The organism is Bacillus infantis, from assembly GCF_008180445.1.
Lineage (GTDB): Bacteria > Bacillota > Bacilli > Bacillales > Cytobacillaceae > Bacillus_AB > Bacillus_AB infantis_B.
In genome coordinates this window covers 1-57,671 of record NZ_VTER01000005.1, presented here as the reverse complement: position 1 = coordinate 57,671, position 57,671 = coordinate 1, and the positions used below count along the sequence as shown (strand labels likewise).

The 57,671-nt window shown below is 47.2% G+C and carries 57 protein-coding genes and 1 rRNA gene (1 of these 58 running past the window's edge); 39 read left to right on the top strand and 19 right to left on the bottom strand.

The window, feature by feature from the left end; translation table 11 throughout:
• A protein-coding gene (locus FZD51_RS09935; RefSeq protein ID WP_148974627.1) for an MFS transporter crosses the window boundary here: on the top strand, window positions 1-9 show its final stretch. The gene continues 1,221 nt to the left of window position 1, outside the view; 9 of the gene's 1,230 nt are visible here — the last part of the coding sequence; its start codon lies beyond the left edge, outside the window; it ends in the stop codon at window positions 7-9.
• 111 nt (window positions 10-120) lie between these two features.
• Here the strand turns inward: FZD51_RS09935 and FZD51_RS09930 are convergent, their stop codons facing one another.
• Together FZD51_RS09930 and FZD51_RS09925 are read right to left on the bottom strand one after the other, a co-directional pair.
• Window positions 121-3,150 carry an efflux RND transporter permease subunit gene (locus tag FZD51_RS09930; RefSeq protein ID WP_148974626.1) on the bottom strand — a complete coding sequence of 1,010 codons (3,030 nt, stop codon included), beginning with the start codon at window positions 3,148-3,150 and terminating at the stop codon, window positions 121-123.
• A 506-nt stretch (window positions 3,151-3,656) separates the two neighbouring features.
• Complete coding sequence (locus tag FZD51_RS09925) at window positions 3,657-4,499, bottom strand: metallophosphoesterase family protein (RefSeq protein ID WP_148974625.1); 843 nt, start codon at window positions 4,497-4,499, stop codon at window positions 3,657-3,659.
• A gap of 152 nt (window positions 4,500-4,651) precedes the next feature.
• On the opposite strand from FZD51_RS09925, the gene FZD51_RS09920 reads away from it, so the two are divergent.
• The 10 genes from FZD51_RS09920 to FZD51_RS09875 all read left to right on the top strand — a co-directional run bounded on the left by FZD51_RS09920 (window position 4,652) and on the right by FZD51_RS09875 (window position 15,420).
• Window positions 4,652-5,326 (top strand): glycerol-3-phosphate responsive antiterminator, encoded by a 675-nt coding sequence (locus FZD51_RS09920; RefSeq protein WP_262380846.1) that lies wholly within the window; start codon window positions 4,652-4,654, stop codon window positions 5,324-5,326.
• A gap of 274 nt (window positions 5,327-5,600) precedes the next feature.
• Window positions 5,601-6,908, top strand: coding sequence for an ABC transporter substrate-binding protein (locus tag FZD51_RS09915; protein ID WP_262380844.1), 1,308 nt, complete (start codon window positions 5,601-5,603; stop codon window positions 6,906-6,908).
• Window positions 6,909-6,984: 76 nt separating this feature from the next.
• Complete coding sequence (locus tag FZD51_RS09910; RefSeq protein WP_187445696.1) at window positions 6,985-7,812, top strand: HAD family hydrolase; 828 nt, start codon at window positions 6,985-6,987, stop codon at window positions 7,810-7,812.
• Window positions 7,813-7,861: 49 nt separating this feature from the next.
• Window positions 7,862-8,941 (top strand): ABC transporter ATP-binding protein, encoded by a 1,080-nt coding sequence (locus tag FZD51_RS09905; RefSeq protein ID WP_148974623.1) that lies wholly within the window; start codon window positions 7,862-7,864, stop codon window positions 8,939-8,941.
• A 4-nt stretch (window positions 8,942-8,945) separates the two neighbouring features.
• A complete protein-coding gene (locus FZD51_RS09900; RefSeq protein ID WP_148974622.1) occupies window positions 8,946-9,812 on the top strand; it encodes a carbohydrate ABC transporter permease in 867 nt (288 codons plus the stop codon).
• A 15-nt stretch (window positions 9,813-9,827) separates the two neighbouring features.
• On the top strand, window positions 9,828-10,652 hold the full coding sequence (locus FZD51_RS09895) for a carbohydrate ABC transporter permease (protein WP_148974621.1): 825 nt from the start codon (window positions 9,828-9,830) through the stop codon (window positions 10,650-10,652).
• A gap of 20 nt (window positions 10,653-10,672) precedes the next feature.
• Complete coding sequence (locus FZD51_RS09890; RefSeq protein WP_148974620.1) at window positions 10,673-11,422, top strand: glycerophosphodiester phosphodiesterase; 750 nt, start codon at window positions 10,673-10,675, stop codon at window positions 11,420-11,422.
• A complete protein-coding gene (locus FZD51_RS09885; RefSeq protein ID WP_148974619.1) occupies window positions 11,419-12,390 on the top strand; it encodes a glycosyltransferase family 2 protein in 972 nt (323 codons plus the stop codon). The genes FZD51_RS09890 and FZD51_RS09885 overlap by 4 nt, the downstream gene beginning before the upstream one ends.
• Window positions 12,371-12,781: a GtrA family protein gene (locus FZD51_RS09880; protein ID WP_148974618.1), complete on the top strand. Its 411-nt coding sequence runs from the start codon at window positions 12,371-12,373 to the stop codon at window positions 12,779-12,781. The genes FZD51_RS09885 and FZD51_RS09880 overlap by 20 nt, the downstream gene beginning before the upstream one ends.
• A complete protein-coding gene (locus tag FZD51_RS09875) occupies window positions 12,745-15,420 on the top strand; it encodes a YfhO family protein (RefSeq protein WP_148974617.1) in 2,676 nt (891 codons plus the stop codon). The genes FZD51_RS09880 and FZD51_RS09875 overlap by 37 nt, the downstream gene beginning before the upstream one ends.
• 27 nt (window positions 15,421-15,447) lie before the next feature.
• Here FZD51_RS09875 and FZD51_RS09870 read toward each other — a convergent pair whose 3' ends face one another.
• Window positions 15,448-15,639, bottom strand: coding sequence for an alpha/beta-type small acid-soluble spore protein (locus FZD51_RS09870; RefSeq protein WP_009795181.1), 192 nt, complete (start codon window positions 15,637-15,639; stop codon window positions 15,448-15,450).
• Between the two features lie 171 nt (window positions 15,640-15,810).
• On the opposite strand from FZD51_RS09870, the gene FZD51_RS09865 reads away from it, so the two are divergent.
• Window positions 15,811-16,539, top strand: a complete 729-nt coding sequence (locus tag FZD51_RS09865; protein WP_148974616.1) for a DsbA family oxidoreductase — start codon at window positions 15,811-15,813, stop codon at window positions 16,537-16,539.
• Between the two features lie 52 nt (window positions 16,540-16,591).
• Here the strand turns inward: FZD51_RS09865 and FZD51_RS09860 are convergent, their stop codons facing one another.
• The 4 genes from FZD51_RS09860 to FZD51_RS09845 all read right to left on the bottom strand — a co-directional run bounded on the left by FZD51_RS09860 (window position 16,592) and on the right by FZD51_RS09845 (window position 19,980).
• The gene (locus FZD51_RS09860; RefSeq protein WP_148974615.1) at window positions 16,592-17,647 is read right to left on the bottom strand and encodes a M20 family metallopeptidase; all 1,056 of its coding nucleotides are present in this window, start codon (window positions 17,645-17,647) and stop codon (window positions 16,592-16,594) included.
• An 80-nt stretch (window positions 17,648-17,727) separates the two neighbouring features.
• A complete protein-coding gene (locus FZD51_RS09855; protein WP_148974614.1) occupies window positions 17,728-18,777 on the bottom strand; it encodes a TolB-like translocation protein in 1,050 nt (349 codons plus the stop codon).
• Between the two features lie 13 nt (window positions 18,778-18,790).
• The gene (locus FZD51_RS09850) at window positions 18,791-19,660 is read right to left on the bottom strand and encodes a permease prefix domain 1-containing protein (RefSeq protein ID WP_148974613.1); all 870 of its coding nucleotides are present in this window, start codon (window positions 19,658-19,660) and stop codon (window positions 18,791-18,793) included.
• Complete coding sequence (locus tag FZD51_RS09845) at window positions 19,657-19,980, bottom strand: PadR family transcriptional regulator (RefSeq protein WP_187445714.1); 324 nt, start codon at window positions 19,978-19,980, stop codon at window positions 19,657-19,659. The genes FZD51_RS09850 and FZD51_RS09845 overlap by 4 nt, the downstream gene beginning before the upstream one ends.
• A gap of 504 nt (window positions 19,981-20,484) precedes the next feature.
• Between FZD51_RS09845 and FZD51_RS09840 the strand changes: the two genes are divergently transcribed.
• Complete coding sequence (locus tag FZD51_RS09840; protein WP_148974611.1) at window positions 20,485-20,994, top strand: DoxX family protein; 510 nt, start codon at window positions 20,485-20,487, stop codon at window positions 20,992-20,994.
• 76 nt (window positions 20,995-21,070) lie between these two features.
• Here the strand turns inward: FZD51_RS09840 and FZD51_RS09835 are convergent, their stop codons facing one another.
• The 3 genes from FZD51_RS09835 to FZD51_RS09825 form a co-directional block, all read right to left on the bottom strand.
• Entirely contained in the window at window positions 21,071-21,253 is a 183-nt protein-coding gene (locus FZD51_RS09835; protein WP_022543504.1) for a YfhD family protein, read from the bottom strand.
• Between the two features lie 90 nt (window positions 21,254-21,343).
• Window positions 21,344-21,469 carry a YfhE family protein gene (locus FZD51_RS09830; protein ID WP_009795189.1) on the bottom strand — a complete coding sequence of 42 codons (126 nt, stop codon included), beginning with the start codon at window positions 21,467-21,469 and terminating at the stop codon, window positions 21,344-21,346.
• Window positions 21,470-21,542: 73 nt separating this feature from the next.
• Window positions 21,543-22,445 (bottom strand): TIGR01777 family oxidoreductase, encoded by a 903-nt coding sequence (locus FZD51_RS09825; protein WP_148974610.1) that lies wholly within the window; start codon window positions 22,443-22,445, stop codon window positions 21,543-21,545.
• A gap of 122 nt (window positions 22,446-22,567) precedes the next feature.
• Between FZD51_RS09825 and recX the strand changes: the two genes are divergently transcribed.
• A complete protein-coding gene (gene recX, locus FZD51_RS09820) occupies window positions 22,568-23,380 on the top strand; it encodes a recombination regulator RecX (RefSeq protein ID WP_148974609.1) in 813 nt (270 codons plus the stop codon).
• A 50-nt stretch (window positions 23,381-23,430) separates the two neighbouring features.
• On the opposite strand, the gene FZD51_RS09815 is transcribed toward recX, so the two are convergent.
• Window positions 23,431-24,105, bottom strand: a complete 675-nt coding sequence (locus FZD51_RS09815; protein WP_148974608.1) for an SDR family NAD(P)-dependent oxidoreductase — start codon at window positions 24,103-24,105, stop codon at window positions 23,431-23,433.
• A 118-nt stretch (window positions 24,106-24,223) separates the two neighbouring features.
• Between FZD51_RS09815 and FZD51_RS09810 the strand changes: the two genes are divergently transcribed.
• Window positions 24,224-24,568 carry a YfhH family protein gene (locus FZD51_RS09810; protein WP_035403156.1) on the top strand — a complete coding sequence of 115 codons (345 nt, stop codon included), beginning with the start codon at window positions 24,224-24,226 and terminating at the stop codon, window positions 24,566-24,568.
• 12 nt (window positions 24,569-24,580) lie between these two features.
• Here the strand turns inward: FZD51_RS09810 and FZD51_RS09805 are convergent, their stop codons facing one another.
• Window positions 24,581-24,739: a YpzG family protein gene (locus FZD51_RS09805; protein ID WP_009795194.1), complete on the bottom strand. Its 159-nt coding sequence runs from the start codon at window positions 24,737-24,739 to the stop codon at window positions 24,581-24,583.
• A 22-nt stretch (window positions 24,740-24,761) separates the two neighbouring features.
• Window positions 24,762-24,935 (bottom strand): small, acid-soluble spore protein K, encoded by a 174-nt coding sequence (locus FZD51_RS09800; RefSeq protein WP_009795195.1) that lies wholly within the window; start codon window positions 24,933-24,935, stop codon window positions 24,762-24,764.
• A 129-nt stretch (window positions 24,936-25,064) separates the two neighbouring features.
• Here FZD51_RS09800 and FZD51_RS09795 point away from each other — a divergent pair, with 129 nt between their 5' ends.
• Window positions 25,065-25,340, top strand: coding sequence for a YfhJ family protein (locus FZD51_RS09795; protein WP_148974607.1), 276 nt, complete (start codon window positions 25,065-25,067; stop codon window positions 25,338-25,340).
• Window positions 25,341-25,366: 26 nt separating this feature from the next.
• Here the strand turns inward: FZD51_RS09795 and FZD51_RS09790 are convergent, their stop codons facing one another.
• Window positions 25,367-26,347, bottom strand: coding sequence for a metal-dependent hydrolase (locus FZD51_RS09790; protein ID WP_148974606.1), 981 nt, complete (start codon window positions 26,345-26,347; stop codon window positions 25,367-25,369).
• A gap of 116 nt (window positions 26,348-26,463) precedes the next feature.
• Here FZD51_RS09790 and FZD51_RS09785 point away from each other — a divergent pair, with 116 nt between their 5' ends.
• Together FZD51_RS09785 and mutY are read left to right on the top strand one after the other, a co-directional pair.
• On the top strand, window positions 26,464-26,781 hold the full coding sequence (locus FZD51_RS09785; RefSeq protein ID WP_022543508.1) for a hypothetical protein: 318 nt from the start codon (window positions 26,464-26,466) through the stop codon (window positions 26,779-26,781).
• A gap of 48 nt (window positions 26,782-26,829) precedes the next feature.
• Complete coding sequence (mutY, locus tag FZD51_RS09780) at window positions 26,830-27,927, top strand: A/G-specific adenine glycosylase (protein ID WP_148974605.1); 1,098 nt, start codon at window positions 26,830-26,832, stop codon at window positions 27,925-27,927.
• Window positions 27,928-28,097: 170 nt separating this feature from the next.
• On the opposite strand, the gene FZD51_RS09775 is transcribed toward mutY, so the two are convergent.
• Complete coding sequence (locus FZD51_RS09775; RefSeq protein ID WP_009795200.1) at window positions 28,098-28,322, bottom strand: hypothetical protein; 225 nt, start codon at window positions 28,320-28,322, stop codon at window positions 28,098-28,100.
• A 118-nt stretch (window positions 28,323-28,440) separates the two neighbouring features.
• Between FZD51_RS09775 and fabL the strand changes: the two genes are divergently transcribed.
• The 10 genes from fabL to FZD51_RS09725 all read left to right on the top strand — a co-directional run bounded on the left by fabL (window position 28,441) and on the right by FZD51_RS09725 (window position 39,207).
• Window positions 28,441-29,190, top strand: coding sequence for an enoyl-[acyl-carrier-protein] reductase FabL (fabL, locus tag FZD51_RS09770; RefSeq protein WP_148974604.1), 750 nt, complete (start codon window positions 28,441-28,443; stop codon window positions 29,188-29,190).
• Between the two features lie 87 nt (window positions 29,191-29,277).
• Window positions 29,278-29,475, top strand: a complete 198-nt coding sequence (locus FZD51_RS09765) for a gamma-type small acid-soluble spore protein (protein ID WP_148974603.1) — start codon at window positions 29,278-29,280, stop codon at window positions 29,473-29,475.
• 851 nt (window positions 29,476-30,326) lie between these two features.
• Entirely contained in the window at window positions 30,327-30,581 is a 255-nt protein-coding gene (locus FZD51_RS09760) for a YgaB family protein (RefSeq protein ID WP_009795203.1), read from the top strand.
• A gap of 237 nt (window positions 30,582-30,818) precedes the next feature.
• Window positions 30,819-31,349, top strand: a complete 531-nt coding sequence (ntdP, locus tag FZD51_RS09755; protein ID WP_148974602.1) for a nucleoside tri-diphosphate phosphatase — start codon at window positions 30,819-30,821, stop codon at window positions 31,347-31,349.
• 107 nt (window positions 31,350-31,456) lie between these two features.
• Complete coding sequence (locus FZD51_RS09750; RefSeq protein WP_148974601.1) at window positions 31,457-33,205, top strand: ABC transporter ATP-binding protein; 1,749 nt, start codon at window positions 31,457-31,459, stop codon at window positions 33,203-33,205.
• Between the two features lie 366 nt (window positions 33,206-33,571).
• On the top strand, window positions 33,572-34,582 hold the full coding sequence (locus FZD51_RS09745; protein ID WP_148974600.1) for an ABC transporter ATP-binding protein: 1,011 nt from the start codon (window positions 33,572-33,574) through the stop codon (window positions 34,580-34,582).
• Complete coding sequence (locus tag FZD51_RS09740) at window positions 34,563-35,549, top strand: ABC transporter ATP-binding protein (protein WP_148974599.1); 987 nt, start codon at window positions 34,563-34,565, stop codon at window positions 35,547-35,549. Before FZD51_RS09745 ends, FZD51_RS09740 begins: the two co-directional genes overlap by 20 nt.
• 30 nt (window positions 35,550-35,579) lie before the next feature.
• The gene (locus FZD51_RS09735) at window positions 35,580-37,193 is read left to right on the top strand and encodes an ABC transporter substrate-binding protein (RefSeq protein WP_148974598.1); all 1,614 of its coding nucleotides are present in this window, start codon (window positions 35,580-35,582) and stop codon (window positions 37,191-37,193) included.
• 93 nt (window positions 37,194-37,286) lie between these two features.
• Window positions 37,287-38,291, top strand: a complete 1,005-nt coding sequence (locus FZD51_RS09730; RefSeq protein ID WP_148974597.1) for an ABC transporter permease — start codon at window positions 37,287-37,289, stop codon at window positions 38,289-38,291.
• 16 nt (window positions 38,292-38,307) lie between these two features.
• The gene (locus FZD51_RS09725; RefSeq protein WP_148974596.1) at window positions 38,308-39,207 is read left to right on the top strand and encodes an ABC transporter permease; all 900 of its coding nucleotides are present in this window, start codon (window positions 38,308-38,310) and stop codon (window positions 39,205-39,207) included.
• 499 nt (window positions 39,208-39,706) lie between these two features.
• Here the strand turns inward: FZD51_RS09725 and FZD51_RS09720 are convergent, their stop codons facing one another.
• The 3 genes from FZD51_RS09720 to FZD51_RS09710 form a co-directional block, all read right to left on the bottom strand.
• Window positions 39,707-40,786 carry an FUSC family protein gene (locus FZD51_RS09720; RefSeq protein WP_148974595.1) on the bottom strand — a complete coding sequence of 360 codons (1,080 nt, stop codon included), beginning with the start codon at window positions 40,784-40,786 and terminating at the stop codon, window positions 39,707-39,709.
• Between the two features lie 327 nt (window positions 40,787-41,113).
• Window positions 41,114-45,586, bottom strand: coding sequence for a glutamate synthase-related protein (locus tag FZD51_RS09715; protein WP_148974594.1), 4,473 nt, complete (start codon window positions 45,584-45,586; stop codon window positions 41,114-41,116).
• Window positions 45,587-45,945: 359 nt separating this feature from the next.
• Window positions 45,946-47,241: a glutamate-1-semialdehyde 2,1-aminomutase gene (locus tag FZD51_RS09710; protein WP_148974593.1), complete on the bottom strand. Its 1,296-nt coding sequence runs from the start codon at window positions 47,239-47,241 to the stop codon at window positions 45,946-45,948.
• 743 nt (window positions 47,242-47,984) lie between these two features.
• On the opposite strand from FZD51_RS09710, the gene FZD51_RS09705 reads away from it, so the two are divergent.
• The 9 genes from FZD51_RS09705 to perR all read left to right on the top strand — a co-directional run bounded on the left by FZD51_RS09705 (window position 47,985) and on the right by perR (window position 54,915).
• Entirely contained in the window at window positions 47,985-48,992 is a 1,008-nt protein-coding gene (locus FZD51_RS09705) for an ABC transporter ATP-binding protein (protein ID WP_148974592.1), read from the top strand.
• Between the two features lie 10 nt (window positions 48,993-49,002).
• Entirely contained in the window at window positions 49,003-49,794 is a 792-nt protein-coding gene (locus FZD51_RS09700) for an ABC transporter permease (protein WP_148974591.1), read from the top strand.
• 4 nt (window positions 49,795-49,798) lie between these two features.
• Window positions 49,799-50,584, top strand: a complete 786-nt coding sequence (locus tag FZD51_RS09695; protein ID WP_094769927.1) for an ABC transporter permease — start codon at window positions 49,799-49,801, stop codon at window positions 50,582-50,584.
• A gap of 401 nt (window positions 50,585-50,985) precedes the next feature.
• On the top strand, window positions 50,986-51,390 hold the full coding sequence (locus FZD51_RS09690; protein ID WP_148974590.1) for a potassium channel family protein: 405 nt from the start codon (window positions 50,986-50,988) through the stop codon (window positions 51,388-51,390).
• 71 nt (window positions 51,391-51,461) lie between these two features.
• Window positions 51,462-51,932, top strand: a complete 471-nt coding sequence (gene bcp, locus FZD51_RS09685; protein WP_148974589.1) for a thioredoxin-dependent thiol peroxidase — start codon at window positions 51,462-51,464, stop codon at window positions 51,930-51,932.
• A gap of 120 nt (window positions 51,933-52,052) precedes the next feature.
• Complete coding sequence (locus FZD51_RS09680) at window positions 52,053-52,640, top strand: hypothetical protein (protein ID WP_148974588.1); 588 nt, start codon at window positions 52,053-52,055, stop codon at window positions 52,638-52,640.
• A gap of 225 nt (window positions 52,641-52,865) precedes the next feature.
• On the top strand, window positions 52,866-53,816 hold the full coding sequence (locus tag FZD51_RS09675) for a D-2-hydroxyacid dehydrogenase (protein ID WP_148974587.1): 951 nt from the start codon (window positions 52,866-52,868) through the stop codon (window positions 53,814-53,816).
• 1 nt (window position 53,817) lies between these two features.
• Window positions 53,818-54,369, top strand: a complete 552-nt coding sequence (locus tag FZD51_RS09670; RefSeq protein ID WP_148974586.1) for a cob(I)yrinic acid a,c-diamide adenosyltransferase — start codon at window positions 53,818-53,820, stop codon at window positions 54,367-54,369.
• 108 nt (window positions 54,370-54,477) lie between these two features.
• Window positions 54,478-54,915, top strand: coding sequence for a peroxide-responsive transcriptional repressor PerR (gene perR / locus FZD51_RS09665; protein ID WP_022543515.1), 438 nt, complete (start codon window positions 54,478-54,480; stop codon window positions 54,913-54,915).
• A gap of 129 nt (window positions 54,916-55,044) precedes the next feature.
• Here perR and FZD51_RS09660 read toward each other — a convergent pair whose 3' ends face one another.
• Window positions 55,045-55,413 (bottom strand): YgzB family protein, encoded by a 369-nt coding sequence (locus tag FZD51_RS09660; RefSeq protein WP_148974585.1) that lies wholly within the window; start codon window positions 55,411-55,413, stop codon window positions 55,045-55,047.
• Window positions 55,414-55,719: 306 nt separating this feature from the next.
• Between FZD51_RS09660 and FZD51_RS09655 the strand changes: the two genes are divergently transcribed.
• Both FZD51_RS09655 and FZD51_RS09650 read left to right on the top strand, forming a co-directional pair.
• Complete coding sequence (locus FZD51_RS09655; RefSeq protein ID WP_148974858.1) at window positions 55,720-56,592, top strand: nucleotidyltransferase-like protein; 873 nt, start codon at window positions 55,720-55,722, stop codon at window positions 56,590-56,592.
• Between the two features lie 267 nt (window positions 56,593-56,859).
• Window positions 56,860-57,671: ribosomal RNA gene (locus FZD51_RS09650) — 16S ribosomal RNA — on the top strand; the annotation flags it as partial.

Sequence of the window (57,671 nt, the reverse complement as noted above, 5' to 3'; positions counted from 1 at the left end):
GCATTGTGAAAAAACAGACAGGGGAATCTTTCTCTGTCTGTTTTTTTAAAGAACTAAACGTTCAAGAAAAGCACTATTCAACAAAAAAAGAAAGCCCCGCCAAAAGCGGGGCCTCTCTCATCAGCTTGCATTCTCCATCACAGGCTCCGGCTGCTCCTCCGTCTTCTTAGGAGAGCGGCTGAATAAGCGGTACACAGCCGGAATCAGCAGAAGTGTTATAAAGGTAGCGAACATCAGCCCGGAGATGAGGACTGTTGCCATTGGCGCCTGATAGTTTCCGGATGTGCCGGAAGCAAGGGCCAGCGGCAGCATTCCGCCGGCTGTTGTCAGGGTCGTCATAAAGATCGGGCGGATCCGGTCCTTTCCGGCCTGGATGAGTGCATCAGTGATTGCAGCTCCTTCTTTGCGCAGCTGGTTGGTCCGGTCCAGCAGCAGGATGGCATTGTTCAGCACGATGCCGATCAGCATGACGATTCCCATTGCCGACATGACGCTCAGCTCGCGCTGGGTCAGGAAGAGCCCGAGGATTACGCCGACGATTGTCATCGGGATGACTGACATGACGATGACCGGCTGAACCAGGTGATTGAATTGGACTGCCATGACAAGGTACACAAGAAAAATGCTGATGGCAAGGATGAAGACCATATCCTTGATCAGTTCCTGCTGCTGCTCCAGGTCTCCGGCTGCAGATAAAGTGTAGCCTGCCGGGGCGTCAAATTCCTCGATCAGTTTCTGTACATCACGGTTGATGCTGCCAAGATCCCTGTCTTCAATATCAGCCGAAATCGATATGAATCTTTCACCATCTTTATGGGAGATTTCATTCGGCGCATCGATTTTCCTTAGGCTGATCAGCTCTGACAGCTTCTTTTCTCCGCCGGCAGCCGGGATGGAGAGCTTCATGAGCGCCTCTTTAGTTGCCGTCTTTTCGCTCCATCCTAAAGAGAGGGGAACAGATTCTTCATTGAGTGAAACCTCGCCAAGCGGCATTTCCATAAAGGACTGTTCAATGAATTGCTTGACCTGCAGTCCGGACAGTCCGGCTTTTTCAATTTCGTCTTCCTTTAATTCTACGATCTCTTCAGGTGATGTGCGTTTCATAGAAGAAGTAATAGCGACGATTCCATCTATTTTCCCAAGTTCCTTTACAAAAGAATCGGAAACAGTCTCCAGTTCTTCAAAGCTTTCGCCCTTCAAATTAATTTGCACAGGATAGCCGCCGCCGCCTGACATCGCACTCTGGACGCTTTCAATTGGCTGGGTATCCTCAAGCTCGCGCAGCGCCTTCATGATTTCCTCGTTGACCTCTTTCTGGGATTTTGTAATATCATCCCCTTTGGTCATATTGATGATGGTGTACATCATACCGCCGCTGTCCATGACATAATTGGATTCTACATCTTTGATTTTGCTCAAGCTTTCATTCATTTTTGCGGCAACCGCTTCTTTTTCCTTGATGGATACTCCGGTCTCCAAATCAACCATCAGCTCGGAATAGCGGTTGAACACATCCGGCATGATTGTCATCGGTATTTTTGGAATAAGCAGCAGCGAGCCTGCAAACATGAGGAAAAAGGCTGCAATCACTGCAAAACTGTGGCGCTTTTTCTTTACAGTCCAGGAAATCACCCTGCTGTAAAAACGGAGCAGCGGCCCTTCCCTGCGGGCTTTCTTTTTGCTTGAAATCTTTAAGAATTTCTCAGACAGGGAAGGGATGACTGTGAATGAAACCAGTACTGAACTGATCAGTGTGATTGCAACAACGGCGGACAGAATGATCATAAATTGGCCCATTTCTCCGCCAAGCAGCCCGATCGGCAAAAATACGACGATGGTTGTGAGCATACTTGCGATAACGGCTGCCGATACCTCTTTCGTTCCTTCCAAGACGGCCTCAAGACGGGCCAGCCCCTGTTCTTTTTTGCGATAGATGGATTCAAGGATGACGATAGAGGAGTCAACCATCATGCCGATTCCCAACCCCAGCCCAATGAGTGTCAGCATATTGAGGCTGTATCCGAACACCCACATAGAGGCGAAAGTCAGAAGTACGGATGTCGGGATAGAGATTCCGACAATGAGAGTGGCCCTCAAGTTCCTCAGGAATAACAGGAGAATCACTACAGCAATGATGCCTCCAATGAGGATGTTGGACGCGACACCGTCAATGGATTCTTGTACATAGTCAGCCTGCGCAACCATCTCATTCAATTCGAACCCCTTAATCAGCCCTTCTTCGCGGATTTTTTCAATTTCCCCACGGACAGCATCAGCCATTTCGATCTGTGTTGCATCAGAAACCCGGCCAATCTGTACAAACACAAGATTCTTCGTGCCATTTTTCCAGACAAAAGAGGAACTTTCCTGCGGAGCCACTGTAATATCAGCAATGTCACTAAGCTTGATAAAGCCTGCAGGGGAAGCAATTTCGATATTTCTTATGTCATCTTCCGAACCCGGCTTTGTATTCCAGCGGACAGAAGGGGAATCCTTTTCAAGCTTGAGCTGGCCGAGTGTCGCTTCGCTGTTCACCTGCTGGATGGCGGCCATCACCCCAGCAGCATCCAGTCCTTTTTTTAGCATTTCTTCCCGGTTTAAGAGAATATTTACTTCATCCTCTTCCATGCCGGAAAGCGATACATCCCTTACTTCAGGCAGAGCTTCAAGCCGCGGCTCCAATGTTTCCTTTGCAAATCTGGTTATATCCTCAAGGTTGCCGTTCGACAGATCCAGGAAAAATTCATAGCTTTGGCTTGCGCCGTATTGCCCCATCTCTACTTCCTTTACAGCAGATATCCCGGCAGTGGAGGAATTGATGACAGATTCCGCTTCTTTGAAAACCTCGTCACCCCGGCCCTGCTCAAAGGCCATTTGGATGGAGCTTCTTCCGGCAATTGTAGTGGACATTACATCTTCAACCCCGTCGAGCCCTTTTAATTGCTGCTCGAGCGGAGTGGTAATCGATCGCTCGATTTCTATAGCAGGCATTTCTCCTGCGTTGATCTCCGCATAGCCGCCATCCATTTTCATGACAGGCATAAGCTCTTTATCAAGCTCAAGAACTGCATAGCTCCCGGTCAGCAGGACCAGGACCGCCACAAGTCCAACCAGGATCTTTCTTTCAACGATAAATTTGATCAGTTTCATAAATACTCTCCTTTTAGTGAAATGAAAATATGGATTTTTGCTCCCAAGGATCAATCATACAGAGCAGATGCAGAAAATAATACATAAATTAGTAAAATTTTCTTGTTAAAGGAGTAAATCCCATATGTTTCTGGTTTCAATCATAAACTCAATCAGCACAAAACGGATTGAGCCTCAGACATATTTTGACTAAGACTTGGGACCTAGAAAAGAGCAGGGCGTTGGCAGGCTCGAGGGGCTGGCGCTCAGCAGGGTGTGAAGGCTAAGGCTTTATTTGCGGCTTTGAAGATATATTAGCGACTTTCCAGATTTATTTGCGATTCCCAGAATATATTAGCGACTTTCCAGATTTATTTGCGAGTCCCAGGATATATTTGCGACCTTCCGGAATGCTGGCCAAAAACCCGGCAGCACATGCATAACCAGTATCCCGCCGGCAAAAACCGCCTCTCCGCCGGCAAAAAAAAATAGACACAGCACACAGCCATGTCTATCTTCCATTGATTTTACAGCTGATAGGCAGCTGCATTGAGGGGAATGCGGCACTCACGCTGTTCCTGTGTGCCTCTTGCAGCAGGGGTTGGCCCGAAGTGGGGGATGTTTCCGGCGATGAATCCTGCTTTTTCGACCAGGATATCATCATCCAGATCAATGGCGGAAACGGAGATCTCTTCCTGGCCGATTTCGATGACACGGACTGCCTGCTGGTCAAGGCAGGCGGATTTTTGTACAAAGGTCCAGTTGTTTTGCTGCACGATGGAATCAACATGGGTATGTCCGTTGAAATAAACGCCAAGCCCTTTCTTCTGGCTCAGCACTTTCCACATGTCAATATCCCGGTGGATGGAGCCTTTGTCTCCATCTGAGCGGGTTGTTGTGTTATAGACAGGATGATGGGCAAACACAAGAAGCGGCTTGGAGCCGGAAGCTGCCACTACTCTCTCGAACCAGTGCAGCTGCTCATCGTCCATCCAGCCGCCCCAGTCTTCATAGTTCATTTCCCTTGCCGTATCAAGGAAGGCGAAAACGGCTTTTTCATTTTCGAAAGAGTGATATTGTTTTTGACCGGTGATGGCGAGCACTTCTTTCTTTGTCATCGCATATACATCGTGATTGCCAAGTGCATGGTAGAAGGTCCGGTCTTTTTGCCTGATGATGCTGTAGATTTCCTCAAGCTCGTTTGGAAGGCCGAAATTAGTCAGGTCACCGATAGAAACATGAAAATCAGCCTCGATATCCAGAAAGTGATTCATGAACGTTTCATAGAAAGCTGTACGCGCTTCCTTGAGTCCTAAAACCTCTTCGTTGATTGCCGGGTAATGCAGATCTCCAATCATTGCAATTTTCATTTTTTTATTCTCCCTTCATATGTACTGCCTTTCACTTAGAACAGTAAGGGCCGAATATTAAGAAAAATGACGGGAATTGTAAAAATCAGGTTAAAGAGACTCCCGGTTCCTTTTTATCATAGAGGATTATGATACTGTAATAGGGGAAAGGATTGGAGCACGGACAGCGAATCTTTTTAAGAAATGGAGTGTTATGGGTGGCAGCATTGGCAGAGAAAGCGAAATTTCTGGAACGGCTTGAAGCATGCAGGAAGATTGCGGCAGTCAAAGAGCCTTGCGGAATTGAAAAAGCGATCAAGCATAAAGACAGAATCAGCGCTGTCTTCCTGATGACCGGGAATATCATGTCTGTTAAGAATTATGCAGATCTTTTCAGGAAGGAGGGGCTGCCTGTTTTTATCCATATAGAAAAGATCGGGGGCCTGAGCCTTAACAGTGAAGGGCTGGATTTCATCGCTGATTATGTCAAGCCGCTCGGCATTGTGACCACAAAGCCGGGACTCGCGGCAAAAGCTAAGAAGCGGCGCCTGATGGTCATCCAGCGTGTATTCATGATAGATTCGGAAGTATATGATCATGTGCTGGAGCTGGGCGGACCTGATGGCCCTGATATGATTGAAATCATGCCTTCAAGGCTTCCTCATATCATTCAATCACTCTCGGAAAAGCTGCCGGTGCCGGTTATCACGGGAGGGCTGCTGACGGAAAGGGAGCATGCAGAAGAATCGCTCTCATGCGGGGCTGCGGCCGTCACGACCTCCAATACGGGGATCTGGAAGGAAGATTTAAGCAGGGCCGGGCGCAAAAATGCGAGAATGCCTGTTTAATAAAAATTTACAATTCCATAATACTATCTTAGCAAAAGGGATGTAACATCATAATCGACAAGTACATAGAAAACAGGTTCAATGCAGAGAGACCTCAAACACGGAGAATATGATTCCGTTTGTTTGAGGTCTCTTTAGTTTTTTGGGAAGTGAGGAGGCAGGCCAGTACCTTTGACCATTTTCTTGAAAGCTTTAGAGCTCCAATCTTGCTTAAGCTGAACTACCTTATGCAAGTGCCAGATCACAATCCAATCGAAAAACGGGGGAATATGAAGTGAAGAAAATATCCGGTCTTATCGTAATGATTTTTATGCTGCTGATGGCAACCGCATGCTCAGGCAATAATTCTGCCGGTACAGAAACGAAATCTTCGGGAGACAATACAGCATCTGCCAGTGATGACAGAATCCATATCAAATACTGGTATGCGTGGGGAGATAAAATTGGAGAGAATAATGAAAATCTCGTCAAGATGTTCAATGAATCCCAGGACAAGATTTATGTAGAAGCAGAATACCAGGGGACTTATGATGAGCTTCATTCCAAGACACAGGCTGCTTTTGCCGCCAAGAATGCTCCTGAGGTCACTCAGAATGAGATTGCTTCCATTGGCGTTTTCGCTAAATCCGGCATGACACAGGACCTCACGCCATTCGTTGAAAAAGATGATATCAATATGGATGACTTCAACCCTGGGCTGATGGGGAATTCCTATGTGGATGACAAGCTTTACGGCCTTCCATATCTGCGAAGCACACCGATTCTGTATATGAATACGACCATGCTGAAGGAAGCCGGCCTTGATCCGGCAGGACCTAAGGATTGGAAGGAATTCGAAGAATATCTGACTGCCCTCACAAAAGAAGGGAAAACGGTCGGGATGACGATGCCGGTCAATATCTGGATGTATGAAGCATTTGTCGCACAAGGTGAAGGGCAAATGATTTCTGATGATGAAAAAAGTGCTGAGTTCAATGGAGAAGCAGGTGTTGAAGCGCTTGAATTCTGGAAGAAGATGGCCGACAAAGGCGTTATCAAGGTTCCTAGCGGCGAAGCAGCTGCAGAAGTAGCCAAGCAGGATTTTGCCAACAGCCGTTCGGCCATGGCTTTCTCTTCTACAGCCGATCTTTCTTATAACCTGAGCGTTGCCGAAGAACAGGGCTTTGAGCTGAACACTGCTTTCATGCCTGCCAATAAGGTGAATGGAGTGCCGACAGGCGGCGCCAACCTGGTCATGACAGCCGGTCTTGATGAGGAAAGGCAAAATGCCGCATGGCAATTCATTAAATGGATGACAGCAAAAGAACAAACCATTTATGCCAGCGAATATACTGGCTATCTGCCAAGCCGCCTTTCAGCTGTAGATTCTGAAGAAATGAAGTCACTATATGAGAAAATGCCGCAATTCAAAGTGGCTGTCGACCAATTGCAGTATGGTCATGCCCGCCCGATGGCAGAAGCCTATCCGGAAGTGGCTAAAATCCTGACAGATCAAATTTCAAGGGTCATGCTTGAAGATGGCCTTGCTCCAAAAGACGCCCTTGATGAGGCTGCAGAAAAAGCCAATCAATTGCTTAAGTAATCAATAATCGCATCAGGCTGCCGGGGGAGGGATGCAGTCCTTTTCCCCGGCATTCATAAAGAAAGGGGAATGCAGAATGACTTGGCACAAAGACATTAAAGTGGCCATTTTCGACTTGGACGGCACCTTATATCAGGATTATGCCTTTTTAGGGAGATATGTCAGCCATATGCTTGGCAGCCGGCTGCAGGGACAGGAGCTGCAGGCAGCCATTGATGAAGCTTATATGATTCTTGAGGGAAGGCATCCGGTGAAGTTCGGCTATTTGTCCTGTCATGATGGAAAAAGGGCATACAGCCATGAAGGGCTTGTACCAACAGGCTGCTTCGGATGGGATGGAAAGGAAGGGGTACTGAACCAGGAAGAGATGGACGGACTTTTCTACATAGGCGATCCATGGGGGATTGCAGCCATTCTTGCAAAAAGGCATGGCGTCCATGCGGAAGAACAGCTGAATGCGTTCGAAACAGTCAGGAAGGAAATGCTTGCCGGACCTCATCAGATCGAGGTGTTTCCAGGTTTGATTGAAGCGGTAGGCAAAATGGGTGCCCGTCGCAAGATTTTTATGACCAACACCCCATCTCCTTCTGCTGAAGAATTTGTCAGCTTCCTTGGGCTGGAAAATCTGTTTGATACATACATAGTGGATGCACAGAAGCCTGAGGGCATCAGGGGCGTCATGAAAAAGCTGGGGGAAGAAGGCTATCAGCCCCATGAAATCTTATCCGTCGGGGACAATCCCTTCAATGACCTTTACCCGGTGAAACAGCTTGGGGGCAGGACCTGCCTGATATCCCGGTATGAGCATGCCGGCTCAGATGAGTGGGACCATTCAGTAAAAACAATCGATGAGCTGGCCGGATTCTTAAGGCTTTTGGAGGCCGTTCCTTCAGGGGCTATCTAGGATCCTTGTCTGGAGAAATTCCAATACTCAAAACAGGAGATGAAAAGGCATGGCTGAAATCAGATTGGTGAATATATCAAAAACCTATAAAGACGAAGAAATCATCAATGATTTAAATCTGACCATCCGCGATGGATCCTTCACAGTACTGGTTGGCCCATCCGGCTGCGGAAAATCAACGACATTGCGGATGATAGCGGGACTGGAAAAGGAATCAGGAGGAGAGATCTGGATCGACGACCAGAAGGTGAATGATCTTGCGCCGGGGAAGCGCGGCATTGCCATGGTATTCCAGAACTATGCGCTGTATCCGACCATGACGGTCAGGGGGAATATTGAATTCGGGCTTGTGAATAAAAAGGTTCCTAAGCAGGAACGGGAACAGCTTATTGCTGAAATCTCAAGGATTGTCGGCCTGGAGGAATATCTTGATAAAAAGCCGCAGCATCTTTCTGGCGGACAAAGGCAGAGGGTGGCGCTCGCCAGGGCCATGGTAAAAAAGCCGAAGGTATTCATTCTGGATGAGCCCCTCTCCAACCTGGATGCAAAGCTGAGGGTCCAGATGAGGACAGAACTGATCCAGCTTCACAAGCAGCTGGGCACAACCTTCATTTATGTGACGCATGATCAGGTGGAGGCCATGTCGATGGGGGATGAAATCGTCATTCTGGATAAAGGTAAAATCAAGCAGGCTGACAGCCCGATGGCCATCTATCATGATCCCGAGAATATTTTTGCCGCCGGCTTTATCGGGACGCCTCCCATGAACATCGTGGAAAAAGCCCTGCTTTCTGATTATATGCCTGCTGCAGACGGAGATGCAGCCTATATCGGATGCAGGCCTGAGCATATGGAAATTGTTCCGGCGGATACCTTTGATGCACACAGCATCATCCTTCCGGCCCGGGTGGCCGCGATGGAAACACTGGGCTCTGAGACCATTTATACCGTCCAAAGCAAGGCTGGCATCATGCATGTGAAAAGCTTCCTTGATCCTATGCCCCATCTGCAGGATGTGCATGTAAGGCTTCCATATGAAAAGCTTTACTTTTTTACGAAAGATGGAACAAGGGACAGGTCAGCAAGCATGAGCATTCAGGAGCCTGTACTGGTAAAAGGAGGCCGCTGACATCATGATGAATAAGCTGAGGCCGTATGGCATGATTGCGCCATCGATTGCCATCTTCGGATTATTTTTCATTTATCCTATCTTATACATGATTTATTTAAGCTTCCATGACTGGAACTTTGTCAGTCCTGTTAAGGATTTTGTGGGTATCGGCAATTTCAAAGCGCTTTTCACAGAGCGTGAGTTCATTGAAGTGATGCAGAATACCTTTACATACACAGCACTGACAGTATCACTGACAGTGGCGGTTTCTCTCCTGCTTGCCCTGTGGCTGAACAGGCAGGGAGCTCTGTACGGATTTGTGCAGGGTGCGATATTCAGCCCGCATATTATCTCGCTTGTCTCAGTGTCGATGCTCTGGATGTGGCTCATGGATACTGACTATGGACTGCTGAACTGGTTTCTCAACCTGTTCGGCATCGCAAATGTCCCATGGCTGACAGATCCGGGGACCTCGCTGTTTTCTCTCGTCATTGTGGCGGTCTGGAAAGGGATCGGCTTCAATACGCTCATTTTCATTGCCGGGCTGCAGAGCATCCCGAAGGATATTTATGAAGCGGCAGAGCTGGATGAGGCGAATAAGGCGAGGACCTTTTTCAAGCTGACGCTCCCGATGCTGTCACCGACGCTCTTTTTCCTGACGATCATTTCCCTGATTGCATCATTCCAGGTGTTTGAAACGATTGCGATCATGACCCAGGGCGGGCCGATCAATTCGACGAATACCTTTGTTTTCTATATTTACGAGTATGGTTTCCGGTTCTTCAAAATCGGCTATGCATCGGCCGCGGGTGTTCTGCTGCTGATTCTGGTAAGCCTTTTGACCGTAGTCTACTTCAGGCTGCTTTCCCGGAGAGTCCATTACCGATGATGTGGAGGATTATATATGAAGCTTAAAGCTGCAGGAAGGCTTTTCAATTTGGCCGCACTCTTACTGGTTGTTGCTGTTTTTGCACTTCCGTTTGTCTGGATGATTTCCACTTCCTTTAAAACGCTTGGTGAAACAATGACTTTTCCGCCGAAATGGCTGCCGGAGGAGTTCAAATGGGAAAACTTCTCCAAGGCATGGAACTCCGGGCCGTTTTTCCGATACTTCTTAAACAGTCTGATAGTTTCAGCGGGAATCCTCATATTGCAGTTTCTGACGATTATACCGGCAGCTTATGCTTTTGCCCGGTACCGTTTCAGGGGAAGCAAATTTTTCTTTGCTGTGACTATGATTACCCTGATGATTCCCTCTCAGCTTATCTTTTTGCCGGTCTATCTGCAGATGAGCTCCTGGGGGCTGCTTGACTCCCTGTGGGCGCTGATCCTGCCGTTTGCTTCCAGTGCTTTTGGCATATTCATGCTCAGGCAGTCGTTCATGCAGGTCCCTGAGGAACTGCTGGAAGCTGCACGGCTTGATGAAGCATCTGAATGGAAAATCATGTTCCGCATCATGGTCCCGATGGCAAAGCCTGTTCTTATCACATTTGGATTATTCAGCTTCATCACGCACTGGAATGATTATTTCTGGCCGCTTGTCATGACGACAAGCGATGTGGCGCGCACCCTTCCGCTCGGGATATCCAAGCTTCGGGAAGTAGAGGGAGGAACTGCCTGGAATGTGCTTATGGCAGGAAATATGATCCTTGTTGTGCCGATCCTTATTGCCTTTTTCTTTGCTCAAAGACAGATTATCCGTGCTTTTGTTTATACAGGAGTCAAATAGACAGGAAAGGATGATGATTGATGCTGAAGAATGCCTGTGTTGCACACCGCGGCTGGAGCGGGAAAGCCCCTGAGAATACAGCGGCCGCTTTCCGGCTCGCCCTTGAGCACCCTATGATTTCTGCCATAGAGCTGGACGTCCATTTATCAAGGGATGGGGTCCCTGTTGTCATTCATGATCACACGTTGGAACGGACAACTAACGGGAGCGGATACGTGAAGGACCATACTGCCGCCGAACTGGCACTCCTTGATGCAGGCTCATGGTTCAGCCCTGAGTATTCCGGCGAAACGATATCCTCGCTGGAGGAAATCATCCAGATGGCCAAAGGAAAAAAGAAGCTTTTCGTTGAGCTGAAGCAGATGGCCGGAATGTATGAAGGCCTTGAAGAAAAAGTGGCAGGATTGATCAGGAAATATTCGCTCTATAAAGAGGCCCTGGTCATCTCTTTTGATCATCATTCACTTCTAAAGCTGAAAGTGCTGGATCCGAGGATCCGCACCGGCCTGATTTACCTGGGCCATGCGACTCTCCTGGCAGAGCAGGCAGCATATACAGGTGCAAGCCATGTATCCGTACACTATGGCTTTCTCTCCCGTGAGCTGGTCGAATCCCTGCTGGACGCCGGCATTGAAATCGGCACATGGACAGTCAACGGCAAAGAAGCTTTGAAAAAGGTGCAGGAATTGGGCGGAAGCATCCAGATTACAACCAACCATCCGGAAATCATGGTCGGCCAGCCGGAAAAGCAGATGGAGGCAGCAGAATGAATCAGGCAAAAATATCATTTATCATCCCTTCCTATAATGAAGCTGAAAATATTCCCAAGGTGCTGGAGGCAATCCGGACGGAAATGGCAAGCCTCTTTTATCAATATGAAATCCTGTTTATTGATGACGGAAGCTCGGACGGCACGATGGAAACCATCCATCGGCTGGCTTTTCACCATGAGGAAGTCAAATTTATATCATTTACAAGGAATTTCGGGAAGGAGGCGGCCATGCTTGCCGGACTCCGGAACGCAGAAGGTGATGCAGTCATCATGATGGATGCTGACCTTCAGCATCCGCCTTCCCTGATCTGCCAGCTGGTGAGGGGATATGAAGAGGGGTATGGGCAGGTGATTGCCAAAAGGAACCGTACGGGAGATTCTCCGGTGCGTTCATTCGTTTCCTCCTGCTTCTACCGTTTTGTGAACAGGGCAGTGGACGTGCAGCTGTCAGACGGTGAGGGGGATTTCCGGCTGCTGAGCAAAGAAGCAGCAAAGGCGCTCCTTCTGCTCAGTGAAGGAAACCGCTTCTCCAAGGGACTTTATTCATGGATCGGTTTCGAGCAGAAAATAATAGAATACGAGAATGTCCAAAGGGAAGCGGGGGAGACAAAATGGTCATTCCCCAAACTGCTGAACTACGGCATTGATGGGATCGTTTCTTTTAACCACAAGCCGCTCAGGGCATGCTTTTACCTTGGTGCTTTTGTCCTGCTGCTGTCGCTCGGATATATCGGATTTACCTTTGTTCAGATCATGCAGCATGGAGTCTCTGTTCCCGGCTATTTTACGACCATATCTGCTGTCCTTTTCCTGGGAGGAATTCAGCTTGTCTGCATGGGAATCGTCGGTGAATACATCGGCCGCATTTATTATGAAACCAAAAAAAGGCCGCATTATCTGATTCAGCAGACCAATATTCAGCAAGCAAGCGAAAGAGGGGAAAAGCATGCGGTTCATACGCAGTGAATTTTTCCGCTTTGCCGTGACCGGCGGGGTGAATACTCTGCACTATTATTCAATCTATCTTGTTCTTCTCCATTTTGCAGGGTTCTATTATTTCCTGGCGCATAGTATAGGTTTCGCAAGCAGCCTGATAAGTTCTTTTTTCCTGAATACTCTATTTACATATAGAGTGAAGCCGACATGGGGGGCGTTCATCCGCTTTCCGCTGACACAGCTGTTCAATACGGGCATGACTGCAGTCATCTTGTTCATACTTGTCGATGGGCTGAAGGTGAGCAGCAGCTTTGCACCGGTCATTGCAGTCGTCTTTACTTTGCCAGCTACTTTCATTTTAACGGGGAGAGTCCTGAAAACATCATGCAAAAAGCGCGAAGCTACATACCAAACTTATTAAATTTTCTTCAGGCAGACAGATGGCCTAATGCTGCCTTATTCTTCTTCTGTCTGCTGGCAGCTGTGCTGAGCCATATGTTTTTTATTTCTGAGTGGTTCGAGGGCCGCTATATGACCGGGATGAACGATGGATTGTCGCAAATGCAGCCGTTCAAGCAGCTCTTATATGAGCAGTACACCAGCGGGGAGTTTTTCTATTCGCCTGACTTCGGGTTCGGCGGGGGCACCTATACCCAGCTTGGCTATTATTTTGCTACTTCTATCTTCTTTCTGATTACGATGCTTGTAACCTATATACTTGAGAGTCTCGGCCTGATCGGGGCGCCGGATATTTTTTACTGGGCTGACATCATCCTCATTGTAAGCATCATCAGGCTGACAGGCATCCTGATTCTGGCCTCCTGTTATTTCAGGGTGCTGGGAATGAAAGCACTGCCTGCCTTTACTGGCGCTGTTATTTACGGCACGAGCATCATTTATTTCAGGCATGTCACCTACTGGGAGTTTTTTGCCGACAGCATGCTTTGGCTTCTCCTCCTCCTGATAGGGATTGAAAGGATCATGCGGGGGAAGGGTGTTGGCCTGTTTATTGGAGCGGTGTCCATCAGCTTGTTTGACAATTTTTATTTTGCTTATGTTAATTTCCTTCTGTCCGGCGTTTATGTCCTGTTTCGCTGGATTTTCCCGTTTGATGGAAACGGGCGGGCCAAGCTGATCCAGCTGAAGCATTATATTATCGGGCTGGCCGCAGGATTCTGCATCAGCGGCTTTTCGTTTTTTCCTGCCGTATATGGCTATTTGAACAATTACCGACCTGCATATGAGGATCATATCCCTGCTTTTGAGTTTATTGACAATCTGCTGCTGAACGGAAGAATTGTCTATCTGCCGGCATTTGTTCTCATCTGCCTGCTGGCAAAGCCTTTATACAGGAACAGGCATTTCAGGTTTTTTGCTGTAATGACGATCGTTCTGTCCATCCTGCATTTCAGTCCGTTTATAGGCAGCTTATTCAATGGTTTTTCTGCTCCACAGTACCGCTGGGAATATATGCTGTCACTTGCAGCCGGCGGGGCGGCAGGGGCTGCACTCCCCCTGGCGGGCAGGCTCAAGCTTCTTCCGCTCGCATCAGCAGGAGCAGGAGCAGGAGCGGCTTTATTTTACATACTGTTCTATCATTTTGACCCTAAGCTGGAATTTGAAGAAGTGCAGGATGCTTATATGGCGATTGCAGCCTTCATTTCGGCTGCTGTTTTCCTTCTCGGGGCAGCATTTTTCAGAAAAAAGGCCGGAGTACTGGTTTCAGCTGCTGTCATCCTGACCAGCGTGCTGATCCCGAATTTTTATCAGGAAGAGCGTTTGACCGTGACAGGGACGGAATATCGTGTATCAAAGGAGTTCATGAACAGCCGTGACTATAACGGTGCAGACCAGCAGGAGCTCATCCGGCTGGTACAGGAGGGTAACGATGATCCTTTGGCAAGGATCGACTGGATGATCCCTTTAAGGAATAATACCCCGATTGTCCAGGATTTCAAGGGCATGAGCGTCTATTCCAGCATTCTTAATAAAGAGCTTCTATGGTTTTATCTCAGGGATCTTGAAATCGATATGGGGCGTGACAGCGTCAGCCGCTATGCTTCCCTTGGGGACCGGGCTAATTTGTACAGCATCCTCATGGGAAAATATTATATTGCTGAGAAGGGAGATGCCTCCATTCCTTACGGCTTTAAGAGAATAGCTTCCGCCGGCGGTTATGAGGCTTATGAAAATGAAAACCTCCTGCCTTTTGTGCGGACGGCTGACAGCGTTTATCTGGAAAAAGATCTGAAAGGAAGTTCTCCCGCTGCGAAGGAACAGGCGATGCTGAAGGGAATCGTTCTTGAAAAGGGGAAAGCAAATGCCCCCATACCGGACAGCAGAAATCTGATTTCACAGGCAGAATTCAAGCCGGTAAACGCTGAGTATGCTGGCGGAAAACTCAAGGTCAGCGGTGAGGAAGGCGGCATCGATTTATTGATCAGTGAAAGAAATCCTTCTGCAAAAGACTATTTGGTTGGCTTCAATATTGATGGCATCAACAACAAAGAAGAATTTATCCTTGAGGTCAATGAGTTCCAGACAATCAGGAAAGAAGAAGGGTCTATTTACCGGACAGGTGTGGATGACCTGATCATCAGGGTCAAGGCAGCGGACCGGATTTCCCTTAGGATGCCAAAGGGAGAATATCATTTAAAGGACTTTAAGCTTTATGAAGAAACCTTTGAGGTGCTGGAAAGTGTGAAAAAAGAAGAGCACCGCCATGTTCCGCCTGAAGCAGAGTGGTCAGGAAACCGTCTGTCATTCGAGCTTCAAAATGAAGGCGGTGAGCATTATGCAATCATTCCGCTGCCTTTTGAAAAAGGCTGGCGCTTAAAGATCAATGGAGAGGAAGAAGAGCTGCTGAAGGCCAATTATGCCTTTACAGGCTTCCGGCTGCAGGAAGGGCAGAACAGGATCGAGCTGGTCTATTATCCGCCGTATTTCTTTCAGCTGCTTGCGCTTTCTATTGCAGCAATCAGCATTTGCCTTGCTGCGCTCTTTAAAAAATCAAGGCACATGTCCGTTCGCCAGCCCATAGAAAAAGGAGACCCCCGCTAAAAGGGTCTCCCGCTCCACAAAGGCCCGCTATTGCTGCCTGTTCTGGAGCTGCTGCTCTCCGAGGGCGACAAGGCGCTTTGTCATCTCGCCGCCGACAGAGCCGTTTGCCCGCGCGGTCGTTTCAGCACCAAGCTCAACTCCAAACTCATTGGCTATTTCTTGCTTCATCTGATCAAGTACATTAGCTGAACCAGGAACCAACAGTTTGTTTCTTGCCATGATCCATCACTCCCGACGAAGGATTGAACAATGGGTATTGTTCTTTTTTAACTTAACCTGATGCAGGCTGCCTGATACAGACAATCGGGGAAAGCATGCCTGAGCATCCGCCTGAGGGTTTTGGGATAAGATGTGCTAGTATGGGGATAGTTAAGAAATGAGGTGTCCAGGATGAAAATAGAAGTATGGTCGGATTTTGTCTGTCCGTTTTGTTATATAGGAAAACGCCGCCTGGAAGGGGCATTGATGGATTTCCCTTACCGGGATCAGGTAGAGGTGGAGTTCAAGAGCTTTGAGCTCGATCCGAATGCCGCTCCTTACTCTGGGAGAAGCATTCATGAGGCACTCGCTGAAAAATATGGCATGAGCATCGAGCAGGCGAAGCAGGCCAATGTGGGAGTGGGGCAGCAGGCAGCCAGCGTCGGCCTGACCTTCAATTTTGATGAAATGAAGCCGGGCAATACCTTTGATGCCCATAGGTTGGCTAAATTCGCTAAAACAAAGGGCAGGGAAGCTGTTCTGACAGAAAAGCTCCTTAACGCTTATTTCAAAGAATCAAAAAACATAGGCGATCACCAGGAACTGGCCGGTCTTGCGGAAGCAGCAGGATTGGACAGGGAAGAGGCGCTCAGCGTTCTTCAGGATGAGACGGCCTATGCCAATGATGTAAGGATCGATGAAAGGATTGCCCAGCAATATGGAGTTACGGGAGTCCCTTATTTTGTCATCAACCAAAAATATGCCATCTCAGGCGCCCAGCCTGCCGAAACCTTTGCCAGCGCTCTCCAGAAGGTGTGGGAAGAAGAAAATCCTGTAGTGAAATTGCAGGAATTGTCCCCGGAAGGTGCGGCTGATGCCAGCTGTACGGATGGAAGCTGCATCGTTCCGGAAAAAGAATAGATTGAAACAGACTAAAAGGGGTTCGAAATAGAGATATTTCGAACCCCTTTCTTTAAAAACTTTCAGCAAAATCAACCAGCATCTCCTTGTATACATGAACAGACTCCGGCAGTACATATTCTTTATCGCCATGCCAATGCAGTCCGCTCGGTCCGAATTCGATGGCAGGGATGCCGTAGTTGGCAAAAAAGACGGTATCGGCCGAGCCATGCTGTCCGAAAAAGACCGCTTCATCTTTAATATGCCGATCAACGACCGGCTCCAGCTTTAAGATGAATGGGTTGTCCCTTGCCGTTTCCAGCGGTTTGCTGAACATGCTGACAAGCACTTCGCCGTCCGTGATCGATTCGATCTGTTTAATGATCTCATCCTTATCCTGGCCTGGCAGATAGCGTATATCATAAAAAAGCTCACATTTCTCCGGGACTTTATTATACACATCACCGCCGCGGATTTTGGCCAGGTTGATGGAAGGGGAAGGATAGAATTCGGAGCTTTCTTTGGCAAAAGGGAGCTCCTTCAGCTTTCCATGGACTTCAGACGCCTTTTCAATCGCATTGATGCCTTCCCATGGCCGGCTTCCGTGGGCCGGATCTCCATCAATGGCAATTTCGAGGCGCATGACGCCCTTTGCCTGGAGGGCGATTCCAAGCTGGGTCGGCTCTGAGCAGATGACAAAATCGCCGCGGTATCCATTTTCGGCAAGGTAGCCGGAGCAGTTGAACCCTCCGATTTCCTCATCAGAAACGATCTGAAGCTGAAGCTTGACCCCAAGCGGCGCCTCCTTCAGCTCTTTGAAGGCGCACATCATGGCTGCCACGCCAGCTTTCATATCGGCGGCGCCTCTGCCATAAATCTTGTCTTTCACTTCTACGGGGATGAACTGATCTTCTTTGCCTGAAACAACATCCACATGGCCGTTCCAGACAATGGTTTCATCTCCGCTCCCTATCTCCGAAACAAGCATTTTGTAGCCGTTATTTTCAATGATATGTACAGGGAGCCCGTGGCCCTCCAGCCAGTGCCCGCAATAGGCAACAGCTTCATTGGCCCCTTCTTTGTCCGAGCTGTCTATGCTGATCAGCTCTTTCAGCAGGTTTTCAAGCATTGCTACTTTTACCTCCTCTGTCTGTGGGTTATAGGACATATACCCTGTATTTATGATTTTAAAAGAGAAAAAGCCTCTTTCTAATTATTAGAAAGAGGCAGTTCAGCTTCTTTTAAATCTTTGCCATCCGGTTTCACACTGTACAGATGATACTCCGGAGAGCCTTTGGCAAACTGCCTGTCGACCATAAAATACACCCGGCCGCCATCCGCATTGAATACTGGCCTGTCTGTATACTCCCCTAAATGGGTGAGCTGGGCTTCCTTGCCGGAAGCTGCATCCATTGTATACAGCTCATATTCATAGGTTCCCCCTTCATCAGGATTGCTGATGGATTGAAAGATCATTGTGTTGCCATCAGGAGAGAAGGTGAAATCAAAAACATCTGTTTTTCTGTCATGATCTCCTGTAACCTTCATGCTATCAGGGTTATCTATGGGAATTTCAAATATGCGCTGTTTTACCTCAAAGGTTTCCTCAGGTGTATCAGCACCCTGGTCATCATCCATCTGGATAAAAACGCTGTCTTCCCCGGGGCTGACGTGAAGGCTGTGCATGGAATAGCTCTTCAGTTCAGTTATTTGCTTATGTTCGTTTTCAGCCGGATCAAATGACCAGACATCAAGGTCATGCGGCCGCTTGCTGACAATAGGGGAATAGTTCTCAAAGGTGCCGGCCCGCAAATAATAGAGGGTAGCGTCAACCGGTGAAAACTCGATTTCCGTAATCAGGGAATCCCCGGTGAATAGGTCAGTCACATCTTTCGTCCTTAAATCAAGGATGTGGATGGTGCTTTTAAGCTCTGACTCATCTTCCCGCTCTTTATCCGTTGAAATAAAGCTCAGCTGAGATCCGTCATAGGAAAAGCTTGGATCAAGGATCATTTTTGAGCTGTCCATGGAAAATGCCTCAGCATTGATTTTCTTTGCTTTGTTATACAGCATAAGACTTGGTTTGCCGTCGTTGTAAATGACATAAGCAAATGTATTTTGTGAAGATATATCATATTGATTGGTCAGTCCATTCTGTTTTTCATTCTCAGGCTTATTCAGATTGAGCCCGAGAAGGATGAGCAGCAGTGTTATGCTTCCTATGAATGAAAACAGAAGGATGATGCTTTTCTTTTTCATGGAGAGCTCCTTTCTAATGGAACAGGGCAGGCGCATAGATAAGGGCAAGGCCTGCGAGTATAGCAATGAATGGGATTGCTGAGAGCCCATATGCCAGTTTTTTGTTTCTCCCGGATATCTTGATCTGAATGATATAAAGGATGATCCAGAGGAGTATTGGACTCAAAGAAATCAATATGACCGGGTGGAGGCCGATCATGATCAGCCCTCCCCAGGCAAAGAAGAGGCAGGCAGCTATGATCAGGACGCCGGCGGTTATATTGATGGCATGGAGTTTTTTCAAAGTTTTATCCATCTTGCCGCTGCCGGCGCTGAAATCATACAGAGTCGTCCGATACACAAGGACAATGGCAAGCAGGATATTAAGCCAATCCCAAATAGAGAGGCCGAGCGAGATATCGTGATCCAGATTGCCGGCCAGCAGATAGCCTGCCGCATAAACAAGGATATGCAGAATCAGCAGAGAGTTCATCCAGCGCTTCCGGTTCAGGTGGAAAACCTGGTTCACGGCAAGGAAAAGGATCATGGAACTCGCGCCCATGGAAAGCAGCAGCCAGCCGATATGGGCATCTCCATTGATCAAAAGCTGTCCCAGATAAGCGCCAATTGTAAAAAGGATGGAAGAGATGGCAAGCGTCAGCATCATTTCTTTTCGGTATGGAAAGAGAGACTGCTGAATCTGGCTTCCGATTTCCCCTTTCTCGCCAAACTGTTCCATCGCTTTCTGTTCGGCTTCGCTTTCACTGAAGCCCTGTTCCTGGAAGTGCTCTTTTGAAAGCTGCAGATGTATCATAAGCTCCTCGAATAGATCTTCTTTTTCTTCTTTGGAGCATTCGGTATGCTGGACAATTTTCATGACAAAACGTTCAAGCTGCGATTTCACGTTAATCCCCCCGAGCTTTTGCGGATCATGCTTTCGATCAGGCTCCAGTCCTTTCGCTTCTTTTCCAGCTCCTGCAGGCCGTCCTCAGTAATACGGTAATATTTCCTTCTGCCGGCTGCCGTTTCGCTCCAGTATGACTCTGCAAACTTCTTTTTCTCCAGGCGCTTGAGGGCAGGGTAGAGAGTGCCTTCGCCCATTACATAAGCTTCACCGGAGATTTCCTTAAGGATTTTTGTGATTTCATAGCCATATGAATCCTTTTGGGCAATGAGCGACAAGAGCAGGAGATCTGTACTCCCTTTCATCATTTCCTTATCCATTTCCATCACCTTTTTCCTCATGTTACTACCAGTGTAATACGATGTACCTCGTATTGCAAGGGTAAGGTTTAAATTGTTTAATCTGATTCATCGTATAGGTTTAAAGACTCAGGTGTCTAGGTCTTATAGCATGTTATCCAGAGACTTATTAACAGGAAAAACATGAGCAGAAAAGTATTCCACAGACATATCCACATTATCCACAGAATTATCAGAAGTTTTGCTCATTATTATGTTAACTGATTAAAGCGTTAGTAAATATGAGACTATTTAGATTATCCACAAAATTCACAGGGTTGTGGATACTTTTTATTCACAGAGTAAAAAGAATATGAACATATTGTGAAGTGCGTTGCAGAAAGGAAAAACATGGAGTATATTAAAAGTGTAGAAAGTAAGTGAAAACATTCACAAACTTTCTTTGGGAAGCTGGCCGGCTTAACTTATTTTTTTGTTCATTATTGTGAAATGATTCACAAAATAACAAAGCGGGAGACGATGATCATGAAAGTGCTGAAAACTCCACAGGCAGCGGCAGTTTGGACTGTATTAAGGATATGGCTGGGCATTCAATGGATAGAAGCGGGATGGCATAAGCTCGCGGATGGCTTTGATGCAGGGGGATTCCTGCAAGGGGCAATCGCCCAGGCAGGAGGAGATCATCCTGCTGTACAGAGCTGGTATGCCGGTTTCCTTGAAAACTTCGCCCTTCCGAATGTAGGTTTGTTCAATGTTCTGATACCTTGGGGAGAACTTCTTGTAGGGGCCGGGCTAGTACTTGGGGCTGCAACCATTCCTGCCTTGATCGCGGGAGCATTCATGAATCTTAATTTCCTTCTGGCCGGTACAGTAAGCACGAATCCAATTCTCTATACAGCGGCGATCCTTCTCTTATTTGCAGGCGGGGCAGCCTATTACTGGGGCGCTGACCGCATTATGATTCCATACCTTAAGAACATGGCAAAAAAAAATAAAGCGGACGGTTTTACGAACAGACATGCCCACGGGCACTAGGAAAGAGAAAAGCAGCAGGTTCTGGACCTGCTGCTTTTCTTATGCTGAGAGAGTGCGGGCAAATGCCCTCAGCCGGTCAGCGGCTGTTTTTGGCGCGCTGATCGGCAGCTTTTGAACGTGCCATAGCTTCTAAATCATCATGGTCTGCAAGGTCGCGGTCAAATTCGACATCCAGTCCATCTGATTTCATGTTCTTCGGAACTTGTGGAAGTGATGCTTTGTTTTTATCCCGAGTTTTATGTCCATGTGCACGGCCCATTCGAAAAAACCCCTTTCAACAATAAAAGTACGGAATTGGCTTCCGCACTCTTAGCTTGCGCCCTATCAAGGCAATTATGAGCATTTTACATCAATGCTTGGATTTTTTCTTCGTAAAGCCGCCGGCCTGGTCTGCCAGCTTGAACTCCCGGGAGTAAACAACTTCCTGCATGCTTGATAAAGTACTTTTGGATTTATCCTTTGACTTCTTATCCATGTGGCACATCCCCTTCCGAAAAAAATGAATTCCTTTTCTTAATTTTTCCTAAAAAGGAAGGAAACATACCTTCTTAATAAATATCTTCCAGTGCTTCCCTGAGCTCAGGATAGCGGAAGCTGAATCCGGCAGCTTCCAGCTTGGCAGGAAGAACGCGCTGTCCTTCCAGCACCAGCTTGCTCATTTCCCCAAGCGCCAGCTTAAGTGCAAAGGCCGGAGCGGGAATCCAGTGGGGACGGTGGAGGGCGCTGCCCAAGGTCCTGCCAAAATCCTTCATTTGGACAGGATGGGGGCTTGTAAAATTAACCGGGCCGCTGAGATCTTTATTTTCCATGGCAAACATGATGCCTCTTGCCACATCGTCAAGGTGGATCCATGAAACCCACTGATTGCCGCTCCCGACATTGCCTCCAGCAAAAAGTTTGTAGGGAAGGGCCATTCTTGGAAGTGCCCCGTCATTTTTTTCAAGTATGATCCCGAAACGGCAGAATGCAGTGCGGACGTCCCATCTGCCTGCCTCTGCCGCCTTTTCTTCCCACTGCTTCACCGTCTGCGCCAAAAAATCCCCGGCAGGTTTTTTATCTCCTTCTGTAAAAGTCTCTGTTTCTGAGGTGCCGTAATATCCCACTGCACTGGCATTGATCAGTGCCTCAGGCTTTTCATTGAGCTCATCGATTATGTTTAGGACAGCCTCAGTGGCATCCAGCCTGCTTTTGATAATCCGTTTTTTCCGTTCTTCCGTCCATCTGCCGCTGTTGATCGATTCGCCAGCCAGGTTGACGATATAATCAATCTCTTTCAGCTGTGCGGCCGGATTGTCACCTTCATTCAGCCACTGGACATAGTGAATATTGTTCCCGTTCTTTTTTCCTTCTGTACTTCTCGTCAAAATGTAAACTGTGTGGCCCGATTCTGCGAGCTTCTTCACAAGGGCATGGCCGACAAAGCCGGTTCCGCCTGTAACGGCTATTCTCATTGGTGGACCTCCTTATTCCTATACTGTATTTATACGCTTTCTCCTGTGTAAATTCCTTTTCCAGGCTGCAGTTTGCCAGTGATGCAGCACATTGTGATAAAGTGGAGAGAGAGGTGAAGAGGATGCCGGTAATCACAAAAATTTCAGTCCAGCAAAAAAGGAAGGACCGCTACAACATTTTTATGGATTATGGCAAGGGTGAGCAGTATGCCTTCAGTGCCGATGAAGATGTCATCATCAAATTCGGCCTGAAAAAAGGGATGGAGCTTGACGCGCTCTCCCTGACCCAAATAGAATTTCAGGATGAAATCAGAAAAGCTTATAATCAGGCTATTCATTATTTATCCAGAAGAATGAGATCGGAAACAGAGGTAAGGAAGCATCTTGCTGAAAAAGAAACAGATGAAAGCATCATCAATGAAGTCATCGTGAAGCTGTACGAGTATAAATTCCTGAACGATAATGAATTTGCCATCGCTTATGTGAGGACACAGGCCAATACTTCTGATAAAGGCCCTAGCGTAATTAAACGGGAGCTGAAAGAGAAAGGGATATCACAGTCCCATATTGAAGAAGCCCTACAGGAGTTTCCTGTAAAAGACCAAGTAGAAGCAGCAACCAAGCTGTGCCAGAAATATGCTAAAAAATACAGCAGGGAATCACAAAGGATCCTGAAGCAAAAGCTTGAGCAGATGCTCCTCAGGAAAGGCTATCCTTTCTCCGTAATCAATATTGCCGTCGAAGAGGCAGAGTTTGAGGAAGACGATGACGGCGAAATGGACGCCATCCGCTATCAGGGAGAAAAAGCCCATCGGAAATACGAAAAGCTGCAGGGCTATGAATATAAGCAAAAAATGAAGCAGGCCCTCTTCAGAAAAGGATTTCCGATTGAATTGATTGACCGGTTCCTTGAGGAAAAGGAAGAGGAAGAATAGAAGACAGGCAGCGGGTATTTGCGCTGCCTGTTTTTTTGTTCTGCATCCAATCATTTTCCGGATTCAATCACAATCTTCTCTTCAGAACGGTTCTCGGTAATTATGCCGGCTGCCTCAGCAGGTGAGCGGAGGCGTGAGCGGTCTGAAATATAGTTGTTATGATCCCAAAATGGGGTGTCCATGCCGCCCATATACACAGCCTGGATCAGGACCGGATCGTTTTCGTATTCTTTCTGCAGGCTTTCAGTAAAGCCCCGGGCCGCGAATTTGCTGGCACAGTATGCAGCTTCATTTGCTTTGCCGCGCAGCCCGGCAGTTGAAATGATATTCATAAGGAAGCTTCCCTCCTTCTGCTTGATGGCCGGGAGGAGTGCCTGTGCCATATAGATGGTGCCCATCAGATTGACCGAGAGCATATCATGGAGCTCTTCGTCCTTCAGGTCTTCAAACGGACCGAAATGCCCCACGCCGGCATTGTTGATCACACCGTACAAATCAAATTGCTCTGCCAGCCCCGCAGATTTCTCCTTTACTTCAGCCGGCTTGCTGATATCGAGAGTCAGGATATCCGCCTTTCCCCCCAGGCTGAAGATTGCTTCTTTCGTTTCCTGGAGAGCTGCTTCACGCCTTCCGGATAGTATGATATGGAAACCCAGGCCGGCATATTTAAGGGCCAGCTCCCTTCCAAGGCCGGTGCCCGCGCCGGTGATGATAACTGATTGCATGTTGAGTCCTCCTTCAAGGGTAAAGTCCTTTATTTATACAGCTCTTTTCACTATACTAAAAAAAGATGAAGTTTTCCTCCGGCAGGCCGGACACAGGAATAAAAAAGGATGGATTATAATGGCGCAGGAGAAAAGATACAGTCAGCTTTCCCAGTACGAACTGCAGCAGGAAATCGCCAGCTTGCATGAACAGGCGAGAAAGGCTGAACAAATGGGCATGCTCAGTGAATTTGCTGTCCTCGAGAGAAAAGCCGTCATGGCCAAAGCATATCTTCTTGATCCGAAGGACTTTAAAGCAGGGGAGATTTATGAAGTGGATGGCGATCCCGGGTCATATTTCAAAATAGATTATTTGAATGGTGTGTTCGCCTGGGGCTTCAGGCTGCATGGCGGAAAAGAGGAAGAGGCGCTTCCGATTAGCATGCTGAAGGAATTAAAGGAAAACCAGAGCGGAGAGCTCTGATTTTCCTGCAGGCTAGGCCTGTTTCCTTGTTTGCCTTTTCAGGATAATGAGGTCCTGCGATTGCTGGGTCTGCCCATTTACCTGGGCATGTGCATGCTTCGGCCGGTAAAAGGGACCAGTAAACGGACTGGAATAAGGATTGTTATCAAAAAACTTTTTAGAGTTTCCCATAATCAAACCTCCTCATTATTGGTTAAAATAATTCAGGTGTATCATCTGTACGGTTTGATGACGCCCGCATGCGTTCCTGCGGATGGGTATTGATTGACCCGTCTGCGCGTTTTGAAGCATATTCTGCTTTCGCGCGCGGTTCGCCTTCAAACTTGTTATGATTCTGATTTGGGAAATTCTTTGCTTTGTTCCGCATTCGTTTCCCCTCCTCGAGGTTTGCTTGCGCGTGCTGCCTTGATTAGAGCGCAAGAATAGTATGTGTTTAAAAAAGCAGGCTTATGAACGAATTGCAATAACAATAATATTTGGCAAAGAGGTGCTGTCTATGTTTGAAACACAAGAAAGACTGGTTGAGCTTCTCATGGAGAAAAACGGCAACCTTTCCTACGACCAGGCCCGGACATGGGTAGAGCTTTTGTGGGATGATTTTGAAACAACCCGTGCAAAAGCGGGCTATGAGTATAAAGGAAGCCAGATGACAGACAGTATTGTCAGGCAGTGGATTGAAAACTACGGTGCAAGGCTTCATGACTTTGTTGCCAGCAATCCTAAATATAAAGATCTGCTTGGCGGGGAAACGGATAATAAAAATCTCCATTAAAAAAGATGGCAAAAATGCCATCTTTTTTAATTTGGTATAATATCGAGCTTCTTCCGCAGCTTTTCCTCACTGAAAATCCACCCTGTATAAGAAGAAATGATATTCAGGTCATTGTCCAGCTGAACGACGGCAACGAATGGGTAATGTCCGTTGCTGCGGTATCTGAGATCAATGAACCGGACTTCGAATGATTCCTCGAGATCTTCTACCTCCCACCTGTATACAGGGGAGAAGGAAAGAAATGCCGACAAATTTTTATCCTTTTTGGCAGCTTCCAGCACAGGAGTCTGAGGTACCGGCACCCTGTTGAACTGATCCAGGATATCGATATGCCCATTATTGGCCCGGCCGACAAAGAACTGATGTTCAGTCATGATGGCAAGCCTCCACTGATGGAATTTCATGGTCGGGGCGATGATGATTTCCGTACTGTCAGGAATAATGGCCTTTACTGCTTTCAGGACGGCCCGCTGGGCAAGAAACCGAATGATATAGTATGCAATCAGTACGGCATAGATCGCCAGGAATGTATAGCCGGGATGTGCACCCAGTATCCATATGAACAAACCGGCAACATGGATGCCGAAAATGAACGGGTCAAATGTATTGATGGTCCCAAGTGCAACCCATTTGGAAGAAAAAGGCCTTAAAGCCTGTGTCCCATAAGAGTTAAATATGTCGACAAAAACATGGAGGAATACGGCCCCAAATGTCCAAATCCATAGGTGAAGCAAATTTGCTTCAGGGAAGAATGGATAAATGACCGCAAGGATTGCAAGCGGCCACAGGATGACAGCCGGGATGCTGTGCGTGATTCCCCTGTGATTCCTAATATAGACTGCATTGTTTCTAAGCTTTAATACTGTATCAATGTCAGGGGCCTGAGAGCCGATGAGCGCCCCGATCATGACGCTCGTCGCTGTTGCTGTACTATCTGCTACGACGGGGTCCAGAGTGGCAAGCCCGCCGAGTGCAAAGCCCATGACTACATGTGTGCCTGTATCCAAGAGGAAAGAACCTCCTTCCATGGAATAATCTGAAGTTGCGCTGTTTCTGTATTTTATCAGTAAAAAGCTTGTCATCAAAGCCATTAATGGTTTACGTTAAAGGAGCTGCCAATATAATGATGAAGCATGAAGTCCAGATGTTTTTGCAGTACGAAGTCCATCCAGCAGATTTGAATCTCTTTAAAAGCACTATCGAAAAAATCGCAGCGCTTCTCCCTGTGTATGAAGCAGCTGACATTTCGTTTGTCTACTCTGGGGCTGAACATGAGCCTTCGTTCGTTACGGAAACCTGCTCACTGCCGACAGAAGCCCATTATTTCGCGCTGAAAAAGCTGAGAAGCTCATGCGGGCACTCTGCATTCGGCTGCCTGGACAGCTTCATACCCGGCGGTCTCGAAGAAATCCGATTCTGGGCTTTGAAAAAGAAACTTTAATATTATATTCCCATATTTCATGGAAGTTTAACATCCGGAGGATCAAAATTGAAAAAAACAGCATTAGCCAACTTAGATGCATTTGATAAAGAAACCTTCCGCCAGGACCTGATCGGCTGGTTTGAACAGGAACAGCGGACACTGCCATGGAGGCAGGATCAGGATCCCTATAAGGTATGGGTATCGGAAATCATGCTCCAGCAGACAAGGGTCGACACAGTCATTCCATATTTCAACCGGTTCATCGAACAATTTCCGACAATCGAGGCGCTTGCAGAGGCTGAGGAAGACAAGGTACTGAAGGCGTGGGAGGGGCTTGGCTATTATTCCAGGGCCCGGAACCTGCAGGCAGCTGTAAGGGAGGTTTACGAACATTACGGCGGCAAGGTTCCTGATAATCCGAAGGAAATTTCCTCATTAAAAGGGGTCGGCCCTTATACGGCAGGGGCCATTTTGAGCATAGCCTACGGCATTCCTGAGCCGGCCGTCGACGGCAATGTAATGAGGGTGCTGTCAAGGATTCTCTCCATCTGGGAGGATATTGCAAAGCCTGCAACCCGCAAAATTTTTGAAGAGGCGGTGCGGGAGCTCATTTCACACGAAAACCCATCATTCTTCAACCAGGCACTCATGGAATTGGGTGCACTGATCTGCACACCGACGTCGCCATCCTGTCTGCTGTGCCCTGTCAGGGAGCATTGCCATGCTTTTTATGAAGGCAAGCAGAGTGAACTGCCGATAAAGACGAAGAACAAAAAGCAGAAGGACGTCCAGATTGCCGCTGTCGTGCTTCGGGACAGAGAGGGCAGATACCTCATCAGGAAAAGGCCTGAAAAGGGCCTGCTGGCCAATCTGTGGGAGTTTCCCAATACTGAAATCAGCCTTGCTTTCCTGCATGAAAAAGATCAGCTGGCAGAACTGATCAAAGAGCAGTATGGCGCCATAATAGAAACAGCTGAGATGACAGGACAGATCGACCATGTATTCACCCACCTAACATGGCATATCCATGTTTATAAAGGGACACTGCTTTCCCTGGAAGAAGAACGGAGCGATCTGAAGCTTGTGACCGAAGAAGAGCTGAAGGAATTTGCCTTCCCGGTTTCCCATCAGAAAATGCTCAAGCAGGTGCAGGAGCATAAATAGAACAGCAGGGGGAAGCCCTGCTGTTTTTTTGTGAATTAGAAGGGTTTTTCTACTTGTCCAGCTCCAAAGCTTATGCATGAGGCCCACAGGGTGTGGGTCATGCGGACGCTGCCACAGGACGTGGCGCTCTTAGTCCGCGTTCCTCTATTGAACCTGGCTTTTCCGCATTTCTACTCGTAACTGACCCGTGTGCCATGTGTATAGTCAGCTTCCTGCCTTTTAAGGCCGCCGCGGTTTTCGATTTCTTCTATGATTTCACGGTGGATGGTTTGTCCCTCTGCATTGAGGTAGGGAACTACCTGCTGCATGGAATGATGGAAGAAGGCCAGTTCGCTGTCCTTCCATTCCGTCTTTTTCACCATGGTTAGTTCAGTCATATCCCTTCCGACGTACATACTTTCATTCCTTTCTCTTTGAGCCTGTTGTTTAAGAATAGTGTTATAATCCTGTTTGCCAGATATACATGGAAAAGATAAAATGAAGACAAATGAAACAGGAAAGGAATTACGATTCATGACACAAAAAGTAGCACTTGTAACAGGAAGCAGCCGGGGCATTGGGAAGGCGACTGCCATTTCCCTTGCCAAGGAAGGATATGATATTGTCATCAATTATGCCAGGAGCAAAAAGTCTGCGCAGGAAACGGCAGAACAAGTTGAAGCGCTTGGCAGAAAAGCTCTGATCGTCAGGGCCAATGTTGGTGATGTAGAGAAAATTAAGGGTCTTTTCCAGGAAATCAGGAATGAATTCGGCCGGCTGGATGTTTTTGTGAATAATGCGGCATCCGGTGTCCTTCGCCCTGCCATGGAGCTTGAAGAAAGCCATTGGGACTGGACGATGAACATCAACAGCAAGGCCCTGCTGTTCTGCGCACAGGAAGCAGCCAAATTGATGGAGGAGAGCGGTGGCGGCAAGATTGTCAGCATCAGTTCGCTCGGCTCGATCCGCTATCTGGAAAACTATACAACAGTTGGTGTTTCAAAGGCGGCACTGGAAGCATTAACCCGCTACCTGGCTGTTGAGCTCGCGCCGATGAATATCGCTGTCAACGCAGTCTCCGGTGGTGCAGTCGACACAGAGGCATTGAAGCATTTTCCGAACAGGGAAGAGCTTTTATCTGAGGCAAGGGAAAAGACTCCGGCAGGGCGGATGGTTGAGATTGAAGATATGGTCAACGCAGTCATGTTCCTGCTGTCCGATAAATCAGGCATGATCAGGGGGCAGACCATCATAGTCGACGGAGGAATCTCCCTGCTCGTTTAACAAGATTAAATTAGAATTTTTTTCCTGAAAATTAAAGGATATTTTCTCTGCGGCTGGTTAAATTAATAGTCGTGGAGGTGATTAACAATGGCAAACAGACAAAACCAAACTCAAGCTGGCACTAACATCCAGGAAGTGCGCCAGCAAAACGCTCAAGCTTCTCAAGGCCAGCAAGGTCAATACGGCACTGAGTTCGCTAGCGAAACAAACGCTCAAGAAGTACGTCAGCAAAACCAGCAGGCTGAAGCCCGCAAAGGTCAAAACGCTGGCAATCAAAGCCGCTAATGGTACGGGAAGGCACTCTTTTATCCGCAAAGAGTGCCTTCTTTTTATTTTGCTCTTTTCGCATTGACTGCTGTTATTTAAGTGCCATACCCTCCCGGAAAGCCAACCTTCCCGGACCTGGATGAGGGAGTCAGTTTTTTAGATTGAAAAATAAGAGGAGAAATGAGACTGTCGATTAACTACTTTTAAAAAATGCCCCCATATTTTAGACCGATAAAATTTAAAATTTCGTTAGGTTTCATTGCTCAATTTAGCATTGCCCAGAGTATCTTGACCCCTTATTTAGCCTTAACAGTCTTAAAATCGATTTAAATGCGTCTCAAAGGGGATTTTTATAAACGATCTTGACTCTCTAGTGCATTAAAGTAGCAGTTGAGCTTCAGTGTGGTCAAGTGAAAGTTTCACATTTTAATTAATCGACAGTCTCGAAATTCCCCCTATTCTCAAAAGAACTCTAAAAATTGCTCAAATAGACGGAGAAATTCCGTCTATCGACTCAAAAAACAGGAAAATGGGCAACTTTGCTCCACTTAACCGGAAATTTTCCCCTAATTTATACCCATCCGTACTATATTCAGCAGCTTAACCGTAGAATCTCCGCTTATTTTGAGGGCTTGCTAATGTTGAATTATAAAGCGCTTTTGAAAAAGTTTAGAGGGCCGATCCCGGCTTCGGACATTGTCCAGCTGCAGCGCCTGCCCCCTCGAGGTGCACTTGTCGGGGGTGGGCAAAGCGCTTCCGCTTTTCCCTATTCGACAAAACTTCCTTTCAATCAGCAGAACTAGTCAAAGGAATGATCAGGGCAAAGCCGAAATACATAGGTAGAATCTGAAATTGGGACGGTGACCTGTATGAGTACTTTTGACCTGCTGGTATCTGAACAGATGAAAACGATGGAAAAGCTCCTGTTTCTTCAGTCAGAACTGGAACGCTGCCAGGAAATTGAGCATGAGCTTAAGATTATCCAGGAGGAAACGGAGCTGGAAAGCGTCCAGTTTGAAATCCACCGCATGAAAGAAGAATTGCGCGAGATCCACCGGGTGTTTGAAACCCAGACGGAAGAGGTAATAAGGTCGTACCAGGAAGTGAATCTGACCTGCGGCTGAGAGATAGGCAGCAGGGAAGGTCAGGAACAGGCTGGATCCTTATGCTTCATGAGTGACTATATGGGATAGATCGGGCCATTGAGAGATTTTCAATGGCTCTTTGTTTTAAATTCTTTCTTTAACCGTTATAATAATAGGAAATAATACGTTCTTTGTTGCCTTTTGTCGTTTTAGGAAACTTGTGCAAGTCATTTGATAGGTTGCAAAGCGTTTGGGAATGAAAGTAGGGGAGAAGAAATGGGCGTACCCATCGAAGGAGAACCGATGCAAATACACAGCTACAAACACAATGGGCACATCCATCGCGTCTGGGAGGAAACGACCGTTCTAAAAGGGACACAGAGTCTTGTGATCGGAGGAAATGACAGGACGATTGTGACCGAATCCGACGGGAGGACATGGGTGACCCGGGAGCCGGCAATCTGTTATTTTCATTCACAGTACTGGTTCAATATCATTGGAATGATCCGGGAGGATGGCGTGTATTATTACTGCAATATCAGCTCTCCTTTTATATTTGACGGCGAAGCGCTGAAGTATATTGATTATGACCTGGATATCAAGGTCTTTCCGGATATGACATTCAATCTTCTCGATGAAGATGAATATGAGCGGCACCGGAAGGAAATGAACTATCCAGAAGTCATCGACAAGATATTAAAAGCAAATGTCGATAAGCTGATTCAGTGGATCCGCCAGCGGAAAGGGCCTTTTGCCCCGGATTTTATCGACATTTGGTATGAGAGATATTTAACCTACAGACGCTGATATTAAGGATAAAAAATGCCTATGTAGCACCTGTTGACCTTGTTTCAACAGGTTTTTATCTGTTTAAAAGAGGTATTCTATAGAGAGAGCATTAAGGGGGGCAGCAATTGGACAGCATCAAAAGATATATGAAGTTTGTTAAGCCGTACCGGCTGCAAATTATCGGCACACTTTTAATCGGCATTATAAAATTTGCCATTCCGCTTTTGATTCCGCTTTTAATTAAATATGTAATTGATGATATCGTCGGGAATGATTTACTGTCCCAGAGCGGAAAAACGGAAAGGCTGCTATGGATCATGGGAGCCATGATTGTCATTTTTGTGCTGGCCCGTCCGCCGATTGAGTATTACCGGCAGTATTTCGCACAATGGACAGCAAGCAAAATCCTTTATGATATCCGTGATAGTCTGTTTCACCATATCCAGAAGCTCAGCTTCAAGTTTTATTCCAATAACAGGGCAGGGGAAATCATTTCAAGGGTCATCAATGATGTGGAACAGACAAAAACCTTTGTAGTGACAGGCCTTATGAACCTATGGCTTGATATTGCAACAATTATTATAGCGGTCATAATTATGTTCAATATGGATATTACACTGACGATTGTTTCTCTGATTCTTTTCCCATTCTATGCTTTCAGTGTCAGGTATTTCTTCGGGAACCTGAGAAAGCTGACCCGTGTGCGTTCCCAGGCGCTGGCTGAGGTTCAGGGATATTTGCATGAACGTGTCCAGGGAATGGCCGTTGTAAAGAGCTTTGCCATTGAAGATCATGAGCAGAAGCAGTTTGACAGCCAAAATAAAAATTTCCTGGAGAAAGCCATCGATCATACAAAATGGAATGCGAAGGCTTTCGCTGTCGTTAACACCATAACCGATATAGCGCCATTGATCGTCATCGGCTATTCAGGCTATTTGGTTATACAGGAAGACTTGTCGATTGGAACAATGATGGCGTTTATCGCCTATATTGACAGGCTTTATAATCCGCTTCGCCGGCTTGTCAATTCTTCCACCACGCTGACGCAGTCGATTGCATCCATGGACCGGGTGTTTGAGCTGGCTGATGAAAAGTACGACATTGATGACTCGCCGGACAGCATTGAAGTGACCAATGTGAAGGGCCATATTCAATTCAACCATGTGGACTTCTCATATGATAAGGAAGAAGAAACTGTGTTAAAGGATATCTCCCTTGATGTCCGGCAGGGAGAAACGATTGCACTCGTTGGGATGAGCGGAGGAGGAAAATCTTCCTTGATCAGCCTGATTCCCCGTTTCTACGACGTCACAAAGGGGGAAATCCTGCTTGATGGGACGGATATCAGGCGGTTTAAGGTACGTTCTCTCCGTGATAAAATCGGAATTGTATTGCAGGATAATATCCTTTTTAGTGAATCCGTTAAAACGAATATCCTTCTCGGCAAGCCGCATGCGAGTGATGAAGAAGTGATTGCAGCTGCCAAGGCAGCCAATGCACATGATTTCATCATGAACCTTCCCGAAGGTTATGAGACTAAAGTCGGGGAAAGGGGTGTCAAGCTGTCTGGGGGGCAAAAGCAGCGGGTGGCCATCGCGAGGATCTTCCTGAAGAATCCGCCGATCCTGATTCTTGATGAAGCTACATCGGCTCTTGACCTGGAAAGCGAGCATCTCATCCAGGAGGCTTTGGAAAAGCTGGCTAAAGACAGGACCACATTCATTGTAGCCCACCGGCTCTCCACGATTACCCATGCCGATAGGATTGTCCATATCGAGAATGGGGAAATTGCCGAAATCGGCAATCATGAAGAACTTATGGCCAGACAGGGTCATTATTATAACTTATTCCAGGTACAGCAGCTGGAGCATTAAGAAAACCCTCCTCTTCTACAGAAGTAATCTTGTAGAAGGGGAGGGTTTTTTCCAATTTAATACAGGTAATTTTGCTCATATAGCAAAACACCAGAGCATATGATTGGAAAAGCCGCTTTCATTTACTGGATTTATTTAGTATTCCTAAATACCATTTCAAAGATTTAATATATTTAAATAATTTGGAAAAATCAGTAGACTTGTTTAATCTTTTTTTATAGAATGAGAAAAAGATAGTGACCAAAGGTACAAATTTAAAGGGGCATGCTGTGATGCCCTCCTGTTTGGCAGTATTTAACTGCAGGAAATCAGGAGAACCCATGAAAGACCAATGCTTCAGCATGGAAAAAAGGAAGGAGTAATGGTGTGAGTCAAGCTCCCGTTTTAGATGTAAAGCAGCTGAGAACCTCCTTTTTTTCTTCAGATGGAGAAATACCAGCTGTGGATGAAATCAGTTTTTCGGTCCGTAAAGGTGAAATTCTGGGAATAGTAGGCGAGTCAGGCTGCGGCAAAAGCGTGACATCGCTGTCGATCATGAAGCTGATCCCCCAGCCGCCCGGGAAAATCACAGGCGGCGAGATTCTCCTGAATGGCGAGGATCTGGTTGCAGCTTCAGAGAGCAGGATGAGGGAAATAAGAGGGAATGAAGTGGCGATGATTTTCCAGGAGCCGATGACCTCCCTTAACCCGCTGTTCACAATCGGCAGCCAGCTGGTTGAGGGCATTACGATACATAAGAAAATAAAGAAAAAGGAAGCGGCCAGCCAGGCTGTAGAAATGCTCAAGCTTGTAGGGCTGCCAAGGGCAGAGCAGATCATGAAGGAATATCCGCACCAGCTTTCAGGAGGAATGAGGCAAAGGGTGATGATTGCCATGGCCCTCTCCTGCCATCCGAAGCTGCTGATTGCGGATGAACCGACAACAGCGCTCGATGTAACGATACAGGCCCAGATCCTCGCTCTTATGAAGGACTTGAATAAAAAGCTTGATACGGCGATTGTGATGATCACCCATGACCTTGGCGTTGTTGCCGAGGTCTGTGAAAGGGTCATAGTCATGTATGCAGGCAAGGTGGTCGAGGAAGCGCCTGTGAGGGAAATCTTCAAAAACGCCAAGCATCCTTATACAATCGGGCTTCTCCAGTCGGTCCCCGATATAAGGGAGAGGAAGGACAGGCTATACTCGATACCGGGTAATGTCCCTAAGCCCGGTTCAGTCAAGCATGGCTGCCGCTTTGCGGCAAGATGCGAATTTGTCCATGACCGCTGCCTGTCCGAAACGCCGGAGCTGTATCAGGGAGATTCCCCGGTGCATACGGTAAGATGCTTTCTTCATGATGAATCAGGAGGTGCAGCCAATGGCGGAAGTTCTGCTTGAGGTCAATCAGCTAAAAAAGTATTTTCCGATAACTGGCGGCCTTTTTGGCAAGAAGACCGGAGATGTAAAAGCCGTTGATGATGTCAGCTTTTATGTCAATAAAGGGGAAACGCTCGGGATTGTAGGGGAAAGCGGCTGCGGGAAGTCAACAACCGGCAGGATGCTGATGAGGCTGATCGAGCCTACCGAAGGAAAGGTGCTGTTTGAAGGGAAGGAACTGACAGGACTGAACGAGTCGGAAATGAGGAAGATGCGCAAGGAAATGCAGATGGTATTCCAGGATCCATTTGCTTCCCTCAATCCCCGCCATACAGTAGAAAAAATTCTTGAGGAGCCGCTGATCGTCCACGGGATGGGGGATAAGAAGGAGCGGAAGCAAAAGGTAAAAGAGATGCTCGAAGTCGTCGGATTGAGCAGCTGGCATGCAAAAAGATATCCTCACCAGTTCAGCGGCGGGCAAAGGCAGAGGATCGGGATCGCACGGGCCCTGATGACCAGGCCGAAGCTGATCATTGCGGATGAGCCTGTCTCTGCGCTCGATGTTTCCATACAGTCACAGGTGCTGAACCTGCTTGAAGACCTGCAGAAGGAGTTTCAGCTGACTTATATTTTCATAGCCCATGATCTCGGTGTTGTCAGGCATATCAGCGACAGGGTGGGAGTGATGTATCTTGGGAGGCTGGTAGAAATCACTACGGCTGAAAAGCTGTATGAAAAGCCTTTGCATCCCTACACGTCAGCTCTTCTTGACGCCGTGCCGGTCCCTGACCCTGATTTGCGCAAGGAAGCGGAGCTTCTGAGCGGTGATATCCCGAGCCCGGCTAATCCGCCAAAAGGCTGCGCCTTCCATACAAGGTGCCGGGAGTGCATGGAAATCTGCACGGTCGAACGGCCGCAGCTGGAAGAAATTGAAGAAGGTCATTTTGCAGCCTGCCACTTATACACCAGTGACAGGGTGCATGCATGATAAAAGAAAGATATTAAAAGGGGGAAAAGTATGAAAAAGCGCAATGGTCTTTTAATGTTGGTTTTTGCCCTGCTGCTGTCACTGGGGCTTGCAGGCTGCAGCGGCAGCCAGTCAAGCGGCACTGATGAAGGAGGGAAAGATTCCGGTACAGATTCGGGCGGTGAAACAGCTGCCGGCGGAACACTTGTCTTCGGGCGAAGCGGAGACTCTGATGCTTTGGATCCGGCCGTTACAACCGAAGGTGAATCCTTTAAGGTCACTGTCAATATTTTTGAAACATTGATCAACTTTGGCGAGCAGGATACAGAAATCCAGCCAGGCCTTGCAACTGAATGGGAAGAAAGTGAAGACGGGCTGAAGCATACGCTCAAGCTTCGCGAGGGAGTCAAGTTCCATGACGGGACAGACTTCAATGCAGAAGCAGTAGTCTTCAACTTCAACCGCTGGAAAGCAGGCAATAAAGAAGAATTTTATTATTATGCCTCTCAATTTGGCGATGTCCTTACAGAGGTGAAAGCCGTTGATGATTATACAGTTGAATTTACATTAAGCAGGCCGATCGCTCCATTCCTGAAAAACTTGGCAATGTCGCCATTTGGGATCGCGAGTCCTGCCGCAGTAGAAAAAGCCGGCGATAAATTCACTGACAGCCCTGTCGGAACAGGTCCTTTCAAGTTCAAAGAATGGAAACGGAACGACCGTGTCGTAGTCGAGAAGAACCCGGATTACTGGCAGGAAGGCCTGCCAAAGCTTGACTCAGTCATTTTCAGGGTCATCCCTGAAAACTCAGCAAGGCTGAATGCTTTGTCTACAGGCGAGGTTGACCTGATTGACGGCGTAAGCTTCAGTGATGTAGGGCAAATCGAAGGAAATGCAGATCTGCAGCTTTTTGACCGTCCGTCGATGAATGTAGGCTATCTTGGGCTTACCAATACACGCGGCCCGCTGAAGGATAAGAAGGTCCGCCAGGCGCTGAACTACGCAGTGGATAAGCAGGCTCTCATCGATGCCTTCTATTCCGGATATGCAGAGCCGGCGAAGAATCCGATGCCGCCGGGAATTGCGGGCTACAATGATGAGGTTCAGGATTATGAGTATAATCCTGAAAAGGCGAAGGAGCTTCTGAAGGAAGCAGGCTATGAAAATGGATTTGAAATGGAGCTTTGGGCAATGCCGGTTGCACGTCCATATATGCCGGACGGGCAAAAGGTTGCTGAAGCCATCCAGGCCAACTTTGCTGATGTTGGCGTAAAGGCTAAAATCGTATCCTATGAATGGGGAACTTACCTCGACAAAGCCAACAAAGGGGAAGCAGATTCCTTCCTTCTCGGCTGGACAGGGGACAATGGGGATGCCGACAACTTCCTTTATGTACTGCTTGACCAGGATACTATCGGATCCAATAACTATACCTATTATAAAAACCAGGAGGTCCATGATCTTCTGATTAAAGCTCAGACGCTGACAGACCAGGCCGAGCGTGAAGCGCTGTATAAGCAGGCGCAGCTGATCATCAAGGATGATGCTCCATGGATCCCGCTTGTCCACTCTAATCCTGTCCTTGCAGGAAAAGCGGATATTACCGGATTCAAGCCGCATCCAACAGGATCGGATCTTCTGTCTTCTGTGGAATTTAAAAAGTAAATGGAAAGAGAAAGAAAGGGAGTTCCTTAAAGCGGCTCCCTTTTCTTTTAGCCGGACAGATGCGGCTGGACAACCATCAAGAGAGGTGAAAACATGCTGTCATATACGATCAAACGAATATTTTCCCTTATACCGGTTTTACTGGGCCTGTCGCTGATTGTATTTTTCATGATCAGGGCCATACCTGGAGATCCCGCCCAAATCATCCTGGGCCAGCTGGCAACAAAAGAGGCTGTGGCTGATTTGACAGAGCAGCTCGGGCTTGATAAGCCCTGGTTTATTCAATATTTTACATATCTGGGGGGCCTGTTTACGGGTGATCTTGGAGAATCGCTTCGTACAAAGGCACCGATCAGCGGAGAAATTTGGCCTTTCCTGGCAGCTACCATGGAACTTTCATTCTGCGCCATGCTCATTGCCATCTTTTTCGGCGTGAATGCAGGGATCATCAGTGCCTGGTTCCAAAACTCCTGGTTTGATTATATTGCCATGGTGCTTGCTCTTATCGGTGTATCTATGCCGATTTTCTGGCTTGGCCTTATGGAGCAGTGGATTTTTGCCATCAATTTGGACTGGCTGCCTACGTCCGGCCGGGAAGAGGTCAGGAATCCGGTTGAGGCCATCACCAATCTTTATATCATCGATACTCTCCTTGCAGGACGGATGGATCAGTTCTGGGATGTCATCCGCCACCTTGTGCTTCCGAGCCTTGCATTATCGACCATTCCAATGGCCATTATTGCCAGGATCACCCGTTCGACGATGCTTGAAGTCATGCGTTCAGACTTCATCCGGACGGCACGGGCCAAAGGGCTAAGGATGTTCTGGGTCGTGTACAAGCATTCTTTGAAAAATGCGATCATCCCTGTTTTGACGATTATCGGACTGCAGACCGGGCTCCTTCTTGGCGGTGCCATCCTGACGGAGACCATTTTCAGCTGGCCGGGAATTGGAAGATATATCTATGAAGCTATCAATTACCGCGATTATCCTGTCATCCAATCAGGGATTCTTGTCATTGCATTCATCTTTGTCATGATCAATCTGGTTGTTGACCTCTTATATGCGGCAATCGATCCAAGGATCAAATACAACTAAAGGAGGGAAGAAGCCTATGGAATTATCAACAGAAAAAAATGTACATCCGTCTGCGGTCCAGGCCGAGGAAAAGGTGAAATCCCCCTGGCTTGAAGCATGGCGGAGCTTCCGGAAAAACAAGCTGGCCGTTGTCGGCGCGCTTATTGTTCTGTTCTTTGTCATCCTTGCAGTATTTGCGCCGCTGATCGCCCCAACAGGCATTAATGAGCAGCAGCTGGCAAACCGGCTGAAGGCTCCATCGGCCGACCATTGGTTCGGAACCGATGATTTTGGAAGGGATATTCTTTCCCGGGTAATTTATGGGGCGCGGATTTCATTATGGGTAGGCTTTCTGGCCGTCCTCGGCTCACTAGCCGCAGGCTGTCTGCTTGGCATCCTTGCAGGCTATTATGGCCGCTGGGTGGATACAATCATTTCAAGGTTCTTCGATATCATGCTTGCATTTCCGAGCATCCTTTTGGCGATTGCAATTGTAGCGGTACTGGGCCCATCCTTAAGGAATGCGCTCATTGCCATTGCCATCATCAATATCCCTAACTTTGGGCGCCTGATCCGTTCCCGTGTCCTCAGTGTAAAGCAGGAGGAATATATCATGGCGGCCAAGGCGGTCGGCATGAGTGATGCCCGTATCTTATTCCTTCACGTCCTGCCGAACAGCATGGGTCCAATCATCGTCCAGGGAACACTGGCAGTAGCAACAGCCATTATCGAAGCAGCTGCACTGGGCTTCCTTGGCCTGGGGGCAGAAGCGCCAAATCCCGAATGGGGTAAAATGCTTTCAGATGCAAAAGCATATCTCATACAGGCCCCATGGACAATGATATTCCCAGGCCTAGCCATCATGCTCACAGTACTTGGCTTCAACCTCATGGGCGATGGGCTGAGAGATGCATTGGATCCTAGGATGAAGAGTTAGTAAGAAAAGGGAGTGTGCATGCTTAATAAAGGAATGTGTATTCTGCTCCTGAACAACGTAAATTTGTACTAAATCAAGTGGCATGATGCATATTAGGTATTGGATTATATTCCATCTGGAAGTGTCTTTTGACTTGAGCACCCAGAAGAGTGTCAATGTCAAAAAGGGTACGGAAAACAATCCTCCGCACCCTTTTTGATTTATAGAAAATTCTATAACTGCTAAACTAATAGAAGCCCCAGGGTATTACATTACTCAAACTTGAAAAAGCCTGTTGATTGCAGTGGAAGGCACGAAGACTCCAGCGGGATTGCAGCGGCAATGCTGAGACCCCGCAAGAGCCTGCTCTGAGGAGGCTCAGCGTCGCCCCGCGGAAAGCGAAGTGCCTGGAACGGAAATCAACAGCTCCATTAACGGAATAAACTATAAATAAAAGCACAGACCTAGTGTAAAATACCTTCATAAAAAAAGCAGCCATCCCGGCTGCTCTTCTTTATGATTATTCCTCATCTTCCTCTATACTAATCTCGTTTTCCTCTTTATGATACGACTGGAAACTCGAAATCAATGTATCCAAATGCTCAACCTGTTCATCGTATTCAATAATAGCAGAGATAATCTGCATAGTATGGTAGATGATCTGTTCATCATCATTTTCCATGTTTTTATGCTGCGCCAGGAAGAAGGTGAACAGCTCCTTGCGGTCCAGGCAGATATCGCCTTCTTCAAAACTCACCTGAGGTTTCACTTTACCAATGAACTTGAGCATCACATGCTCATGATAATGTATCAGACAGTCCAGCTGCTGCTGGATAGAATTCTGGAAATCCTCTGGCATCTGCTGCAGCTCGTATTCATGGCGGTGCAGCCTTTTCAGTGTTTCAAGCGACATTTTAACGGTCGAGATCATCTGTCTGTAGATGACCAGCTTTCTCGCTTTGACCGGGCTGTCTTTTTTCAGGTAATTCCGTTCTTCCTTATACATAAGGTACAGCTGATCGAGCTTGATGACATCATCTTTCAGCTTTTCGATATCATTTTTTAAGAGCATATGCTCAGAGGCATGACGCACATTCAGCCTGATCCACTTTGTAATATCTTCTGTCGCATTGGATATTTTATAATACAGCTTGTTTTCATATTTAGGCGGCAGGAATACAAGATTGACCAGAAAAGCTGATAATATCCCAAGCATGATGGTCGAAAAACGGATAACAGCAAATTGGACAAAGTCATCACCAGGAGTCTCCATGATGGCGATCAAGGTTACCAGTGACAGGGCGATGGTTTTTTCAAGCTTCAGCTTCAGGTTGATAATGATGACAATGACGGCGGCAAGACCGACAATGAAATAGTTGTTTCCGAAAACAAGAACAAAGACGACGGCTATGACAGCCCCGATGATATTGCCCTGAATCTGCTCGATTACCGATAGATACGATCTGTAGATGGTAGGCTGAATCGCAAAAATGGCTGCGATGCCTGCAAATACAGGCGTTGGCAGGTTGAAAATTTCTGATAAAAATAAAGACAGTATGATGGCAATTCCCGTTTTTAGTATGCGGGCTCCAAGCTTCATGCAAATAATATCCTTTCGTATTTATAATGGCTGCTTTAGCAAGAATACAGCCATTATCTATTTTATACTTACTTTAAACCGATTTGCTCATTGTTAAACAATTATGTACTATACAGGGATTATCCTTGAAGTTCAAGGGACAAATATGATAAATCTCCGATAAAATTCCATTAAGGCGCTTACATGAAAAATAGCGCATTGCTGGCTCGATTATAGTATATGGGCGGGTATGGCCTTCATATGATCCTTCAGTGTGCTGTGCATAAAAAGAAATAGGAAATAAAATAAGGCCCGCTCAAGAATGTTGAGCGGGCCTTTGGCGAACCATCATTCTGTAGAAACAGAAGGGTCAGCCTGTTCTTTTACAGGGACTACCTGGAAGAAGTGGTTTTCAACGTCTTCAAGCAATGTGGACAGCTGTTCAGATTCTTCGTGCTGCCCTTGTTCCGCGAGCATTTTTATATAATTGCCGAGAAGCTCTTGCACATCTTCCTGACCTTTTGAGGACAAAGAAGAGACGGTGACCTTTGCACCTTTTGCAATCCTGCGCTGGAGGGCTTCCTTCGTGAGCCCCAGTTCCGGCTGGTGGCGGAGATATACGACCCCGCCGGTCATGCCCGCACAAATCCATGGGCCAGGATCGCCAAGCACAAGTCCTCTGCCATTCGTCATATATTCAAAAGCAAATCCCTTAATGTTTGAATGTGTGCCGATATTGCCATGTTCCTTTTCAGGAAGAGGCTTTTTCAGCTGCCCGCCAATGATCATGTCTGCACCGGAGAGGCGGATGCCTGCGCGGGCATCGGCATTCCCCTGGGCCACGAGAAGCCCTTTTTGTGCGCCGTATCCAAACCCTTTGCCGACTGATCCATTGTAGAAGCTGCCATTCTTTCCTTTTGATTTAAAGATCAGAATCTCTCCGCCGAATGAAGTCTTGCCGATGCCATCCTGGGCGCCTCCGGCCACTTCAATATGGATGCCGGCGCTGTTATAAGCTCCGAGCCCATTGCCTGGAATCGAGCCGCCCTTATATTTAAGGGAGACAGGCGGAAGGCTCTGGTAGGATCCATCCAGCCGGTTTCTGACACGGTGGCAGGAAACACGGCTGCCCAGCACACGCTGTTCTGAAGTAATGCTCTGGTATTCGCGTGATTGGTGGAGCTCTTCTACGCTTGCATCAAGATATTCGGCGCCTACTGCAACCTGAAGCTGGTGGGCATCGAGGGAAGCCGCAGCTTCCTGATGGCTCAATTGGCCAATCTCCAGGGTGCGGAGAAGGTAGGTCAGATCCAGCTGTTCTTTTCCTTTTGCCTGCTCGAGGAGGTCAGAGCGTCCTACAGCGTCCTGGAGATTCCTGATTCCAAGTCCCGCTGCCAGAGCCTTCAGTTCTGTCCCGAAGGCTGTATATAAGTTCATGATGCCCTGGACAGCCAGATCGAATTGACGAGGGACGAAGCGGCGGAGGCCATGATCCTTTGCCTGCGCTTCTGTTTCGATCTGGGTCGCAATCCCGACATGGCATGTATCCAGATGGCAGCCGCGGCATGTGGTACAGCCGATTGCCAGCATGGAAAGTGTCCCGAATCCGATCCTGTTTGCCCCGAGGAGCATGACCTTCAGCACATCAGATGCACTTTTGATGCCGCCGTCAGCCCAGATTTCCACACTGTCGCGCAGTCCTGCTTCAAGCAGGGCGTTATGGGCGGCCTTAACGCCGATTTCAACCGGAAGCCCGACATGCTGGAGCGCATGGATCCTGGCGGCGCCGGTGCCCCCGTCAAAGCCGCTCAGGGTGATGATATCAGCCCCAGCTTTTGCGATTCCAACCGAGATCGTCCCGATATTAGGAACGACGGGGACTTTTACAGCGACTTTGGCTTTATCATTGGCCGTCTTAAGCTCGTGTATCATCTGGGCCAGGTCCTCAATAGAATAGATATCATGATTGTTGGAAGGCGAGATTAAATCTGAGCCGATGGTGGCATTTCTCGCCTCGGCAATCTTCGCTGTCACTTTTGAGCCAGGAAGATGTCCGCCTTCACCCGGCTTCGCGCCCTGGCCGATTTTGATTTCAAGCAAATTTGATGAGTTCAGCAGCTCTGCGTTCACCCCAAACCGGCCGGAAGCAACCTGCTGTCCGCGGGTATTCGGGTATTTGCCCAGCATATCCTTGATTTCCCCGCCTTCACCGTTCATGCTGACCATGTTCAGGCGGTCTGCACCTTCTGCATAAGCCCTGAAGGCAATCTCATTTTGTGAGCCGAACGACATGGAAGCAATGACGAAAGGAAGATCATGCGTGCCGACATTCAGGCTCACCTCTGAAGGCGATACAGGGGAGGATGCCGGTTTGAAGCCAGTCAGGTGGCGGATCGTTGTCGGATTCTGCTCCTCCTGTTCTGAAATCTTTTCCCCATATGCTGTATAGTCGCCGGTTTTGGCAACTTCGCCGATGGCTTTCCAGATGCGCGGGAAAAGGTGAAAGGTTTTTCCGATTCTTTCCTTTTCATTCTGGTAATCTTCTGCTCTCTGTATAGCATCTTCCTTCATGCTATCGAAATTGCAGGCAAGCTCTCCTGAACCGAAGAAGTTTACGATATTCAGTATTTCCGCTGTCTCCTCATGAAGCCCAATGCTTGAGAATAGGCGTCCGTAGCCTCTCAGCTCGTGGATCCCGATAGTGGAAATGACCTTTTCAAGGCCTTTTGTCAGTGCTGTGTACAGGTTTACTAGCGGCGTGGCCGATTCGTCCAGCACAGTCATGAACATATAGTACGGAGATATCAGATCTGCACCAAGTCCATAGCTGGTGATGATATCATGCAGCGACCGGATGGAAGCCGAACGGAGCAGGATAGAACAGTCCCTGCGGACCGCTTCCTTGACGAGCGCCTGATCGATCGCTGATACAGCCAAATGCGGATCGAGCCAGAGATTCCCGTTCTGGTGGGCCTGTGAATCATCCAGGATAAGGAGGGACTTTCCGCTCCTGACAGCAGCCACGGCATCTCCCGCCAGACGGCCAAGGGCCTCCCGGATGCCTTCATCTTCACTGAAAACAATCGGGATGTAGGCAGTCAGCTTTTGTTCCTGGTAATAGTCTGTCACCTGGTCATAGCTTGGCTGCTGGATGATGCCGGAACATTCGAATCCTGCTTTTCCTTCAATCAGGAGCGGAGTCTGAAGTTCAGTCACGCCTGAGACTTCCTTATCAGAATGGAAGAGGGCAGGGCGCTTCCCGATGATGGTCCTGGTTGAAAAGTGTTCTGTCTCACGGTCGCGGTCAATGGCCGGATTGGTCACGACGGCCACACTTTCCTTTATATAGTCAGCGATGTTTTTCCGCTCAGGGTTCAATGCTGCCAAAGGTGCATCATGTCCTAAAGAACGGATCGGCTCAATGCCTTTATCAGCCATCTGTTCAACAAGCTGGACCTGGTCCCTTTCCCAGCCGAAAGCTTTATATTGGCCGTTATGGATCTTGCTTGGATAGTTCATCGTAATTGTTTTTGGCAGCCTTGGCGTTTCAAGCCGCTTCCTGCTGCCGTCCAGATGCACCCGCTTTGAGAATCTTTTGTATACCTCTTCCTGGTATGCATGCTGTTCAAATACTTCAAGAACATCCCCGTTCCATTTCAGGCCGACCTTTTCTCCCGGAGCCAGCGGCTTAGGCTCGTTTACATATTCGCTGGAAGGAATAATCCCCGGTTCTGAAGAGAATAAATAAGAGCTTTCTGTTTCAAGCATCCAGAGCGGGCGCAGTCCAAGTGCATCCACGCTGAATACTGCCTCGTCGGCAAAGCGGGAGATGATCCCTGCAGGGCCCTGGGCAAAATGGCCCCAGCCTTCCCGGATGTAGGTGTACAGATCCTGGAGATGGTCCGGATAAGACTTGATTTCGTTTACAATTGGCGGGAACATAACATCCATCGCTTCAAAAAGTGAATAATTTTCACGGCAAATAAACGTCTCCAGTGTTCTGCTCAAGTCCTGTGAATCGCTGCCGTCTTTAACGAGAGGGACGCCTGCAAGCTTAGCTTCATCCCGAAGCTTGGCAATTGTGTTGATTTCACCGTTATGCCCAAGCACACTGAAAGGCTGGACACGGAAAAAGCTGGAGAGCGTATTGGTTGAATATCTGTTATGGCCAAGTGTCATCGTCGATGCGGCAAGCGGGTTCGCAAGGTCATGATAATATTTGGGCAGGATATCCCCTGCGCCCATTACCTTATATACGGCATGGTGCTGGCTTAAAGAGGCCACATGGACATGCTCATCTTCTTCGAAACTTATAATGAGGTTAAATAATTTTTCCGTAAGGGGCTGGCCCTCCATATCTGATACAATGGCAAACTGCCAGAATATAGGATTTTCCTGGATGGCAATCGGCCCAAGGGCTGAAGAATCTGTCACTTCGTCTGATTCAAATAGGATTTCAAAGCCTGCATCTGCTAATCTTTCTGCAAGACTGGCTTTAATGCTTGAGCTTTTTTCATTTCTTGACATGAAAACATGGCCGACTGCAAAACCTTCGCGGGAGGCCGCCTCAGGATCGGCACCGGCGTCAGAAAGCTTCTGCTTCCATAGCTCGCGCGGTATATCGATGTGGATCCCGACGCCGTCACCTTCTCCGTTAATAAAACCCGCACGGTGATTCATCGTGACAAGGGCATCGATGCAGCTGAAGATATTCTCCCTTGAAGGGATCTTATTCTTTTCCATTGCGGCTACAATCCCGCAGGCATCATGCTCCTGGCGGTTAAATTCAGTGAATAGGGATGGGCTCCAAGTTTGTGTCATAAATACGGCTTCAGCAAATTGCCAAGCCGGTTCACCTCCTATAAGATTTTTCTGTATACAAAATGAAATTTTGTAAGGTTAATTGTTTCGGGGAAACATATAAGGGGAAAAACAGACAAGGTGGGACTTTATTTTTCCAAAACACTAAATAGACAAAAGTGAGTTTTTCGAAAATTAGTATTTCTATCATATCATAAGAATTTTCAGAAATCAATTAATTATACAAAACTATGGATGGGAAATGGAGAGCCGGAAAAGGGTTTGCTGATAAAACGTCTTATTTTGTAAACGTTTTCAATGAGGCGTGTATTAAAAAAGGAGCCGTTTCAGGCTCCTTTTATGCATGAAAAACTGTATAATTATTCTTCGCCTATTATGCTGAATGCATGATTGACTGCATGGAGAGTTGCGTGTATATCTTCTTCTGTATGGGCAATGGTTACAAACCAGGCTTCATACTTGGAAGGTGCCAGGTTGATCCCCTGCTCCAGCATCAGCTTGAAGAAACGCGCAAAAGTCTCGCCATCTGTGTTTTCTGCCTGCTCATAGTTTTCTACTTTTTCTTCTGTAAAGTAGATGGTCAGTGCGCCTTTCAGGCGATTAATGGTGATTTGGACCCCATGCTCAGCCGCAGCTGCCAGGATTCCTTCTTCAAGCATTTGCCCGAGCCTGTCGAGATATTCATAAACTCCATCCTGTTTCAGGACTTCAAGGCAGGCGATTCCGGAAAGAATGGAAGCCGGGTTTCCTGCCATTGTTCCTGCCTGATAGGCTGGGCCTAATGGAGCCACCTTTTCCATGATTTCCAGTTTGCCGCCGTAAGCACCGATCGGAAGCCCGCCGCCGATGATTTTGCCCATTGCTGTCAGGTCAGGCTGAACGCCAAGCATATCCTGGGCACCGCCATACATAAAGCGGAAGGCTGTTATGACTTCATCATATATAACGAGAGAGCCTGCTGCATGGGCAATTTCGTTGATCTGCTCCAGGAAGCCTTCCTTCGGTTCAACAATGCCGAAATTTCCTACGATCGGCTCGACCAGAACTGCTGCAATCTCGTCTCCCCATTTTTCCATCGCTTCTTTAAACGGCTCGATATCATTGAATGGGACCGTGATCACTTCCTGGGCGATGCTTTTCGGCACGCCGGCAGAATCGGGTGTTCCAAGTGTGGATGGCCCTGAGCCTGCAGCAACAAGGACAAGGTCGGAATGGCCATGGTAGCATCCGGCAAATTTAATGATTTTGTCTTTTCCTGTGTAAGCCCGTGCCACACGGATCGTGGTCATGACGGCCTCAGTGCCTGAATTGACGAAGCGGACTTTTTCCATGCCCGGCATCGCTTCCTTCAGCATCTTGGCGAATTTAACTTCGTGCGGGGTAGGTGTTCCGTACAGGACCCCTGTTTCTGCTGCTCTTTTGATCGCTTCAGTAATATGAGGATGTGCATGGCCAGTGATGATGGGGCCGTACGCAGCCAGATAATCGATATATTGATTTCCGTCAACGTCCCAGAAGTAAGCTCCCTGTGCACGCTCCATCACAACCGGAGCTCCGCCGCCAACGGCTTTATAAGAGCGGGAAGGGCTGTTAACTCCGCCTACAATATGTTTAAGTGCTTCTTCATGTATGCGTTCTGAATTTGAGAAATTCATTTTCTTCCTCCTTAAGGCGTAATTCCCCCTCTATATTACCGCAGTTTAACGGGCAGTAATAGCCCCGCGCTTATAGTAAGAAAGTTAGGAAAAAGGAAGAGGTGCGGGACTAAACTGCCCGTAAAGCCCGGCTGGTTCAACTAACCCCTTGGGAAGGGCGTCCAAGGGAAAGTTTCCCAATGCCGCAGTTTAACGGGCAGTAATAGCCCCGCGCTCATAGTAAGAAAGTTAGGAAAAAGGAAGAGGTGCGGGACTAAACTGCCCGTAAAGCCCGGCTGTTTCAACTAACCCCTTGGGAAGGGCGTCCAAGGGGAAGTTTCCCAATGCCGCAGAATAACGGGCAGTAATAGCCCCGCGCTTATAGTAAGAAAGTTAGGAAAAAGGAAGAGTTGCGGGACTAAACTGCCCATAAAGCCCGGCTGGTTCAACTAACCCCTTGGGAAGGGCGTCCAAGGGGAAGTTTCCCAATGCCGCAGTTTAACGGGCAGTAATAGCCCCGCGCTCATAGTAAGAAAGTTAGGAAAAAGGAAGAGGTGCGGGACTAAACTGCCCGTAAAGCCGGGCTGGTTCAGTCAGCCCGCTGTGGAGAGCGCCCCAGAGGGGAAGAAGTGCAGGCTATTTGTATTAAAGATGTCCTTTGGCTAAAATGAGTTCTTGGGGCACCGGCTTTAAGAGGAGGAACGATGCCTTGGATGTTTTGAAATTTATGCCCTTGTAAAAAAGGGATTGAACTGGAGGAAAACATGAAGGATGCCATCATTGTAAATGGCCTGCGCAAGGAGTTTAAGGCCTATTCAAGCAGGGCCGGCCTTAAAGGGGCCTTCCGCGATCTGTTTACGCGAAATTATAAGATTGTCCCTGCTGTCAACGATATCAGCTTTCAGGTAAGGCAGGGGGAAATGGTAGGCTACATAGGAGAAAACGGCGCAGGAAAATCGACGACCATCAAGATGCTGACCGGCATCCTGGAGCCGACTGCCGGAGAGGTGACTGTCAACGGGATGAATCCGCACAGGGACAGGGAGAGATTTGTCCAGACGATCGGGGTTGTGTTCGGGCAGAGGTCCCAGCTGTGGTGGGATATTGCCGTTCAGGAATCGTTCCGGCTTTTAAAAAAGGTTTATAAAGTTTCCGATGAGGATTATGCCAGCCATATGGACCACGTCATCAGGACGCTGGATATCGGGCCTCTCCTGGACAAGCCCGTGCGAAAGCTCTCGCTTGGACAGAGGATGCGCTGCGAGCTGGCGGCGGCCCTGATCCATAATCCGCCGCTGTTATTTCTCGATGAGCCGACGATCGGCCTCGATGTTTTGGTTAAACTTAAAATCCGTGAATTTTTAAAAGAAATCAACCAGAAATACAATACGACGATTCTTTTGACCACCCATGACCTTTCTGACATTGAAGCGCTTTGCGAACGGGTTGTCATGCTTGATGAAGGGAGCATCATATACGACGGTGCTTTGCAGAGCCTGAAGGAAACCTGGGCTGAAGGAAAGGAAATACGCTTTGAATTTCTTGAGCAGGCAGAACTGGGGGCCTTGGAAGAGCTTACTGCCGATCTCCCCGTTGAATGGCAAAGGAATGGAGAGGACGAAGCTTTTACTGCCTTAGCGGAGGATAAAGAGGAAGTCATTTCCGCGCTGATTGCAAGGGCTGTCTCAGCCTATAAGGTCAGGGATATTAAAATCATGGAAACGTCAACCGAAGAAATCATCCGTAATATTTACGATAAAGGCATGGCATGAGGAGGCAGCAATGGATAAGTATGCAGAAATGATCCGTATCCGTTTTTTAATGATGCTCGCCTACCGGACGAATTATTATACAGGCATTCTGATATACAGCATTAATATCGGCGCTTATTATTTTTTGTGGACTGCGATATATGGAGGGAAAGAGAGCATTGAGGGCCTTTCCGTCCTGCAGATGACCACCTATGTAGCTGTTGCCTGGATGGCCAGGGCCTTTTATTTCAATAATATCGACCGGGAAATGGCTGCAGAAATAAAGGAAGGAAAAGTAGCGGTCGAACTGATCAGGCCGTACAATTATCTTGGCATGAAGACCATGCAGGGACTGGGGGAAGGGATTTTCCGTTTGTTCTTTTTCTCTGTTCCCGGGATGGTCATTGTCGCACTTATCTTCCCGCTTGAATTTTCGGCAGACCCTGCCACCTGGCTGCTGTTTTCAGTATCCATTCTGCTCAGCTTCTTGATCAATACCCAATTAAATCTGCTGACAGGGATTACGACTTTTTTCTTATATAATAATACTGGCTTGATCAGAGCCAAGCGCGTGGTGATCGATCTGTTTTCCGGGCTGCTGATCCCTCTTTCCTTTTTCCCTGTGTGGGCGCAGGATGTCTTGAAATTCCTTCCCTTCCAGGGCATCAGCTATATTCCAAGCATGATTTTCACAAATGGCTTCACACAGGGGGAAGCCATCAACGGTCTGCTGCTTCAGGGAGTGTGGGTGCTGATCCTCTTCATTCCGATACAGGCACTTTGGACCGCTGCAAAAAAGCAGATGGTCATTCAAGGAGGGTAACAGCTTGTTTTATATTTCGATTTTCTTCCAATATGTGTCTCAGTATATGAAAACAAGGCTGGAGTATCGGGCAGATTTGGCGGTTGAGGTTGTTTCCGATCTGCTGTTTCAGGCAGTCAATTTGATCTTTATTCTGGTTGTTTTTGGACATACCAGCTATTTGAGCGGCTGGAACAGGGATGAAATCATCTTTATCTATGGATTTTTTCTTGTTCCTTATGCCCTGTTTTCTTCCTTTTTCAATATTTGGGATTTCAATGAACGATATATTGTGAAAGGCGAGTTTGACAGGATTTTGACCAGGCCTGTCCATAGCCTGTTCCAGATCGTCCTGGAAAGGATGGAGCTGGAATCGCTGTTTGGAGCTGTGACCGGCCTGGTCATTATGTTTTATGCGGGGGAGCAGCTTGGACTCAGCATAAGCTGGTATGATCCGTTCTTGTTTATCCTGCTTGTGCTCGGCGGTGTGATGGTTTACGCGGGAATCTTCGTCCTGATTGCGTGCATCAGCTTTTGGGCAGACGCGAGAACTTCCATCATGCCGATGATGTACAATATCGGGAATTATGGAAGATATCCGGTAGACATATATAATGGTGCCATCCGCTTTGTGCTTACCTGGATCCTTCCGTTCGCGTTTGTCGGTGTCTATCCGGCAGCCTATTTCCTTGGGAAACATGAATGGCTGGTCTATTCTTTCCTGACGCCAGTCATCGGCCTGGTATTCTTCTGCCTGTCCATCATTGTCTGGAATCAGGGCGTAAAGAAATACCGCGGTGCGGGGAATTAGAATGGCAAAAAACAGTACTCAATTAATGGGGTGCTGTTTTTTTATGTCTTTCGACTACTGACGATTATTCAAACTCTAATCCTGACTGCTGTTTTCATGGTCTTTCAGATAATTTTGATAAGCTTCCGTTACTCTGTCCGGCGGCTGGGGGAGTGTTTTGTAAATTTTATTAAGCATATAAACCGCTCTGAACAAAGTGCCGGCAATGATCATCCTAAAATTGCAGCTAGCAATATAGACAACAGCAGATACATAAATAACTCCTCTCACTTTAAAAATGGATATTCATCATTCTAACAGGATAATATTGGAACCGCACTTTTTGTTAAAAGACAAGCCGGCATACGGGCCCTGTTTTAAGCGTATAAATCTAGGGAGTATAAAGGAGAAGAGGGTCTGATTTGGTCTTTTATCTTTCGCTGATATTGATAGCCTTTTGTGTATTGATGAGTCTGCGGACATTGTTTATCCCCCATAAGATCCGCGGGAAAAGAGTCTCGTTTGAAAATTTTCTCTATCTGGCTTTTATATATGTGACGGTCATGATTGGCTTTGGGCTTATATACGTTTTGATGGAGCAGAACGGTACCCAGGTTCTCCGGGAAAGCGCGGGAGCGGAAGGAGGAACATTTATTCAAAGGCTGGAGACAGGCTTCTATTTTAGCGCAGTAACCCTTTTTTCAGTAGGCTATGGCGATATTTCTCCTATAGGGATCGGCAGGATGATCGCCGTTCTTGAGGCATTGATCGGCTACACGATTCCCGCAGCATTTGTAGCAAGGGCCGTATTCGACAGAGAGTCCTGACAATGTCCCGGATTTGTGTTTGCGGCAGATTTTGGATAGGCTTATGTTATCACATCGATGGAGGGATTAATATGCAGATTGAACTGGGAAAACAGGCTCCGGAGTTGGAACTGCCGGGCGCAGATGAAAAGCCGGTAAGGCTGTCGGACTTCCGGGGCAAAAATGTGGTCCTGTATTTCTACCCTAAGGATATGACGCCAGGATGCACGACCGAAGCGTGTGACTTCAGGGACAAGCATGAGGAGTTCCAGGGAGCGGACGCTGTAATCATCGGTATAAGCCCTGACCCAGCCGGCAGGCATGGCAAGTTTATTGAAAAATACGGATTGCCTTTCATCCTGCTGTCAGATGAAGAGCATAAAGCTGCTGAAGCATATGATGTCTGGAAGCTGAAGAAGAATTTTGGCAAAGAGTATATGGGGATTGAAAGATCCACCTTCATCATTGATAAAGAAGGGAATCTGGTGAAGGAATGGAGGAAGGTTAAGGTTAAGGGCCATGTCGAAGAGGCGCTTGCTTATGTACAGGAGCAGCTTTCCTGAGTAACGCGATTGGATACTTGTATCCAATCTTTTTTTTATTTTGGTGTAGTGATTTGGGGGGGCCATTCGTCTAATATACTAAGGGTTAAATTTTCCAAATTGGATATTGGGTGATATGTGATGGGCAAATGTGTTTATATCCTGCTGACAGATACAGGAACGATATTTTCAAGACTGATTAAGTGTTATACAAGAGCTCCATATAATCATTGTTCCATTGCACTGGACAGGCAGTTCAATCAATTATTCAGCTTCGGAAGGCGCAGCTATATGAACCCTTTTTCAGCTGGATTTATTAGGGAAAGGGTCGATGGGGGCGTGTTCAAGCATAAGAAGAATACGAGATGTGCGGTTTACCGGCTGCAGGTTTCAGATTCCCAGCAAAAAGACATCCGGAAAATGATCCTGCAATTTGAAGAAGATCCGCTAAGGTATAAATATAATCTCCTCGGGTGCATCGGCATTATCTTTGGGATAAAATTTCAAAGGACCGATGCCTTCACCTGCTCGCAATTCGTATCCACCATTCTTACACAGAGCGGGATACATACATTTGATAAATGCTGTGAAATGATCAGGCCTGATGACGTTGCCGGCATCCCCCGGCTGTCTTTGATATATGAGGGATATCTCCATCAATATTGGGAGAGGTCGCGAATGGCTGAACCATTGCATAAAAGGGCAGCTGTCTGGCCCAATTTAATATAACAAAGGCGGATGTCCATTCATTTAAACAAGTTTTGAATATCATTAGATTAGGGCATACCTCCTCAGATACTTTGAAGCAGATCCTTTCAGGGTCTGCTCTTTTTTTGAAGAACAGGGAGGACCCGATGGAGAAGTTTTGGTATCAGTAGAAGCGGGTATGATCGATTGGAAAATGTAAAAACATCCTTCGGGTGATATGATGAAGAAAACGAAGGAGGGGACGGAATGAAAATAGTATCTTCTCTGCAGCCGGAAAAGGATCTGCAGGATAAAATCAAGAATGCTTTTCCTGATGCGGATTTTGATTTTTATGAGAGTATGGAGCAGGCTGAAGGAGCATTATCCCAGGCTGAAATTTTTATTACTTATGGCGAGGATTTGACAGCTGCGCATATTGAGAGTGCAAAAAAGCTGAAATGGATCATGGTCATGTCCGCGGGGCTGGAATTGATGCCGCTCAAGCAATGTGAAGAAAGAGGCATCCTGATTACTAATGCAAGAGGGGTTCACAGCATCCCGATGGCAGAGTTTGCACTTGGGATGATGCTGATGCACGAAAAAAAGGAAAAGAAGCTTATTGTGAATGAAGAGAATGAAGTCTGGGACCGGAATATCCAGATGGGCGAGCTCCGCGGAAAAACCATGCTGATCCTGGGAACCGGCGCTATTGGAAGTGAAATAGCCCGGCTGGGTAAAGCATTTGGATTGAAAACCTGGGGCATCAACCGCAGCGGTTCCCCTGTGCCACATATTGACAGACTTTTCAGCCTTGAAGAGTTGGACATACTATTACCGGAGGCTGATTTCCTCATCACGGTGCTCCCGAGTACAGGAGAGACAAGGCATCTGCTCGGGATGGAGCACTTCCGCAGGATGAAGAACAATGCAGTCTTCATCAACTTGGGCAGGGGAGATATCGCCGGGGAAGATATATTGCTTGATGCGATGCGGAAGAGGCTGATTTCACATGCCTATCTGGATGTTTTTGAAACAGAGCCGCTGGAGAAAGGGCATCCATTCTGGAAGATGGACAATATAACCGTCACTCCGCACTTATCAAGCAGATCAGCCATGTACCTGCCAAGATCCTTTGAAATTTTTGCCCATAATCTTCATACATATATACAAAGCGGGAATGACTATGTGAATAAAATTGATCCTGGGAAGGGGTATTAATTTGAAGATCTATACTAAAACAGGAGATAAAGGAACAACATCGCTCATATACGGAGAGCGTGTATCAAAAGGGGACATGCGGGTAGAAGCTTACGGGACCTGCGATGAAGCCAATTCGATGATCGGCCTGGCACTCAGCTATTTAAAGGGAGAATTTTTCCAGGGCAAAAAAGAGCTTGAAGACACATACCATAAAATACAAACAGCTCTTTTCCATGTAGGCGCAGAGCTTGCAACTCCTCCCGGGAAAGAGGTCAAGTGGAAAGTTTCTGAAGATGATATCAAAGTCATGGAGAACAAAATTGATGAATGGGATGCTGAACTCCCGCAGCTTGCCAATTTTATCCTTCCAGGGGGGAATCCTGCAGGAGCCGCTTTCCATTCTGCCCGGACGATTGTGCGGCGGGCTGAAAGGGAGGCTGTGCGGATTGATGGTGTTAACCCATTGGTGCTTTCGTACCTGAACAGATTGTCTGATCTGCTGTTTGTAACGGCCAGATATGTTAATCTTCAGCTGGGGGAAAACGAGAAAAATCTTCACGAAGAGGATTGAAATCAATCAGGCATCATACAGTAATATTGACAAATAGCATAAAAAGTTAGTACACTATTTATAAAGATTACAAAGTAAGAATCTTTGTTGGAAAAGAGGTGCATGACGGTGGCTCAAACACAGTTAAAAGAAGCGCTGGATACCTTGAAGGATACAGGAGTGCGTATTACTCCGCAGCGTCATGCGATACTTGAATATTTAATAAGCTCCATGTCACACCCGACTGCAGATGATATTTATAAAGCATTAGAAGGAAAATTTCCTAATATGAGTGTGGCTACAGTTTACAATAATCTAAGAGTATTTCGTGAAGTTGGCCTGGTAAAGGAATTGACCTATGGGGATGCATCAAGCAGGTTTGACTTTATTACAACCCATCATTATCATGTGATTTGCGAAAACTGCGGGAAAATCGTGGATTTCCATTATCCTGGTTTGGATGAAGTTGAACATCTGGCTTCCCATGTAACAGGTTTTAAAATCAGCCATCACCGCATGGAGATTTACGGCACATGCCCGGATTGTGCAAGCAAGGAAGCGCACTAATTCTATAACGCCGATAGCCTGCTATCGGCTTTTTCTTTTGTCTTAGAGGGAATCGGCGGCTTTCGGGTGCTTTGCGGATATAAAAAAATAACCCAGCATCCCTGCTGGGCCGATTTATTCTGAGCATATCTATTGCTCAGCTTTTTTCTGTTGTGAGGCTTTTCTGTTATAGCTCTCATTGAACTCTTTCCCTTCAAGTGAAGGATCAAGTGTCAGCGGTTCATTACAGTACATGCACATATCAACACGGCCAAGCATCTTTGTATATTTCCCGCAATTTGGGCACTCAACTTGTACAGTTTTTGTTGAGAGCATGCCAATCCAGAAATAAACCCCGGTGCTGGCGATGATGCAAAGCATGCCTAACAGCATGAATATAGTCATAACAATCGGTGAAGTCCTGAAGAATATTCCTATATACATAACAATAAAGCCGATGAATACCAGACTAAGTGCAAAGGTGCGGATTTTGTTAATCTTGCTCGAATATTTTGCCATTCTTTTTTGTCCCTCCCAAAGTATAACTATACCATATTTGCTTTTCTAAAGGATATCTGCAAAGCAGGAATAATGCTCCTGTCGAATATTGCTTGGGGACAGCAGGAATTCCAGGATGGCTGTAGAACCTATATGCTATAAAAGAAAAGCCAGGGGCCTTGCGCAAATGAGTGCAGACTTAGAATGCCATGTGCTGCAGCAATATCAAAGTGCCTCCCGGGGCTGATCCCGAGGATAGGCTCCATTGCACTAAGCTATTGAAGTTCAAATTAATGAATCTTATCTAATATTAATGGAGGAATGATGATGGAAGACATTCTTCGCCCTATTTATCAGGAACGGGCAAGCCAGGCCAACACGCTTGGAGTGCTGATCATAGAAAAAAGAAATAAAGCGGTCCCTGTTACAGATACCTTCGATGCAGTCCTGCTGATCGTTGTCCAGGAGGCAGAGGTGCCGGTTTTCGTTAAGCATTATACTTATAATGATAAAAAAGCAGCACTTCATATCGTAAAGGAGAGCCAGCTGAATGAATGGATCCTCCACGGCTCCAACAGGAAGATTTTTGATTGGCTATACAATGGGAGAATCGTTTTTGACCGCAATGAGTATATAAGCAACCTGAAAGTTGAATTAAAGGAATTCCCGTTCTATGGAAGAAAGCTGAAGATGGGCGTGGAATTTGCGAAATTGATAAGGCGCTATATGGATGGAAAGGCGTTTTTTGAAAATAATCATTATCTCGATGCCTATAACCATGTCGTTCATTCTCTTCACCACCTGGCGCGGCTTGCTGTCATTGAGAGCGGATTTCATCCTGAAGTGACTGTATGGCATCAGGTCAAACAGATCGAACCCGAAATCTTTAAGTTGTATGAAGAGCTTGTCATCAGTGAAGAGCCATTGGAAAAGCGCCTTGAGCTTCTTTTTCTGGCAAGTGAATTCCTGATCCATTCAAAAACGAAAATCGGGATTCAGCATCTCACTGATATCATGTCCGAAAAAGAGGACTGGTCCTTCAATGAAATGATCACCCATCCTGAATTAAGTGCTTACTCTGTTGATTTAAGTATGCTGCTTGAATATCTGATCGATAAACATCTGATAGAGGCAGTTGAAATTGTGACGAAAAGCCCTGGTTTGTATCACCGCCATTACCGGACGAAAAAATTATTTTAAAAAAACATTAAAAGGTATTGACCTTTTGTTTCTTACTTGGTATATTTATATCCGTCGCTGCTAGTTGTTCAGCAAAACACAGTGGCTGACGGATTTAAATAACATCCTAAAAAATTATTTTTGAAAAGTGTTGACAGAATGAACAACACATGATAAGATAATAAAGTCGCTCAAGGGCGGCGGGGATAAAAAAGATTGTTCTTTGAAAACTGAACGAACAAAAACGTCAACGTTAATCTTATTTTTATCAGAGCTAAATCTTACTCTTATATGGAGAGTTTGATCCTGGCTCAGGACGAACGCTGGCGGCGTGCCTAATACATGCAAGTCGAGCGGACGGATGGGAGCTTGCTCCCTGAAGTCAGCGGCGGACGGGTGAGTAACACGTGGGCAACCTGCCTGTAAGACTGGGATAACTTCGGGAAACCGGAGCTAATACCGGATAATGCATTTCCCCTCATGGGGATATGCTGAAAGATGGTTTCGGCTATCGCTTACAGATGGGCCCGCGGCGCATTAGCTAGTTGGTGAGGTAACGGCTCACCAAGGCAACGATGCGTAGCCGACCTGAGAGGGTGATCGGCCACACTGGGACTGAGACACGGCCCAGACTCCTACGGGAGGCAGCAGTAGGGAATCTTCCGCAATGGACGAAAGTCTGACGGAGCAACGCCGCGTGAGTGATGAAGGTTTTCGGATCGTAAAACTCTGTTGTCAGGGAAGAACAAGTGCCGGAGTAACTGCCGGCACCTTGACGGTACCTGACCAGAAAGCCACGGCTAACTACGTGCCAGCAGCCGCGGTAATACGTAGGTGGCAAGCGTTGTCCGGAATTATTGGGCGTAAAGCGCGCGCAGGCGGTCTCTTAAGTCTGATGTGAAAGCCCACGGCTCAACCGTGGAGGGTCATTGGAAACTGGGGGACTTGAGTGCAGAAGAGGAAAGTGGAATTCCACGTGTAGCGGTGAAATGCGTAGAGATGTGGAGGAACACCAGTGGCGAAGGCGACTTTCTGGTCTGTAACTGACGCTGAGGCGCGAAAGCGTGGGGAGCAAACAGGATTAGATACCCTGGTAGTCC

Coding starts and splice junctions, on each gene's coding strand:
- FZD51_RS09930 (WP_148974626.1), bottom strand. CDS start 3,150: ATGAAACTGATCAAATTTATCGTTGAAAGAAAGATCCTGGTTGGACTT.
- FZD51_RS09925 (WP_148974625.1), bottom strand. CDS start 4,499: ATGAAAATTGCAATGATTGGAGATCTGCATTACCCGGCAATCAACGAA.
- FZD51_RS09910 (WP_187445696.1), top strand. CDS start 6,985: ATGACTTGGCACAAAGACATTAAAGTGGCCATTTTCGACTTGGACGGC.
- FZD51_RS09905 (WP_148974623.1), top strand. CDS start 7,862: ATGGCTGAAATCAGATTGGTGAATATATCAAAAACCTATAAAGACGAA.
- FZD51_RS09900 (WP_148974622.1), top strand. CDS start 8,946: ATGATGAATAAGCTGAGGCCGTATGGCATGATTGCGCCATCGATTGCC.
- FZD51_RS09895 (WP_148974621.1), top strand. CDS start 9,828: ATGAAGCTTAAAGCTGCAGGAAGGCTTTTCAATTTGGCCGCACTCTTA.
- FZD51_RS09890 (WP_148974620.1), top strand. CDS start 10,673: ATGCTGAAGAATGCCTGTGTTGCACACCGCGGCTGGAGCGGGAAAGCC.
- FZD51_RS09885 (WP_148974619.1), top strand. CDS start 11,419: ATGAATCAGGCAAAAATATCATTTATCATCCCTTCCTATAATGAAGCT.
- FZD51_RS09880 (WP_148974618.1), top strand. CDS start 12,371: ATGCGGTTCATACGCAGTGAATTTTTCCGCTTTGCCGTGACCGGCGGG.
- FZD51_RS09875 (WP_148974617.1), top strand. CDS start 12,745: ATGCAAAAAGCGCGAAGCTACATACCAAACTTATTAAATTTTCTTCAG.
- FZD51_RS09870 (WP_009795181.1), bottom strand. CDS start 15,639: ATGGCAAGAAACAAACTGTTGGTTCCTGGTTCAGCTAATGTACTTGAT.
- FZD51_RS09865 (WP_148974616.1), top strand. CDS start 15,811: ATGAAAATAGAAGTATGGTCGGATTTTGTCTGTCCGTTTTGTTATATA.
- FZD51_RS09860 (WP_148974615.1), bottom strand. CDS start 17,647: ATGCTTGAAAACCTGCTGAAAGAGCTGATCAGCATAGACAGCTCGGAC.
- FZD51_RS09855 (WP_148974614.1), bottom strand. CDS start 18,777: ATGAAAAAGAAAAGCATCATCCTTCTGTTTTCATTCATAGGAAGCATA.
- FZD51_RS09845 (WP_187445714.1), bottom strand. CDS start 19,980: ATGGATAAGGAAATGATGAAAGGGAGTACAGATCTCCTGCTCTTGTCG.
- FZD51_RS09840 (WP_148974611.1), top strand. CDS start 20,485: ATGAAAGTGCTGAAAACTCCACAGGCAGCGGCAGTTTGGACTGTATTA.
- FZD51_RS09835 (WP_022543504.1), bottom strand. CDS start 21,253: ATGGGCCGTGCACATGGACATAAAACTCGGGATAAAAACAAAGCATCA.
- FZD51_RS09830 (WP_009795189.1), bottom strand. CDS start 21,469: ATGGATAAGAAGTCAAAGGATAAATCCAAAAGTACTTTATCAAGCATG.
- FZD51_RS09825 (WP_148974610.1), bottom strand. CDS start 22,445: ATGAGAATAGCCGTTACAGGCGGAACCGGCTTTGTCGGCCATGCCCTT.
- recX (WP_148974609.1), top strand. CDS start 22,568: ATGCCGGTAATCACAAAAATTTCAGTCCAGCAAAAAAGGAAGGACCGC.
- FZD51_RS09815 (WP_148974608.1), bottom strand. CDS start 24,105: ATGCAATCAGTTATCATCACCGGCGCGGGCACCGGCCTTGGAAGGGAG.
- FZD51_RS09810 (WP_035403156.1), top strand. CDS start 24,224: ATGGCGCAGGAGAAAAGATACAGTCAGCTTTCCCAGTACGAACTGCAG.
- FZD51_RS09805 (WP_009795194.1), bottom strand. CDS start 24,739: ATGGGAAACTCTAAAAAGTTTTTTGATAACAATCCTTATTCCAGTCCG.
- FZD51_RS09800 (WP_009795195.1), bottom strand. CDS start 24,935: ATGCGGAACAAAGCAAAGAATTTCCCAAATCAGAATCATAACAAGTTT.
- FZD51_RS09795 (WP_148974607.1), top strand. CDS start 25,065: ATGTTTGAAACACAAGAAAGACTGGTTGAGCTTCTCATGGAGAAAAAC.
- FZD51_RS09785 (WP_022543508.1), top strand. CDS start 26,464: ATGATGAAGCATGAAGTCCAGATGTTTTTGCAGTACGAAGTCCATCCA.
- FZD51_RS09775 (WP_009795200.1), bottom strand. CDS start 28,322: ATGTACGTCGGAAGGGATATGACTGAACTAACCATGGTGAAAAAGACG.
- fabL (WP_148974604.1), top strand. CDS start 28,441: ATGACACAAAAAGTAGCACTTGTAACAGGAAGCAGCCGGGGCATTGGG.
- FZD51_RS09765 (WP_148974603.1), top strand. CDS start 29,278: ATGGCAAACAGACAAAACCAAACTCAAGCTGGCACTAACATCCAGGAA.
- FZD51_RS09760 (WP_009795203.1), top strand. CDS start 30,327: ATGAGTACTTTTGACCTGCTGGTATCTGAACAGATGAAAACGATGGAA.
- ntdP (WP_148974602.1), top strand. CDS start 30,819: ATGGGCGTACCCATCGAAGGAGAACCGATGCAAATACACAGCTACAAA.
- FZD51_RS09740 (WP_148974599.1), top strand. CDS start 34,563: ATGGCGGAAGTTCTGCTTGAGGTCAATCAGCTAAAAAAGTATTTTCCG.
- FZD51_RS09735 (WP_148974598.1), top strand. CDS start 35,580: ATGAAAAAGCGCAATGGTCTTTTAATGTTGGTTTTTGCCCTGCTGCTG.
- FZD51_RS09730 (WP_148974597.1), top strand. CDS start 37,287: ATGCTGTCATATACGATCAAACGAATATTTTCCCTTATACCGGTTTTA.
- FZD51_RS09725 (WP_148974596.1), top strand. CDS start 38,308: ATGGAATTATCAACAGAAAAAAATGTACATCCGTCTGCGGTCCAGGCC.
- FZD51_RS09720 (WP_148974595.1), bottom strand. CDS start 40,786: ATGAAGCTTGGAGCCCGCATACTAAAAACGGGAATTGCCATCATACTG.
- FZD51_RS09715 (WP_148974594.1), bottom strand. CDS start 45,586: ATGACACAAACTTGGAGCCCATCCCTATTCACTGAATTTAACCGCCAG.
- FZD51_RS09710 (WP_148974593.1), bottom strand. CDS start 47,241: ATGAATTTCTCAAATTCAGAACGCATACATGAAGAAGCACTTAAACAT.
- FZD51_RS09705 (WP_148974592.1), top strand. CDS start 47,985: ATGAAGGATGCCATCATTGTAAATGGCCTGCGCAAGGAGTTTAAGGCC.
- FZD51_RS09700 (WP_148974591.1), top strand. CDS start 49,003: ATGGATAAGTATGCAGAAATGATCCGTATCCGTTTTTTAATGATGCTC.
- bcp (WP_148974589.1), top strand. CDS start 51,462: ATGCAGATTGAACTGGGAAAACAGGCTCCGGAGTTGGAACTGCCGGGC.
- FZD51_RS09680 (WP_148974588.1), top strand. CDS start 52,053: ATGGGCAAATGTGTTTATATCCTGCTGACAGATACAGGAACGATATTT.
- FZD51_RS09675 (WP_148974587.1), top strand. CDS start 52,866: ATGAAAATAGTATCTTCTCTGCAGCCGGAAAAGGATCTGCAGGATAAA.
- FZD51_RS09660 (WP_148974585.1), bottom strand. CDS start 55,413: ATGGCAAAATATTCGAGCAAGATTAACAAAATCCGCACCTTTGCACTT.
- FZD51_RS09655 (WP_148974858.1), top strand. CDS start 55,720: ATGGAAGACATTCTTCGCCCTATTTATCAGGAACGGGCAAGCCAGGCC.